Here is a 57,671-nt window from a genome sequence, read left to right as displayed (position 1 = left end):
GCTGCGCAACAGGTGCATAGAGCAGTGCCGCCTGCTCGATCAACGGCCGAAGCTCAAACGGCACCGGATCGATATCCAGCTGACCGGCTTCGATGCGCGAAAAATCCAGCACGTCGCTGATGATCGCCAGCAAGGTATCCGCTGAGAGGCGGATACGATCCAGCCGCTCTTGTTGTGAGCGGTCCAGTTGCGAGCGACCAAGCAGTTCGAGATGACCCAGAATGCCGTTGAGGGGGGTACGGATCTCATGACTCATCGTCGCTACAAACGACGATTTCGCACGACTGGCCGATTCGGCGGCTAGCTTCGCCTGTTCGGCCGCCAGCTTCGCCTGCTCGGAGTCGTGCCTGGCCTTACGCAGATTCTCCTCCAGCTCGATACGCGCCGTTACATCGCGAAGTACGCAGAACAGCGCATCTCGATCCTGGTAAACGATGGGTATGGCGGCAACCAACAAATGCCGGGTGCCCCTCTTGTGCGCATCGGTCAGTGCAAATCCAAATTCGCGCGCCTCCGGGCGACCGTTCAATGACTGAGTTGCATCTGCATAGCCTTGCAACAACTGTCGATAGAACGTGATGTCGGCGTCGGGGATATCGATCGCATAACCGCGTACGAGATCATTCTGAAGCAGCGGCGCGACGTTGTTCGTCGCGATCACGCACAGTCCGACCGGAGAGGTTTCGATCATCGTACGATTGAGCGCTTCGCTCTGATAAACGCGCTTTGCACGCGCCAATGCGGGTGCAAATACGCTTCGATCCTGGCGAATCAGCAGCAACCAAAGTGTCGTGAGTAGCAAGACGGCAAGGGTGGTTGCCACCAGCATAGGCAAACGCTCGTAACGGAAGATATCCGCCCAATCGTAAGTACGGACAAGCATCCAGTTGCTACCGATAATGCGTTCTGCAATAAAAAAACGCCCCTCTTTTCGATACTTCGCCATGCCATTGCCTGTTGGCTGGAGCGCCAGCATCGGGCGGAACGCCGCCGCGGCCATCTCGCTATCTGCAGCCGAACCAGTACCAAAAACGACTTGTCCATCCTCGGTCACGACCGTCATGTCGCTCCGCGCTATCTGGCGGAGTTGGCCGACGAACCGTTCCATCGGCTCATAGACCACGAACGCTCCAATCGGTATATCGCCGTCCATGGCAACCAATGAACCAACGATGGCAGGCTGCCCTGTCGAAGGGTTCTTGCCCGCTGCCGATAGGACCTGCGGTAAACCCATTCCATAGACGGGAAGCGTCGGGTTTCCCCGACGCAGCTGCTGGAGTGCCTGCAAATCGTTGAAGTCGATATTGGGCGCGGCGAGCTTTGCAAACAGGGCCGCCCTGTCGGACTGCCCTGCTGCGGCACGCAATTTGGCAACATCCAGCCCGCTTCCAAACGCAAAAAGCACCTCGCTTGGATCATAAAAATAACCTGTGGCGCCCGGCTCTTTGTCCTGGCCAATGATCGTCGTGCCGCTGATCACCGATAGTTCATGGGCAAGCCCTAGATAGAGCTCGACCTTCTCCCGCGGCCACGTGTCGACGCTGCTGCCCAACACCAACCATGGTTTAGCTTCGGGACTGGCCTGAATAACAGCCTGGTTATCGTGCGCAAGGAACCCCGGCAGCTCTGCCTCGCCCTTAGCAGTTAACAAGGAGGCTTTGCTGTGCCAGGCGTATTCGATCATGTTCAGCGTGCGGCCATAGCCCGCGTCACGCTGGATGAATGTCGAATCGAGCGCAAGCTTGGCGCTCCTGAAATCGTCCAGCTGATCGGTCTTGTAATCGTTGATGGTTAGGAGGATCGATGCAATCAAGATCAACAAAATGATTAACGACAAGACCGCCCCGCCACCGTAGAGCAGGCGCTGCTGATGCTGCTCTAGTGCGGCAATATCCCGCTGACCTGTAAGGGCATCGTGGTAAACGGGCTCAGGCATCGTTATCTCGTCAGACCGATAATTCTGGGAGGGCATTCAGATCGATGCCGCGCGAAGAAAAAAGGTGCTGCGAACGGAGGCGGGAGCATCGACGCCGCTACATTCTAGACACATGGCTCCCGGTCGTGGCAGGGAGCTGGAAGAGGAGTCGACTGACATGGTGAATTCTTGGCTCCACGTCCGAAAATGCCCCAGACCGAGCAGGCCCTGAGGCGAGTATCTTTGAAGGATTAACCCTGGTCCAAGGATAGTAAGGGTCACCCCACCTCAGAAATATCGGACTCATCTTAAAAACAAGGATCAGGACGATCGTTACGCATGTCGGAGCGATCTATATTTACGCACTGCTCAAGCGACTCAGGTTATGGCACATCAAGATATTTATACGATTGACACAGGATTCGTACGGCCGCGGTTCGATGCTGCTTACCTGGTTGTTCGCGACGGACACGGCGCCTTTATCGACTGCGGCACCAATCATGCCGTTCCTCGTCTGCTCGGCGCCCTCGCCGAGGCGGACATCGACGCCGCTCGGATCGACTGGCTCATACTTACCCACGTTCACCTCGACCACGCCGGCGGCGCTGGCGAGTTGATTGCGCAACTGCCGAATGCGCGATTGGTTGTACACCCGCGCGGGGCACGACACATGATCGATCCTTCACAGCTCTGGGCCGGTGCGATGGCGGTATACGGCGAGACGGTGATGGAGCAGGCCTATGGCCGCCTTCGACCCATACCGCAGGAACGTGTGGTGGAAGCGCCGGATGGCCATATCGTGGATCTTCGCGGTCGTCTCCTGCACTGCATCGATACGCCCGGTCACGCGAGGCATCATCTGGCTATTTATGATTCTTATGCCAATGCGTGTTTTACCGGCGATACCTTTGGCCTTTCGTATCGCGAATTCGATACGGACCAAGGGCCTTTCATCTTGCCCACGACGACGCCGGTGCAATTCGATCCGGATGCGCTGCACGCCTCGATCGACCGGCTAATGGCGCTGAAGCCGGAGGCGATGTATCTCACTCACTATGGTCGCGTCGAAGATGTCGAACGGCTGGGAGCCAAGCTGCACGCGATGATCGATGCGACGGTCGCCGTCTCGCGACAGGCCGATGGCGTGCCTGATCGACACGCCCGGCTGGTGGAAGGGTTGACCGAACTTTACGCGGCGCGGACGACCGAACACGGTTGGAACGGCGACCTCGCTGCGCTTCGCCATTGGCTGGGCATGGACATCGAACTCAATGCCCAGGGGCTAGGCGTCTGGCTAGATCGACAGCGTGCCTAGCGTCGCAGATGGGTGCGTAGGGTTATCGCGGCTCACCCACTCAGGCGAGCCGCGTGCCGTTCGGCACCGGGCGCTCGATCGCAGTCATCACTACGCCTTGTGCTGTGTGAAAACCTGTCAGCAAGAACTGCGAGCGAAATGGACCGATCTGCTTTTCCGGAAAGTTGATCACACCGACGATCTGTCGGCCAACCAGCGACTCGGGGCTGTAAAGGGCGGCAATCTGCGCGCTGGTTTTCCGCTCTCCATACGGGCCGAAATCTACCCACACCTTCCACGCCGGTTTGCGTGCTTCGGGAAAGGCTTCCACGCGAGTGATCGTGCCGGCGACGATCAACACTTTTTCGAAGTCGGCCCAGCTGATTTCTTCAACAGCAGACGTTTGTTCGCTCATCCTTCCAGACTCGTCTTGAACCAATCGTTGAATTCTTGCCACCAATAACTGGCTTGCGCCCCCACGAAGCCGAACGGCTTATAGGTGCTGGTGAGCCCATAGTCTGCAAACTGCTTCCAGCCACCGTCGCCTTCGGCGATGGCCGAGGCCAGCAGTTCACCTGCCGCGCAGGTCGGAGCCAGCCCGTGGCCGCCGAACGCCTGGGCCCACCAGAGCCCATCGTCACTGCTGCCGATTTGCGGCATCTGGTGGCGTGCATAACTCATCAAGCCCGACCAGGCGTACTCGATACGACTATCTCTCAAGGCAGGAAAAACCCGTAACAGATCACGCATCAATAGACGCTTCACCGCCGATGCGGAACGGTTGCGGATCGAGATCCGCCCTCCCCACAGCAGCCGTTTGTCCGGCAGTGGACGGTAATAATCGAAGGCAAATCGTGTGTCGTAGACTGCTGCGCGCGTGCGCAGGCAATCATCGAGTCGCTCACCCAAAGGTTCCGTCACCATCACATAGGTGGCGATCGGCAAGATCGCGCGATCAATTTGTTGACGGAGACCCGCCAGATAGCCACCACAGGCAAGCACCACGTGTTCGGCCTGCAGCTCGCCCTGTGACGTGCTTACCACCCAGTGATGATTTTCTCTTCGCAAGCGCCAAACATCGCTTTCTTCATGAATACGCACGCCCTGCGCTGCCGCAGCGGCCGCCAGCCCGATGGCGTAGTTCAGCGGATGCAGATGCAGGGCGTTGCGCTCATAGAGACCGTCGTAGTAACGCTTGCTGCGTACTAGCTCGCGCAGCTCTTCACGCGGCAACCAATCCCAATGCACGTTGTAATGATCGGCCAAGGTTTGTTGGCGCTTACGCAATACATTCGGGTCGCGGAACCAGTTGGCCCAGATCACACCCTGATCCACCGCGTCGCAGGGAATGGCATAGCGCGCGACACGCTCGCGTATCCGTTGCACTGCTGCCGTGGTCAGTTGGAACAAGTCGCGCGCGCGCTGTTCGCCAAGCTGGCTGCGCAGCGCTTCCTCGCCCAGCGAATAGCCGCCGAACACGAATCCGCCATTGCGGCCTGATGCGCCGAAACCGATCTGTTCGCGCTCCAGCAACACCACATCGCGCACGCCGCGCTCGGCCAGACCAAGGGCCGTATTGAGACCTGCAAAGCCGCCGCCGATGATGGCCACGCGCGTTTCCTGCCGCCCCTGCAACGGTGCATGGCGTTCGGACGGCGTGGCTGTTGCACGGTAGTAGGACGGAACCGGTGATTGCTTCATGCGTGTACGTGCTGATAGCCCGGGACGGTGCGGGTCGGCCGAGGATAGCGCGTACTGATGCGGGAAACTTAGCCAACACTAAGTCGGCGGCATGCACCCGCATTCGTACGGCACGTACAGACGGCGTCCCCTTACAGCTTGCTGGCTACATCACGCACTGTCTGAGCGAGCGCGGGATCCTGCATGGCCATGTGCATGGTCGCCCGAACCAGCCCCGCTTTGTTGCCGCAATCGAAACGCGTGCCTTCAAAGCGGTAGGCGAGCACTTTGCCCTGCTCCAGCAGCAGCGCTTCGATGGCGTCGGTCAGCTGGATCTCGCCACCGGCGCCCGGCTTGGTCTGTTCGAGCAGATGGAAGATGCGTCCAGGCAATACATATCGCCCCACGACGGCCAGGTTGGAAGGCGCATCCGCCGGCTTGGGTTTTTCGACCATGAAGCGAATGCGTGCACTGCGTGCATCGATCGGCTCGGCATCGACGATGCCGTACTTATCGGTCTGTTCGTGCGGCACTTCTTCGACGGCAATGACGCCGGCGTGTTCGGCCTCACCCAGCTCGGCCATCTGGCGCAAAGCGCCCTTGCCTCGATTCCAGATCAAATCGTCGGGCAGCACCACACCGAACCGTTCGTCGCCCACTACAGGTTTGGCGCACAGCACCGCGTGGCCGAGACCGAGCGCTTCCGGCTGCGTTACAAAGATTGCGCGCACGTGTCGCGGAAGCGTGCCCTGCACCAGCGCCAGCAGCTCGTCTTTACCTTTCTCTTGCAGCTTCGCTTCGAGCTCGTAAGCCTTGTCGAAGTAATCAGCGATGGCGTGCTTGTAGCGGTTGGTGACAAATATCAGCGTGTCGGCGCCGGCATCCACCGCCTCATCGACCGCGTATTGAATGAGCGGCTTATCCAGAACCGGCAGCATTTCCTTGGCAACGACCTTGGTGGCCGGCAAAAAACGCGTACCGAGGCCGGCCACGGGAAACACCACCTTGCGCAACGGCTTGCTCACTCACTTCTCTCCCATTTCGTTACGGCGAATCGAAACGACATTGCCAGGCTGGGCAACGTCACTCCAGCTGAATGACGGCAACAGATTGGACACACAGTGCCGCAGCTCTTCCTCGTCGTAGCTGCGCACGGCATCGGCTGCCTTGGCTATCTGCGCTTGCAGTAGTTCCCACGACACAGGGCGATGCTGTGCCAGGAAAATTTTGGTGTGGGTCGTCGCGCTGTAGTTTTCCAGCGGATGAAACAGCTCTTCGAACAGTTTCTCGCCCGAACGCAGGCCGGTATAGACGATCGGAATCTCGGTGCCAGGCTTCTTGCCGGCGAGTCGGATCATCTGTTCGGCGAGATCGCGGATCTTTACCGGCTCGCCCATGTCCAGCGCGAAGATCTCGCCGCCCTTGCCTAATGCCGCGGCCTGCAGAATCAGCTGCGTGGCCTCAGGAATGGTCATGAAATAGCGCGAGATTTCCGGGTGCGTTACCGTTACCGGACCGCCAGATTGGATTTGCCGACGGAACAGCGGCGCGACGGAGCCGGCCGAATCCAGCACATTGCCGAATCGCACCGTGATGAAGTGCGTATTGGAGTGGGCATTGAGATTTTGGCACCAGATTTCGGCGATGCGCTTGCACGCGCCCATGACACTGGTGGGGTTAACCGCTTTGTCGGTGGAAATGAGTACAAAACATTCCACCCGCATTTCGCTGGCCAAATCGGCCACCGTGCGCGTCGCCAGCACATTGTTGCGGACGGCGGTACGCAACTGACCCTGCAACATCGGTACGTGCTTGTAGGCCGCAGCATGGAAAACCACTTGCGGCATGACCTCGGTAAACAGCCGGCGCATGGCGATGGGATCGCCGCAATCGGCCAGCACGCTGTTGAGCAGAAGCTCGGGGTATGCCGCGCGCAGCTCTTGCGATATCTGATAGAGGTTGTATTCGCACGATTCGACGATGGTAAGAGCGTGCACACCAAGTCGTGCAACTTGCCGACACAGTTCCGAACCGATCGAACCGCCACCACCCGTCACCAGTACGCGACGGCCTGTCAGCGTCTCGCGAATCCGCGTCCAATCCAGTTCCACGGGATCGCGTCCCAGTAGATCTTCAATCGAGACTTCCTTGATCTGATTGAACTGGGCGCGTCCTGCTACAACGTCCTCAAGCTTGGGAACCGTGCGATACGGGAGACCCGTACGATCGCACAGCTCTACGACCTGCCGCATTTGCCGAGCATTGGCGCCAGGCAAGGCAATCAGCAGCATCTGCACGGCGGCTTCCTTGGCGACATCCGGAAGCTGCTCAAGCGTGCCGAGCACCGGCTTGCCGTTGATGCGCGCACCGCGCAGGGAACGCTGGTCGTCCACAAATCCGACAACCACGTAACGGCTATCGCGATGCAGATCGCGTGCAAGTGCTTCACCAGCGCGATCCGCACCGACGATCAGCACGCGCTGCGTCTTGGTACTCATGAACAAATCGAGACGACTGTCCTTCCAAAAACGGTAGGCCAGGCGCGGCGCACCCAGGAACAAAGCGAGCACGAATGGATATAACAGCAAGACGGAGCGTGGCACTCCTTCCAGGCGGCTATACAGAAACAGCGTGACACCGATCGCTACCGTTCCGACGATAGCCGCGCGCAAGATGTTCCAAAGATCCGGCAGACTGGCAAAACGCCAAACGCCTTTATAGAGGCCGGTCCACGCGTAGATCAGTGCTTGAACTGCCAACACGATCGGAAACTCGAGCATTCCGAAAGTGATCGGTAGCTGGGGATCCAGCGCGTACCGCAGTTCCTTCGCCACCCACCAGGCAAGCGCCGTGATTAGCAGGTCGTGTATCACCACGGCCACTCGCGGATGGACGATTCCGACCCATTTACGTACGGACATAACGAACCTTGTATCGATCTCGACGGATCAAGCGACGTTTGCCGATAAGCCAAACCGCCGCGGCGATCGCATAAGTGACGACGCAGGCTATGAACCCAATCCCTGGTCGCCGAAACGCCAGTACCGCAAACGGCACGGCCACCAGCAGATTCCAACCCCCATACCACGCCGCTCCCACAGCATGCGTACGCCCTCTGCGCACGATCCACTGATAGAGATGTTCGCGATGCGCAGTGTACCAGCGCCGTCCTCGCAGGATACGGACCAGCAGAGTAAGGCTCGCATCCGTCACGAATGCTGAACTGAGAATCAGGGCAGGCCAAACCAGCGGCCAGTTCACCCGCCACAGCATCGCGGTGAGGGCGAATAAAAGGAGGCCGATGCTGCCGCTGCCTACGTCCCCCATGAAAATACGGGCTGGGGAACGGTTGTAGCACCAGAACCCAAGGCATGCCGCCGCTACGCATGAAGATGCGCCGGCCAGTGCGGTTTGCCCACTGCACCAGGCAAGCAAAGCAAGGCCGCACGCCACGAAGATGCCCTGCTGCGCCAGCAGACCATCGATGCCGTCCATGAAGTTATGCAGGTTGATGCTCCAGGCTCCGGCCAGGACCAGCACCGGCAGCCAGAGCCAGCTTGACCCGTCAATGAGCAATGCCGAAGAAAACAGAGAAGCTGCCACTATTTGGATGCCGAAGCGCGGAAGCGCCGGCAGAGGATGATGATCGTCCCACCATCCGATCCATGCGACCAGAAACACTGCCAAAAGCAAAGCGATCACGATAAGAAGTGCCCAGGACGGCTGCATAGACATCAGGCAGACCGGTACTGTCGCCAACACCGCCACCACCATGCCGATACCGCCACCGCGTGGCGTCGGAAGTTTGTGCGAACGCCGCTGACCCGGCTGATCGTACATACCGCGGCGATGCGCATAGGCGATAGCCGCGCGCACGACGCCTAGAGCGATCAGAAAAGCACACAGCACGGCAAGCACGATCGGGGCGAAAGCAGCCACGACAGCGTCACTCATTGGCTACACCGTGAATGGGCCGGATCGTGCTCCAACCCTTGCAACTGGGGCACTGCCAATGATGCGCCTTGGTACCGAAACCACAATGACTGCAGCGGTACATCGCCTGCCCCTCGAGCAGCTTGCGGGTGAGGTCGCGCAGAATCAGAAAATTCTCCCTCGCCTCGCCCTCGATCTTGTCCATCGTGGCATCGATCAACGCCATCAAGCCGCGCACCGAAGGGCGCTGCCGCAACTGTGAAGTAAGAAATTCGATGGCCAGCTTTTCGCCGTCGCGTTGTTCGTACAAATGCGTCAGCGCAAGCACGGGCGAAATACCGTGATAGCGAGCCAGGATATCGCGCAAAAAACGCTCCGCTCGCTCCATCTGGCCGGAGCGCGCGTAGCTGTCCAGCAAAGGCGGCAGAATTTCTGGCACGAAGGCAATGTCCGCTTCCACCGCACGCTCGTAGACATCGACTGCGTCGGCATGACTACCTTCTTCTGCATGCAGGCGCCCAGTGAGCATAAACGCGCGCACGCAATCGGACTGACACGCGAACGCATGCTGCAAGTATTCGCGTGCTTCGGCGCGAGCGCCATGTTGGCGCGCCTGTTCCGCCAATTCGCAATAGAACTGGGCAATCGTTGTTTCTTCTTCTTCGCCCGTCATCGTTTCGAGGCGGCGCGCATGTTCGATCGCCTTATGCCAATCGCGCTCGTGCTGGTAGATCGCTATCAAATGGCGCAAGGCCGAGGGTGCATGCGCATTCATTGCCACCAGATCGGAGAAGAGTGCTTCTGCGCGATCGAGCAGACCGGCGCGCATATAGTCTTCGCCAAGCTCCAGCAACGCCACGGTTTTCATGCCTTCAGACAAACCGGGCCTGGATACCAGGTGCTGATGCAGACGAATGGCGCGGTCCACTTCGCCACGACGGCGAAAGAGATTGCCCAGCGCTAGATGAGTCTCGACCGTGTCTCGGTTGTACTCGGCCAGCTTGAGGAAGACCTCGATGGCTTTGTCCTGCTCTTCATTGAGCAAGTAGTTCAAACCACGGAAATAATCCGAGGACAGTTCACTGACCTGCGCGCCCGAACGACGCACACCCGCGCGCCGAGCTGTCCACCAGCCACTTAGAAAGGCCGCTGGTATGAGTAGAGCCAGCAGCGAATAGAAGATGTTCATGGTGTCTTCGACGCCTTCGCGCCCTGGGCTTTCGCGCTGCGTCGACGCTCTCGACGGTGCCCTGTGGTGACACCCAGCCATGCTGTCAGGCCACCGAGGATCCACCCGATCGCCAGCATGGTCAGCAAGGCGGCGCCTTTCGGAACCTGGACGCGCGCAAAAGCAAGGTCGTAGCCGACGAGGTCCGCGTTGAGCGCCCCGAGCACTATTCCCCCGGCGATGAACAGCAACAGTAGCAGCATCACGATCAGTCGCATCCGACGACTTTACCTGATTGATTGTAAGCGTCACAGGCGCCGGCACGGATCGATTCAGCCGAGGTCATCGTTTGGCGCTATCCGCAAAAAAAAGAAAGGCAGGGTCGGCTATCAGCCGCCTGCCTGTCGGAATAAGGGTTGCGCAGAGACGGCTAGCCGTCCTGCTGCTCCAGATGCATGTTGACACGTTCGCGCAGCTCCTTGCCGGGCTTGAAGTGCGGGACGTGCTTGCCCGGCAGCGCGACAGCGTCGCCGGTCTTGGGATTGCGGCCCATACGCGGCGGCCGGTAATGCAGTGCGAAACTGCCGAAACCGCGCACCTCGATGCGCTCGCCGCTCGCCAGGGCTTGGCTCATCTGTTCGATGACGTTCTTGACCGCCAGCTCGACGTCGCCAAACGCAAGATGGGTCTGACGCCTTGCCAGCGCCTCAATCAGCTCGGATTTGGTCATGGGTCCCCAATGTCCGTGACGTGGAACGAGATGGGGCGGCGCAACGCCGCCCCACTGCAGGCACTAAATCAATCAGCCTTGTTGAGCTGCTCTTTGAGCAGCGCACCAAGCTTGGTCGTGCCACCGGACGCGGACGAATACTCGGCCATGACGTCTTGCAGCTCTTCCTCGTCCTTGGCGCGAATCGACAGCGACAGCTGGCGACCCTTGCGGTCCATGCCGGTGAACTTGGCTTCGACCTTGTCGCCCACCTTCAGATGCTGCGTAGCATCCTCGATGCGCTCCTTGGCGATGTCATTGGCGCGCAGGTAACCCTCGACGCCATCGCCCAGGTCGATCACTGCACCCTTGGCGTCCACTTCCTTCACGGTGCCATTGACGATGGTGCCGCGCTGATGGACGGCCATGAAGTGACCGAACGGATCCTGCTCCATCTGCTTGATGCCGAGCGAGATACGCTCGCGCTCCGGATCCACGGCCAACACCACGGCTTCGATCTCGTCGCCCTTCTTGAAGTTGCGAACGAGGTCTTCGCCCGATGCCTGCCAGGAAATATCGGACAAATGCACGAGACCATCAATGCCGCCATCCAGACCGATGAAGATGCCGAAGTCGGTGATCGACTTGATCTGACCGGACACCTTGTCGTTCTTCTTGTGCATCGCTGCGAACGCTTCCCACGGGTTCGAGCGGGTCTGCTTGATACCCAGCGAGATGCGGCGACGCTCTTCATCCACGTCCAGCACCATCACTTCGGTTTCGTCGCCGACCTGCACGACCTTGGCCGGATTGACGTTCTTGTTGGTCCAATCCATTTCGGAGACGTGGACCAGACCTTCGACGCCCGGCTCGATCTCGACGAAGCAGCCGTAATCGGTGACGTTGGAAACCTTGCCGAACAGACGGCTGCCGACCGGGTAACGACGCGAGATGGCAACCCACGGATCGTCGCCCAGCTGCTTCAGGCCCAGCGATACGCGGTTGCGCTCGCGGTCGTACTTCAGCACGCGGACGTCCAACTCGTCGCCGACGTTGACGACTTCGGACGGATGACGCACACGCTTCCACGCCATGTCGGTGATGTGCAGCAGGCCGTCGATACCGCCCAGATCCACGAACGCGCCGTAGTCGGTGAGGTTCTTGACGGTGCCCTTGACCACAGCGCCTTCGGTCAAACGTTCCAGCAGCTTCTCGCGCTCTTCGGAGAACTCGGTCTCGACGACGGCGCGGCGGCTGACGACAACGTTGTTGCGCTTGCGGTCCAGCTTGATGATCTTGAACTCGAGCGCCTTGCCCTCGAGGTAAACCGGATCGCGCACGGGACGCACATCAACGAGCGAGCCCGGCAGGAATGCGCGGACATCCTTGATGTCGACCGTGAAGCCACCCTTGACCTTGCCGGAGATCATGCCGGTGATGGTCTCTTCCTTGTCGAACGCCTGCTCCAGGTCGTCCCACACCATCGAACGCTTGGCTTTCTCGCGCGACAGCTTGGTCTCGCCGAAACCGTCTTCGAGTGCATCGAGGGCAACCTTCACCTCGTCACCCACCTGCACTTCCAACTCGCCCTTCTCGTCCTTGAACTGCTCGATCGGGACGATGCCTTCGCTCTTCAGACCAGCGTTGATCACAACGACGTCGTTGCGGATTTCCACAACGATACCGGTGACGATCGCGCCCGGCTTCAGCTTAGAGATGGCCTGTTGGCTCTGTTCAAACAGTTCGGCAAAACTTTCAGTCATGTTGATTCCAAAAATAAGAAAAGGCCCGTAACCCTATGCGCGCCGTCGGATGTTTGCGCACGGGCGAGGCCCACCGGTTGTGGGTGTCTTTGGGATCGCTCCCTCGGCACCGTTGACCAAAACCCCATGCCGCGACATGGAGCACCAAAGCCGCCGCAACCGTGGTTACGGTTTGACGACGGCTAAAACCTTAGCGACCACATCCTCGATCCCCATGCCAGTGGTATCCACCAACACTGCATCGCGGGCGGGCTTGAGCGGCGCAACGGCTCGCGAGGCATCGCGGGCGTCACGCGCTTCAATTTCGCTCTGAAGGGATGAGAGTGTAACGCTTAGCCCCTTTTCCTTCAACTGCTTATAGCGTCTTTTCGCCCTTTCGGCGGCGCTGGCGGTCAGGAACACCTTGAACGGTGCGTCAGGAAAGATCACGGTACCCATATCGCGCCCGTCGGCCACCAACCCTGGCGCTTTGCGGAAGCTGAGCTGGAGTGCCACCAGGGCCTGCCGCACGGAGGGTACCGAGGCGATCGCCGAAGCCGCCGCACCGGCCGTTTCGGTACGGAGCTCGTCCGTGGCGTCGTGGCCGTTTACAATGACCCGGGTCTCGCCCCCATCCTGCGCGGCACGAAACTGGATTTTGGTGCTTTGCGCACAGCGGGTCACAGCCTCGGTATCGGAAAGGTCCAGCCCCGCCGCACCTGCGGCGTAGCCAATCGCCCGATACAACGCTCCGGAATCCAGCATCCGCCAGCCCAGATGCTCAGCCACGAGCCGGCTGATCGTGCCCTTGCCTGATCCGGATGGTCCGTCGATGGTGAGTACGGGCACAGGCGGACTCGTATGCATGGAATGACCTGATGGCACGGGAAGTGCTTAGCTTAACGCGTTCACAGGGGTTTCAAGCGCATGCTTAACAGCTCTCAATCAACCACGACTTCCTATCAGCCACCGGCCATGAATGATCTCCGACGCGAGTTCGAGCAAGCCGCTTCGGATATCAAGCGGCTGGGCGAACGCCCCGACAACGACACCTTGTTGAAGCTTTACGCCCTCTACAAACAGGGCCTTGATGGGGATGTCCACGGCAGCCAGCCCGGTTTCTTCGATTTTGTCGGCACGGCCAAACATGAAGCGTGGGCGCAATTGCGCGGCCTGCCGCAGGACGATGCAATGCGGCAATACATTTCACTGGTACGACAATTGCTCGACTGACAAGCACCTGCCCCGCCGCGGCCACTTGCGCCCACGACGAATAGCCGGCACATTCATACGATCGTTTGAAGACGGTCGCCGCATGAACTACCCCCACCTGTTCGCCCCGCTGAAGCTGGGTCACGTCACCCTGCCCAACCGAATCCTGATGGGTTCGATGCATACCGGGCTGGAGGACAAGGCCGCCGACTTCGACAAACTGGCCGCCTATTTCGCCGAACGTGCGCGCGGCGGCGTCGGGTTGATGGTGACCGGGGGCATCGCACCGAGCATCGAGGGCTGGCTCAAGCCTTTCGGCGGCCGGCTGACCCTGCCCTGGCACAAGCCAAGGCATCGCAAGCTCACTCATGCCGTGCATGCCGAAGGCGGTCACATCTGCATGCAGATCCTGCACGCCGGCCGCTACGGCTATCACCCGCTTTCGGTCGCGCCATCGCGCATCAAATCACCGATCACGCCATTTACCCCGCGTGCGCTCAGCTCGCGCGGCGTGGAGCGCACGATCAACGACTTCGTACGCTGTGCCCGACTGGCACAGGACGCCGGTTACGACGGCGTCGAAGTGATGGGTTCGGAAGGTTATTTGATCAATCAATTCATCGCAGCGCGCACGAATCAGCGCAACGACGACTGGGGCGGCGACGCAGCGCGGCGCATGCGTTTTCCCGTGGAAATCGTGCGACGCATGCGCGCAGCAGTGGGTGCAAATTTCATCATCATCTACCGGCTGTCGATGCTCGATCTCGTCGAAGGCGGACAAGATTGGCAAGACATCGTGACACTGGCCAAGGCGATCGAAACGGCCGGTGCCAGCGTCATCAACACCGGCATCGGCTGGCACGAAGCGCGCGTGCCCACCATCGTCACCAGTGTGCCGCGTGCGGGCTTTGCGTGGGTGACGAAGAAGCTCAAAGGCGAAGTGTCGATCCCGCTGATCACTACCAATCGCATCAACATGCCGGAGGTGGCCGAACAGATTCTCGCCAGCGGAGAAGCCGACATGGTTTCAATGGCCAGACCGCTGCTCGCCGATCCAGATTGGGCAGTAAAGGCCAAGGCTGGCCGCGGCGAGCGCATCAACACTTGCATCGCGTGCAACCAAGCATGTCTTGATCACGTTTTTCAGAATCAGCGCGCGAGCTGCATGGTGAATCCGCGTGCCTGCCACGAAACGGAACTGCCGATCGTTCCAGCGAACGTTCGCAAGCGCGTTGCGGTCGTCGGCGCAGGACCTGCAGGCATGGCCTGCGCCGCGACCCTAGCCGAGCGCGGCCATGACGTGACCCTGATCGATGGCGCCAGCGAAATTGGCGGCCAGTTCAACTACGCCAAGCGCATTCCTGGCAAGGAAGAGTTTCACGAGACACTGCGCTATTTCACGCACCGCCTCGCCGACAGCGGCGTGCGCGTGCAATTGAGACAGATCGCGGACGCTGCCACGCTCAAAGCACAGGGCTATGACGATGTCGTCGTGGCCACAGGCATCACGCCACGCCACGTGCACTTTCCGGGCAGCGACGACCCACGCGTACTGGGTTATCTCGATGTATTGGCGCGAAACAAACCGGTCGGCGCGCGCGTGGCCATCATCGGCGCCGGAGGCATCGGCTTCGACGTGGCCGAGTTTCTGGTCGAACACGCTCCGTCGCCCACCACAGACGTAGCGCGATGGACACGCGAATGGGGCGTCGACATGCAACTCGCTCAACCTGGTGGCCTGCAACGCCCACAACCAGAGCCCGCCGCGCGACAAGTGTGGCTGCTGCAACGTAGCGAGGGACGCCCGGGAGCACGGTTGAATAAAACGACCGGCTGGGTTCATCGCGCCACGTTGAAAAACAAACAGGTGGCGATGCTGGGCGGGGTCACTTACGACCGCTTCGACGACCAGGGGCTGCACATCAGCGTGGACGGCAAAGCACAGATTCTCCCCGTCGATCACGTAGTCGTTTGCGCAGGCCAGGAACCCAACCGCAACCTGGCGGATACCCTGGCCTCGCAGGGCCAGCGCGTGCATGTGATTGGCGGTGCCGATGTGGCGGCTGAACTCGACGCCAAACGCGCCATCGCACAGGGCACACGGCTCGCTGCAGAACTTTAAGAAAGTTCTGTAAGGCTCTAATTCGGAAGGTAGAAAAGGAAGCGCCCCGCCAGCGACGCGTCGGTAGTGGCTCTGGGGAGGGAGACCGAATACCGCGGGGGTAGCGTCGCTGCGGGGCGAGGGTCAGCGGCACTCGGGGGGAGGGGTCAGTGCCGCGACAGGACGTATATTATGATCGACGCGATACAGAATCAAATATATATTTAAGGCCCAACTTATACGAAAGTCATATATGTTTGATTTTCGCCAATTACGTTACTTCATAGCGGTCGCCGAGGAGCTTAGCTTCACCCGCGCCGCGCAACGGCTGCACCTCTCGCAGCCACCGCTTTCGCAGCAGATCCAGGCACTTGAGCAAGATCTCGGCATCCGTCTGCTGGAGCGCGACAAGCGCAACGTTTCCCTGACCGCCCCAGGGCTGCTATTCCTCGAACACGCGCGACAGATCCTTGCCATGGCCGATGAAACCCGCACTCGGGTAACCGAAGCGGCAGCGGGATTCAGCGGTCATCTCAAGCTGGCGTATACGGTCTCGGTATCGTTCCACCCTGCCATGCCGCAGACCCTGCTTCGACTTGGGCAAAACGCGCCAAACATCCGGGTCTGGCTCAGCGAGATGTACACCGAGCCGCAATTTGCGGCCCTACGCGCTGGCCAGCTCGATGTCGGCTTCGTGCGCGATGTGCCGAGCCACGAAGACGATGCGCGCACCTTGAGGCTGGATGTCATCGATCGCGAACCCCTGCTGCTTGCCCTGCCCGCCGGTCATCGACTGGCCGGTCGCGCAAGCCTGGAACTGGGCGAGCTCGCGGGTGAACCTTTCGTCATCCAGCCGCGCGAACTGGCCGCCACGCTATACGACCGGCTGGTGCTTCTGGCCGCCCGGGCAGGCTTCCATCCGGTCGTACGGCAGCAGGCGCAACAGATTAACGGCCTGATTGCCCTCGTTGCTGCGGGCATCGGCATGGCCCTAGTGCCCGCCAGCATGCAGGTCGTCAAGCTAGCAGGTGTAAGCTATGTCCCACTTAGCGACCCGGATGCTTACCTGCTGCTCGCCGTAGCAAGCCGCATCGCCAACCCGTCGCCAGTGGTCCAGCAGTTCCTTGAAACGGTATCCGACGCCAAGGCGGCACTGGGCTTGTGATAAGTGATTCAAATAGTTATACTTGCGCGCTTTCTTTGACTCATTTCGTTCCAGGAGCCGGCCGTGAAGGTGCTTTCCTCTTTGAAGTCCGCCAAGCAGCGGCACCGTGACTGCAAGGTTGTGCGCCGTCGCGGCAAAGTGTTCGTGATCTGCAAGAGCAACCCGCGCTTCAAGGCGCGTCAGCGTTGATCGTAGCTACGAACGCGTAAAAAAAAGCCGCTGCAAAGCGGCTTTTTTTATGGCAACACGCTCAAATTTGAACCGACCGGATAGTCCGGCCGGCCAAATCATCACTGGTAACGGACGCCCGTGATCTCGTATCGCTTCACGCCATTGGGCGCCTTGAACTCGAAGCTGTCGCCGGCGCTCTTGCCGATCAGCGCGCGCGCAATCGGCGATGACACGGCGATCAGGCGCTGCTTGATGTCGGCTTCGAGGTCGCCAACGATCTGATAAGTCACCGCCTCGCCACTGTCTTCCTCTTCCAGTTCCACAATGGCGCCGAAAACCACCTTGTTGCCGGCGCTCAGTCGCGACACGTCGATCACCTCGGCGGTAGACAGCGCAGCTTCCAGTTCGGCGATGCGACCCTCGGTGAAGCTCTGCTGTTCGCGAGCGGCGTGATACTCGGCGTTTTCCTTCAGATCGCCGTGCGCACGAGCTTCGGCGATGGCCGCGATGATGCGGGGACGCTCGACCGACTTCAGACGATCCAACTCGGCGCGCAGGCGTTCCGAGCCGACTTTGGTGATGGGGGCGCGACTCATGCGCTCAGCTCCTTGTGAAGTTCCTGCAGGCTATGCACTTCGCCGGTGTCGTGGAAATCCAGCGAATGCACCAGCGCGCGCGCGCCTGCGACGGTAGTGGAATACGTAACGCGATGCTGCAAGGCTTCGCGCCGGATCGAGAACGAATCGGCGATGGCCTGCTTGCCCTCGGTCGTGTTGACGATATAGACGATCTCGCCGTTCTTGATCAGATCGACGATATGCGGCCGGCCTTCGAGCACTTTGTTGATGCGCTCGCAAACCACACCGTGATCGGTCAGATAAGCGGCCGTGCCGGAGGTAGCGACCAGGTTGAACCCGCGCGCCACGATGCCTTTGGCGACCGTCAGCAAACGTTCCTTATCAGCATCACGCACCGAGACGAATACCTTGCCCTTGGGCGGCGTTTTGATGCCAGCAGCGTCGTGGCCGCGCGCAAAGGCGGCGCCGAAGCTGCGGCCCACGCCCATCACTTCACCGGTGGAACGCATTTCCGGACCGAGGATCGGATCGACATTCTGGAACTTCAGGAATGGGAAGATCGCTTCCTTCACCGAGTAGTAGCTCGGGATCACTTCGCGAGTGGTGCCCTGATCCGCCAGGCTGCGACCGGCCATGCAGCGCGCAGCGATCTTGGCCAGCGCGACGCCGGTGGCCTTGGAAACGAACGGCACCGTGCGCGAGGCACGCGGATTCACTTCCAGAATGAACACCGTGTCGCCCTGGATGGCGAACTGAGTGTTCATCAAGCCGATGACCTTCAACTCCTTCGCCATAAGCGCGACCTGGCGACGCAATTCGTCCTGGATGGCCGGCGACAGCGAATACGGCGGTAGCGAGCACGACGAATCGCCCGAGTGCACGCCAGCCTCTTCGATATGCTCCATGATGCCGCCCACCAGCACGTTGCCGGTGGTGTCGGCGATGACGTCCACATCCACCTCGACTGCATGGTCGAGGAAGCGGTCCAGCAGCACCGGGGAATCGTTCGATACCTGCACGGCTTCGCGGATGTAGCGCGACAGGTCAGCGTCGTCGTAGACCACTTCCATCGCGCGACCGCCCAGCACGTAGCTTGGGCGAACGACCAGCGGATAACCGATCTCGCGCGCCAAAGCCAACGCTTCGTCGGCGTTGCGTGCGGTGCGATTCGGCGGCTGGGTGAGGCCCAGCTTGGTGATCATCTGCTGGAAGCGTTCGCGATCTTCGGCAAGGTCGATGGAATCCGGCGATGTGCCGATAATCGGTGCACCCGCAGCTTCCAGCGCACGCGCGAGTTTCAGCGGCGTCTGGCCGCCGTACTGCACGATCACGCCCTTCGGCTTTTCGAGATCGACGATCTCCAGCACGTCTTCGAGCGTCAGCGGCTCGAAGTACAGGCGATCGGAGGTGTCGTAGTCAGTGGAGACCGTTTCCGGGTTGCAGTTGACCATGATGGTCTCGAACCCGTCTTCGCGCAGCGCCAGTGCGGCATGCACGCAGCAGTAGTCGAACTCGATACCCTGCCCGATGCGATTCGGACCGCCGCCCAGCACGATGATCTTGTCGCGGTTGGTCGGGTTCGCCTCGCACTCTTCCTCGTAGGTGGAGTACATGTAGGCGGTCGTCGTAGCGAACTCGGCCGCGCAGGAATCCACGCGCTTGTATACCGGACGCACGCCCAGCGTGCGGCGCAAATGGCGCACTGCCGTTTCGTCGGTATGGGTGAGCTCGGCGAGACGCGCATCGGAGAAGCCGAGCCGTTTCAGCTCGCGCATGCGTGGGGCATCGAGTGCGGTGAGGCCCTGCTCCTGCACTTCTTTCTCGGTGAGCACGATGTCTTCGAACGCAGCGAGGAACCACGGATCGACGCGGCTCAGATCGTGCACTTCTTCCAGCGTCAATCCGGCGCGAAACGCATCGGCCAGATGGAAGACACGATCGGGACGCGGCTCACGTAGTTCGCGCTTGAGCGTAGCCAGGCCATCGTCGGTGCCGATATCCAGACCGGTCGGATTGAGTCCGGTCTTGCCGATTTCCAAACCGCGCAACGCTTTCTGCAGCGACTCGTGGAAGCTGCGTCCCATCGCCATCACTTCACCCACCGATTTCATCTGCGTGGTGAGGCGTGCGTCGGCCTGCGGAAATTTCTCGAAGGCGAAGCGCGGAATCTTGGTGACGACGTAATCGATGGTCGGCTCGAACGACGCCGGAGTGAGACCGCCGGTGATGTCGTTCTTCAACTCGTCCAGCGTATAGCCCACCGCCAGCTTCGCGGCGATCTTGGCGATCGGGAAACCCGTGGCCTTGGATGCCAGCGCGGACGAACGCGACACACGCGGATTCATCTCGATGACCACCACGCGGCCGGTCTCGGCGTTCACGCCGAACTGCACGTTGGAGCCACCGGTATCCACGCCGATCTTGCGCAGCACCGCGATCGAGGCATCGCGCAGGCGCTGGTATTCCTTGTCGGTGAGCGTCTGCGCCGGCGCGACGGTGATCGAGTCGCCGGTGTGTACGCCCATCGGATCGAGGTTTTCGATCGAACACACGATGATGCAGTTGTCCGCCTTGTCGCGAACCACTTCCATCTCGAATTCTTTCCAGCCGAGCACGGACTCTTCGACCAGTACTTCATGCACCGGCGAGAGTTCCAGACCGCGTTTGACGATCTCTTCAAACTCTTCGCGATTGTAGGCAATGCCACCGCCCGAACCGCCAAGCGTGAAGCTGGGGCGGATGATGGTCGGGTAGCCCACGGTCGTCTGGATCTCGACCGCCTGCTCGAACGTGCGTGCCACCGCCGCCTTCGGGCATTCCAGCCCGATCTCCGACATGGCCACGCGGAACAACTCGCGGTCTTCGGCCATGCGGATCGCTTCGCGCGACGCGCCGATCAGCTCAACGTCGTATTTTTCGAGCACACCGTTGTCCGCGAGATCGAGCGCGCAGTTGAGGCCAGTCTGGCCACCCATCGTCGGCAGCACCGCATCGGGGCGCTCCTTGGCGATGATGCGCTCCACCGTCTGCCAGTTGATCGGCTCGATGTAGACCGCATCGGCGGTCTCCGGGTCGGTCATGATCGTGGCGGGGTTGGAGTTCACCAGGATGACGCGGTAGCCCTCTTCCTTCAGCGCCTTGCAGGCCTGCGCGCCGGAATAGTCGAACTCGCACGCCTGGCCGATCACGATCGGGCCGGCGCCGATGATGAGGATGGTCTTGATATCGGTACGCTTGGCCATCTCAGCGGGCCTCCTGCATCAGCTTGGCAAATCGATCGAACAGGTAACCGATGTCGTGGGGGCCAGGACTCGCTTCCGGATGACCCTGGAAGCAGAAGGCCGGACGATCAGTCAGCGCGAAACCTTGCAGCGAGCCATCGAACAGCGAGGTGTGTGTCACGCGCACGTTGGCAGGCAGGGTTGCGCCATCCACCGCGAAGCCGTGGTTCTGAGAAGTGATCAGCACACGACCGTCGTCATGGTCTTTCACGGGATGATTTGCGCCGTGGTGACCGAACTTCATCTTCAGCGTTTTCGCGCCGATCGCTTCGCCCATGATCTGATGACCAAGACAGATACCGAAGAGCGGAATCTTCGCGGCAAGGAATTCGCGCGTGGCGGCAATCGCGTAATCGCAGGCCGCCGGATCGCCGGGGCCGTTGGAGAGAAACACACCATCGGGCTTCATCGCCAACACATCGGCGGCAGGTGTCTGTGCGGGAACCACCGTGATCTCGCAACCGCGCTCGGCCAGCAGGCGGAGGATGTTGCGTTTCACACCGAAGTCGTAAGCCACCACCTTGAAGCGCTTGGCCGGCTGGTTGAAGGTCGTGTGATCGAGGTCGTACACACCTTCATTCCAGCTGTAGGACTTATCGACACTGACCACTTTGGCCAGGTCCATGCCATTCAAGCCAGGGAAGGCGCGCGCCTTGGCCAAGGCAGCGTCGACATCGATCGACTCACCCGCCACGATGCAGCCGTTCTGTGCACCCTTGTCGCGCAGGATGCGAGTCAGGCGGCGCGTGTCGATGCCGGCGATGGCCACAATGCCATGGCGCTTGAGGTAATCGGGCAGACTTTCGGTGCTGCGCCAGTTGCTGGCACGGCGCGGTACATCGCGCACGATCAGGCCCGCGGTATGGACCGTAGTCGATTCGGCGTCTTCGGCATTGCAGCCGGTATTGCCGATGTGCGGATACGTCAGGGTGACGATCTGGCGGGCATAGGAAGGATCGGTAAGGATCTCCTGATAGCCCGTCATCGCCGTGTTGAAAACAACCTCGCCAACGGTATCGCCAGTCGCGCCCACGGCGTGACCGTGGAACACGCTGCCGTCTTCGAGGGCAAGCAGAGCGGGAATGGGCATGGGGCCGCCTTTTAGGTGCAGCAAGGTCCGCAAGCCGCAGCGAAGCAGGCTTGTGGACCTTGGATCAAGGAAAGTCTCGGGCGGGTTGAAATGATAGGCGGCGGCGAGCTTTCTGTCCACCGAAACCGACATAGAAAACCACGTAGCTTCCACAGCGCGCACGACAGGCACGCGCTAAACTGGCGCCCAGTTAGCCAGGGAAGCTCACCATCTTCATGAACGCCACAGTCCTGCTGGATCCCATCCGACTCGACCGCCCCGACACGGACATTCGGGAGCAGCCCTTCCCGTTCATGATTGCGCACGGCCAATTACCTGATGAGGCACGCGGCGAGCTGGAACGGGATTTCCCGAAATACACCAGCGCCGGCTTCTTCCCCTACGACCCCTCCGATTGCGGCCCTTCGGTGAATGCGTTGGTGGAGCAACTGACCACACCGGAATTTGCCAGCGCCGTCGGCCGCTATCTCGGTATCGAAAACCTGGGTCAATACCCGACGTTGGTCACCCTGTGCCGTGCGTTGAACAAACGCCACGGCACGATCCACACGGACAGTCGCTCCAAAGTCGCCACCGCCCTGCTTTATCTGAACACCCAATGGCCGGATACCAGCGATGGCTGCCTGCGCTTTCTGAACCGTATCGACAACATCGACGATCTAGCCGCCCCCGAACTCAAACCCTTGTACGGTGAGTTCGCCGTGTTCAAGCGTTGCGAAAACTCGTTTCACGGTCACTTGCCTTACGAGGGTGAACGTCGAGTGATCCAGGTCGCGTGGCTCACCAGCGAAGAGGAAAAGCTACGCAAAACCAAGCGCGGCAAATTCTCGCGTACGTTCAAGAACCTGTTTGGCGTGCTGGATCGCAAGCTCGGTGCGGGCCGCGATCGCAATGCGGCACACAAAACACGCGGCGATTAAGTTAAAAAACGCCAGCCCACGTAGAGGGCAAACACGGCGTAGAGCAGCCCCACCGGCACCAGGTTTCGACCGTCGACACGGCCCCGACGAAACAGCAGCCACAAGTACACGATCGTGGCTGAGGTCACGACGCCAGCCGCAATCAGCGGTGCATCGAACATCCACGGTGTAGCGAACAACGCCAAGGCACTGGGAACCGTGGCCTGAATCATCATCGCGCCGGAAATATTCGCCAACGCCAAACGTTCCTTGCCCTGGCGTACCCAGATAAGCGCATTCATGGTCTCCGGCAATTCGGTCGCCACCGGGCTAAGCACCAGTGCCACCAGATGCGGCGGCAGGTGCATCGCCACGCCGATTGTTTCGATCTGCGACACGAAGATATGCGAAGCGAAGGCTATAACCAGCAATGCCACAAGGGTCTGAGCGAACACCGCTACGAGCGATGGCGACGCAGCTTTCGGCTGGAATTTCAGCGGTTCGAGTACTTCATGAGCCGACGTGGTGTCTTCACTGCTCAATTCGCGCCACACGTACAGCGCATAGGCCGATAGAAACAGCACGCCCAACCATGGTTTGAAAGCGAAGGCGACCAAACCAAGGCCGCACTTCACGACAAAGATCGAAAGGAACCAGGACTGGTCGCGCGCCAATCGCGCATCCTCGACGCGCAGACGCATATCGGTACGCCCCAGACGGCGACGGTTACCCCACAGCGCAATACCCACGACGGCATAGGCAATCGTGGCGAGCACCAGTGGGCCACCCATGGCTGCGCCAACGCCGATATCGCGAACCTCAGCCGTGCGCCCCATGATCACCGCCACGAAGGTCACCGCACTTTCCGGGAGCGCCGTACCGAATGCGGCCAGCACGCTGCCGGTTGCCGTGGCGCCCAGATTCAGCTTCTGCCCCACCCATTCGATGCCGTTGACGAAATACTCGCAGGCCAGATAGATGGCCCCGGCGGAAAGCAGGAATAGCAACGTCGTAGTGAGCATGGAAGATTCCGGGCCGGGCGAGCGAAAACCGATGGCGCACGCACGAAGCTCGCCCGGCCGGGTGAGTCGTGTCGTGGCCAAAGGTCTCGCCGGACCATCGCAGGCTTAAGCGTCTGCGATAACCATCCGCGCCATGAAGCGCGAAGCTTCAAGTATGTTGACGCGGATTCCTCGGGGCATGAAAGCCTGGCGGCTTTCTGCGGCGAGGATGGCTACTCCCCAATGACAACGTGGGGGATGGTACAAGCCTCCATGGCAACGGACAACCGGAAGGCTATCCGGCTGCCTTTGCTTGGCGTGTTTGCAGCAAATCATCGATGTCGTAGGTACCGGGCTTATGCCCGGCCAGCCATGCCGCCGCTTCAAGCGCGCCGCGCGCGAAGATGGAACGATCCGTCGCGCGATGGCTCAGTTCGACGCGTTCGCCCTGACCGAGCAACAGTGCCGTGTGTTCACCCACCACATCACCACCACGCACCACGGCAAAACCTATGCTGCCGCTGCGACGTGCACCGGGACGACCTTCACGCACATACACGCCATCCTTTTCCAACGTGGTATGACGTGCTGAAGCAGCAGCATGTCCCAGCGCCAACGCGGTGCCGGAGGGTGCATCCTCTTTGCGGCCATGATGGGCCTCGACGATTTCCAGATCCCAATCTGGCAACGCTGCCGCCGCTTCGCGCAGCAGGCGGGTCAATACAGCGACGCCGAGGCTGAAATTCGCTGCACGCAGCACCGCGATACGTTGACCGGCGCTACCGAGCCGCGCATCGAGCGCAGCATCAATGCCTGTGGTGCCGGTGACCAGTGCAACACCGTGTTCCATGCAATAGGTCAATGCAGCAGAAAGCCCGTCAGGTCCGCTGAAGTCGACCACGACATCCACTGCGGGAGCGGCATCCCAATCGCGGGCATAACGCAACGACGTGGGAAGCTCGCCATACACCGGCATACCGTCGTGTTCCGAGCCTGCAGCGACGACGGCATGCACAAGTTCAAAACGCCGGTCTTCGCGTACCAGCGCGAGCAGCGTGCGTCCCATGCGACCGGAAGCGCCATTGATAGCAAGGCGGATTGCCTGCGTCATGCGAATGTTCCTCAATCATCACGCTTAACTCCCTCTCCCCTTCGGGGAGAGGGCTGGGGGTGAGGGGCCAATCTTGCGAAGAAGTGAATGCGAAGCCCGCTTCAATGTAGCTCAATCGCTAGATTATCCCCTCACCTCAATCCTCTCCCCGGAGGGGAGAGGAGGCAAATGCAAAGAGCCGTGCCTCTAAGAAGTAACGCGCGACCAGAACTGCTTGACGCCGTCCACCCAGGTCTTGGCGCGTGGTGTGTGCTGGTCGGTGTCGTCGTCAGCGAAGGTCGCCTCCAGCTTCTCCAGCAGGTCGCGCTGCTCTTGGGTAAGCCGCACCGGCGTCTCCACCACGACACGGCAGATGAGATCGCCGGCGCGACCACCGCGTACGGATTTCACGCCACGTCCGCGCAAATTGAACTGTTGTCCGGTCTGCGTCTCGGGCGGAATCACGATGGGCACTTCGCCTTCCAGCGTCGGCACATGCAGCTCCGCACCCAAGGCAGCTTGCGAGAAACGAATCGGCAGTTCGCAGAACAGGTTGTTGCCTTCACGCTGGAAGATCGCGTGCTCGCGCACATGCACTTCCACGTAAAGATCACCAGCTTCGGTGCCGGCCGGGCCCGCTTCGCCCTGCCCCGTCAAGCGGATGCGATCGCCATTGTCGACGCCGGCGGGAATACGCACCGACAACGTGCGCGTTTCTTCCAGGCGCCCGTCGCCGTGGCATTGCTTGCACGGCTTCTCGATCGCACGACCATTGCCGCCGCAATGCGGGCAGGTCTGCTGGATCGAGAAAATACCGTTCTGCATGCGTACCCGGCCATGCCCGTGGCAGGTTTTGCATTGCACGGTCTTGCCGTCGTCCGAACCGCTGCCGTTGCAGTGGTGGCAAAGTACCTGGGTCGGAATGTCGAACTTCTTCTCGATGCCGAACACCGCTTCTTCGAGATCCAGCTCCATGATGTAGCGCAGATCGGCGCCGCGACGCTGCCGTCCGCGACCACCGCCGCCACCAAAGATGTCGCCGAAAATGTCGCCGAAGATATCGCCCATGTCGCCGAAGCCGGCGCCATTGCCGCGACCGCCCATGCCGCCTTCAAACGCGGCGTGACCGTACTGGTCGTACATCGAACGCTTCTGCGGATCGGCCAATACCTCGTAGGCTTCCTTGGCTTCCTTGAATTTTTCCTGTGCGTGCGGATCGTCCGGGCAGCGGTCAGGATGGAATTTCATCGCCAACCGGCGGAACGATTTCTTTAGGTCCGCCTCGGTAACCGAACGTTCGACACCCAGAATTTCGTAATAGTCACGCTTGCTCATTGCTTGATCCGCGATTCGATGCGCCGATCGGGAATGAACCAGATCGCAGCCACCGTGGCATAAAGTAAACACGACACCCACGGCGCCACGAACGCCAGCAGGATGCCAACCAAGTACATAGTGGCGGCGACCTTGCCTTTCCAGTCGCTACCGATCGCTTGTGCCAGCAAGGACGATTTCCCGCCATTGGCCGAGATCAGGCTGTGCTGCAGTGGCTGCCATGCCAGCGCGCACATCAGCAGCACTACGCCATACAACGCCACCGGAAGCTGCGCGAAGTGGTTCTCACCTATCCAGCCCGTCGCCACCGGCATCAGCGACAGCCAGAACAACAGATGGAGGTTCGCCCAAAGCACGCCGCCGCTGACCCGTTCGGAAGCATGCAGGAGATGGTGGTGGTTATTCCAGTAGATGCCCACGTAGATGAAGCTCATTACGTAGCTCAGGAACACCGGCCATTGCGGAAGCAGGACATCCCAGCTGTCGCCGTGCGGCACCTTCAGTTCCAGCACCATGATGGTAATGATGATGGCCAGCACGCCATCGCTGAAGGCTTCAAGCCGCCCCTTGTCCATCGCTCCCCTCCAAAGACGACGAAGCGCCCCGAAAGGCGCTCGTCTTCAATCAGCAGGCGTTATCAAGCCGACTTGCCATCGTTCTTCACTTCGGTGAACTCGGCGTCGACCACGTCGTCCGGCTGCGCGGAGCCGCCCGGTCCCGGACCGTGCTGCTGCGCGCCGGCATCCGCCGCACCGCCACCTTGAGCGGCGGCGTACAGCGACTGCGCGACCTGTTCCAGTTTCTGGATCTTCGACTCGATGGCTGCCTTGTCGTCGCTGTCCTTGACCTTTTCCAGATCGGACAACGCACCCTCGATCGAGCTCAGCTGATCGCCCGGCACCTTGCCGCCGTGTTCCTTCAGCGCGCTACGCGTAGCGTGCACCAGCTGATCGGCCTTGTTGCGCGTGCTGACCAGCTCGTGGAACTTCTTGTCCTCTTCCTTGTTGGCTTCGGCATCGGCGACCATGCGCTGGATTTCAGCGTCGGTCAGGCCCGAGCCGGCCTTGATCTCGATCTTCTGTTCCTTGCCGGTCTTCTTGTCCTTGGCCGACACGTGCAGGATGCCGTTGGCGTCGATGTCGAAGGTCACTTCGATCTGCGGCATGCCGCGCGGCGCAGCATCGATACCGGTGAGGTCGAACTTGCCCAGCGACTTGTTCGCATTGGCGCGCTCGCGCTCACCCTGCAGCACGTGCACGGTAACCGCGGTCTGATTGTCGTCGGCCGTGGAGAACACCTGCGAAGCCTTGGTCGGCACCGTGGTGTTCTTCTCGATCAGCTTGGTCATCACGCCGCCCATGGTCTCGATACCGAGCGACAGCGGGGTCACGTCGAGCAGCAGCACGTCCTTCACCGAACCACCAAGCACACCACCCTGGATCGCCGCGCCGACAGCGACGGCTTCGTCCGGGTTAACGTCCTTGCGCGGCTCCTTGCCGAAGAAATCCTTCACCGACTCCTGCACTTTCGGCATGCGGGTCTGACCGCCGACCAGGATCACTTCGTCGATGTCGGACACGCGCAGGCCAGCGTCATTGAGCGCCGTGCGGCACGGATCGATGGTGCGCTTGACCAGGTCTTCCACCAGCGCTTCGAGCTTGGCGCGGGTGAGCTTGATGTTCAGATGCTTCGGACCGGAAGCATCGGCCGTGACGTACGGCAGGTTCACTTCGGTCTGATGCGACGACGACAGCTCGATCTTGGCGCGCTCGGCCGCATCCTTCAGGCGCTGCAGCGCCAGCGGATCCTTGCGCAGGTCGATGCCCTGGTCCTTCTTGAATTCCTCGATCAGGTAATCGATGACGCGCATGTCGAAGTCTTCGCCACCGAGGAAGGTGTCGCCGTTGGTGGCCAGCACTTCGAACTGCTTCTCGCCGTCGACTTCCGCGATCTCGATGATCGACACGTCGAAGGTGCCGCCGCCGAGGTCGTACACGGCGATCTTGCGGTCGCCGCCCTTCTTGTCCATGCCGTAGGCCAGCGCGGCCGCGGTCGGCTCATTGATGATGCGCTTGACGTCGAGACCGGCAATGCGGCCGGCGTCCTTGGTCGCCTGGCGCTGGCTGTCGTTGAAGTAGGCCGGCACGGTGATCACCGCTTCCGTGACCGTCTCACCAAGGTAGTCCTCGGCGGTCTTCTTCATCTTCATCAGCACTTTCGCAGAGATTTCCTGCGGCGCCATCTTCTTGCCGTCGGCGGTCTGCACCCACGCGTCGCCGTTCTCATGCGCGACGATGCCGTAAGGCACGATGTGCAGGTCTTTCTGCACTTCAGCGTCGGTGAACTTGCGGCCGATCAGGCGCTTCACCGCGTAGAAGGTGTTCTTGGGATTGGTGACGCTCTGGCGCTTGGCGGGCGCACCGACCAGCACTTCGCCGTCCTTGGTGAAGGCGACGATGGACGGTGTGGTGCGATCACCCTCCGCGTTCTCGATCACTTTGGTGGTACTGCCATCCATGATGGCGACGCACGAGTTGGTCGTGCCCAGGTCGATGCCGATGATCTTGCCCATGTGTGTGTGCTCCGGAAATCTCGCGAGCGGCCCCTCGGCCGCGAATGGTTGTCAGATGGGGTTCTGCCGCACGTGCTTCAATGACAGCTGAACCCTGCAGTGTTGAAATTGCTGCCGCCGTTCAGTCGTCCTTGGCCACGGCGACCAGTGCCGGGCGCAGCAATCGATCGTTCAACACATAGCCTTTCTGCAGCACGGTCACCACGGTGCCCGGCGCTTTGCCCGGTGCCTCGACCATGCTCACGGCGTGATGACGCTCCGGATCGAGCGGCTGGTCGAGCGGATCGACCTGCACCAAGCCGTTGTTACCGGCGATGCGCAGCAATTCCTTCAAAGTGAGGTTGATGCCTTCGCGCACCGCGGCCACATCGCCGCCTTCTACCGATAAACCGCGCTCCAGGCCGTCATAGATCGGCAGCAGGTCGTTGAGCAGCTTCTCGTTGGCGAAGCGGCGGGCCTGCTCCAGATCGCGGTGCAAACGGCGGCGCTGGTTTTCCAGCTCGGCCTTTTCGCGCAGCACGATCTCGCGCAGCTCGTTGTTGTTCGCTTCCAGTTCGGCCACCCTGGCCTTGAGTGCCTCGAACTCGGCGTTTGAGGACGCGCCTAGTTCGCCACTCTCCGGCGTTCCGTTCGGCGGCTGCGAATCGCTGTTATGCATGAAAGACTCCAAACATCATCTTGGGCCGGTACGCGGTACCGACCATCGAAAAATTGCGGGTAAACCCCGCCTCCCGAGGCGTTTATAGGGCCGTAGCGGCGCGATTCAAGGCTTCGCTGAGCAGCCCCGCAGTGGCCTGCACCACGGGAATGACCCGTTCGTACGCCATCCTGGTGGGGCCGATGACCCCCACAGCACCCAGCAACCTGCCCTGGGCACCATAACTGGCGGTCACCACACTGCAGCCATCCAGGGCAGCGAAACCCGACTCCTCACCGATGAATAGTCGCACGCCGGGTGCCTTGGCGCAGATTTCCATCAGCTGCAGCAGCTCGTTTTTCTTCTGGAAGGCCTCGAACAGCTCGCGCAGGCGGTCCAGATTGGCCAGCTCCGAATAGGCCATGAGGTTGATCTGGCCGCTGACCAGCACATCCTCGCCCTGGGGCGCGAAAGACGCCGCGGCCAATTCCACCGCGCTGGACAGCAAACGATGCAGTTCACTGCTGGCTTCGCGCAATTCACGCAGCAAATGCGCGCGAATGTCGTCCACACGCAAACCCACGAAGTGTTCGTTGATGTAGTTGGCAGCCTGTTCCAGCTCGCGGCCATCCAGCGGTTTGGCCAGCTGAATCACGCGGTTCTGCACCTGGTTGTCCGAGAAAACCAGAATCACCAGCACGCGTGCATCGGGCAGCGCGACAAAATCGATATGGCGCAACGGGAAGTCGGTCTGGCGCGGCACCGTGACCACGCCGGCAAAATGCGTCATTGCCGACAGCAGTGCCGAAGCATTGCCGACCAGATCGCGCACGGTTGCCGGTCCAGGCGGCAGCTCACGCTGCAACCGCACCATTTCATCGCGCGGTACCGGCTGCAGTTCGATCAGGCTGTCGACGAACAGGCGCAGCCCACGCGGCGTAGGGATACGCCCCGCCGAGGTATGGGGCGAGGCAACCAGCCCGGCCTCTTCCAGGTCCGCCATGATGTTGCGGATGGTCGCCGGGCTCACATCCAGCCCGGAGGAACGCGAAAGCGTGCGCGACCCCACCGGCTCGCCATCGACCAGATATTGCGCGATCAACGTACGCAGCAGGCGCCGCGCGCGGATATCGAGTTCATGGCTGTGATGGTTGCTGGGCATGCGCTGTGGCAATCCGTGAGACGCTAAAGAAATAAGGTTTGACGGGGGAGAATGCAAGAAAGCCTGGCGATCATCATCGCACCCATCGCGATTCGCTACTCAACCGCTCGCCCACACCCTTACAATCCGCCGAACCACTGCCGCCCTCCTCCATGCTCACTTCCCTCTACGTCCGCCACCTTGCCGTCGTCGAAGAAGCCGATATTGCCTTTGGTCACGGGTTGACCGTGGTCAGCGGCGAAACCGGCGCCGGCAAATCGTTGCTGGTCGATGCCTTGATGCTACTGGCGGGCGCCCGCGCCGACAGCAATATCGTACGCGCCGGCAGCGACCGGGCCGAACTGGTGGCCGAGTTCGACCTCACGGATCTGCCAGAAGCGAGCGATTGGCTGAAGCAGGAGGAACTGGACGAAGACGGCGCCTGCCAGCTGCGTCGAGTGATTCGCGCCGAAGGCAATTCGCGTGCGTGGATCAACGGCCGCCCCGCCACCATCGGCCAGATGGGCGATCTGGCGGCGCTGCTGGTCGAGATCCACGGTCAGCACGAACACCAGGCATTGCTGGAACGCGCGCATCAGTTAAACCTGCTCGATGCCTACGCCGAGAACGAAGCTCGCGTCGCCTCGGTGCGCGATTGCGCCCTGCAATGGCGCGAGTTGGGCGCACGCATCCGCAAACTCAGCGGCGGCGAAGATCGCGATCACCGCCTTGGATTGCTGCGTCACGAACTGGCCGAACTGGAAAAGTGGGCGCTGCCGCCCGCGCAGTTGGCGGAACTGGAGGCCAGTCACAAGCGCCTGGCCAACGCCAGTAAGCTCACCGAAGGCATCACCGGCGTGGTGGAACTGCTCGATGGCGACAGCGAATTCGCGCTGCGCCAGTCGCTCGGTCGCGCACATGCGGAATTGAGCCGACTCAGCACCCTCGATGATCGGCTCGCACCGATGCTGGAGCTGCTCGACAACGCGCAGATCCAGCTCAACGAAGCCGTCGATGGGCTAGGCCGTTATGCGCAAGACGTCGATCTCGATCCCGAACGCTACGCGGAAGTCGACACTCATCTCGCGCGCCTGCATGAGCTTTCCCGCAAGCATCGCCTCCCCGCCGCCGAACTCGATGACAAACGCGCGGCTCTGCAGACAGAACTGACCGAACTGGAAAATGCCGGCGAGGCACTCGAACGGCTCGGCGCACAACGCGACCAGCTGCAACGCGATTACACCAAAGCCGCCGACGCACTGAGCAAGGCCCGCATCACCGCCGCCAAGCGACTGGGCAAGGAAGTAAGCACGCTCATGTCCGAGTTGGGCATGGCAGGCGGCGTGCTGCAGGTCGCACTCGAACCCGCCGAAAGCAACGATCCAGACCCACAGGGACGCGAGCGTTGCGAATTGCTGGTAAGCGCCAACCCCGGCCAACCGCCGCGACCACTACGCAAGGTCGCCTCCGGCGGCGAGCTGGCGCGCATCAGTCTCGCGATCGAAGTCGCCACCTTGGGCAAAGATACGATCGGCTGCATGGTCTTCGACGAAGTCGATAGCGGCATCGGCGGTGCCGTCGCCGAAGTGGTCGGCCAGAAACTCCGCGCGCTGGGTACACGCTGTCAGGTGTTGTGCGTGACGCATCTGCCGCAAGTCGCTGCGCAGGGTCACGCGCATCTTCGGGTCAGCAAGCACAGCGATGGCGATTCGACGCATACGCGCATCGACTCTTTGAATACCGAAGGTCGCCGTGACGAACTGGCCCGCATGCTGGGTGGCGTGGAGATCACGCGCGAAACCAAGGCGCACGCCAAGCAGATGCTGGAACGGGCGCAGACTGCCTCAGGTGTGGCTTCGCAGTAAGCCTCGCTCGCTGGCGATGCGATACAAATCCAGTTCCGAACCGGCACCCAATTTTCCCATCAGGCTGGCGCGGTGGATGTAGACCGTCTTCTGGCCGATACCCAGTTCGGCGGCCACCTGTTTGGGTGCCCGCCCTGCGGCCAGCAGCAGAAACACTTCGCGCTCGCGCGCCGTCAGGCGATCGATCGGATCCAACGTATCGTTCGGACGTTCGGCACGCCGCTGGCGAAGGTCGGAGCTGAGAAACTGCTCGCCACGCATCACCGCACGCAGCCCCGCCACTAATTCCTCCGGCGCCGCCCCTTTGGTGACATAACCGCTGGCGCCGCGCCGCAGTGCCTCCGATACGTAGGGCTCGCCGTCGTGCATGCTCAACACCACGATGCGCGTGCCGGTGGCTACGCTGCGCAAATGTTCGATCAACGGCAGGCCGCTACCATCGGGCAGCGAAAGGTCGAGCGCTACCAAATCCGGACGCCGCTGGCTGATAGCCTCGACCGCATCGTCGGCATTGCGGCACTCGGCTACCACCTCGAGGTCGGGTTCCATTTCGATAAGCCGCTTGAAACCCTCGCGGACGATGGCGTGATCGTCGACCAAAACAATACTGTGCATGGGTGCACTGTATCAGTCCGCACGGCGGACGGAAGCGGGTGCCGTGTACCATCCGCACATGCGATTGAAACCCATCCTGAGCTTCACTTCCGGCCCCCTCATCGGCCTTGGTTATGCCCTGCTCTGGGCCCTGCTGTGGCCCACGGCGCAACCGGACTGGACCCTGCAATTCGGTCTCCGCTTCGGCGTCTTGTTGCTTTCGCCGCTGCGCTATTGGGGCTGGCTGATCGGCGGCGAGTTGCTCGCCGCCGGGTTGATCGACTACCTGCACGGCTACTCGCTCGGCTGGCAGGTCTTTGTCTACGGCGATTTGCCGCAGCCGATTGTCGTGGCTTTGTGCCTGGGCTTGCTGCGCCGAGCGCATCTGCGGCCGAGCTTGCGCGATCCGGAGGAAGTCTCGCGACTCCTGCTTTCCGCGGGTTTCACGGTCATGGCAGCCACCGCTACGGATGCGCTGGTGATGGCGTTGATCCATCAGCTCCCACCTACCGGACTGCTGCACGCACTGGGCGATGAACTGCTGGGCAACTACGTGGGTTTGCTGTTGCTGGTGCCGCCCTTGATCTTGCTATGGCGCGCGCGCCCATCGAAGCAGGAGATGTCCGAGCTATTGATGGATGGCTTGCTGGTGATGCTGCCCGCCCTAGTCATTCTGCTGATCCTTACCGAGCAGGCTGCACCGCAACGCGAGTTCGCACGTGTGCTGTCGCTGGCGCCGGTGTTGTTCTTCGCGTTTCGTCACGGCTGGCGCGGTGCCAGCCTGTCCATGCTCGTATCGAGCCTCGGCATGGCGCTGGTCGATCGCGTGTTCACGCATGCGGTACCGACGGCCTCTTCGCATATGTTCCTGGCAGTGGCCGGCACCGGCGCGCTGATGCTCGGTTCGGCTACGGATGCGCTTCGCCGCAGCAGTGCACGCGTCGCGGAACAGAACGTATATCTCGCGGCCGTGAACCGGCGGCTGGATCATCTGGCACGCCAGTTACGCGATGCCGCACGCGGCAATATGCAGGCAGAAGAAAATCAGCGCCGCCATATGGCCGCCGAACTGCACGACGAATTGGGCCAGAACCTCACCGCCATCCAGACTCACGTCAAACTTGCACAAAGCCGCCTGCAACAGGCTGGCCTGGAAGATATCGGTACGTCGATCAACAGCATCCTCACCCACATGCGTCGCGCACTGCATCGCTTGCTGGATGACCTGCGCCCCGCCGTGCTCGACGAATTCGGCCTGATGCGTGCGCTGGACGAAGGCCCCATCCGCGATCTGATGGGCACCGCCGGCATGGCCTATCACACCGAACTGCACGGCGATCCTCGCCTGCTCGAAGAAGACATTCGCACCGCCATCTATCGACTCGCCCAGGAAAGCGCGACCAACGCCGTCAAACATGCCCAGGCCAGCGAGTTCCGTCTGCGTTTGCGCATCGGCGAACGCGCCGGCAACGCTCTCGCATTGCTGGACATTCGCGATAACGGCGTCGGCTTACCAGAGCGCGTTCCACGCGGCGGACGCGGATTGCAGGGCATGCGCGATCGCGTGACATCGCTAGGCGGCCTGTTCCGTCTGCGCCCCGATCAGAATGGCGTACATCTGCGAATTTTGCTGCGAAGCAGCATTTCTCGCCGTGAATCCAGTGACTTGTGACACTGTAACTAGGAAATTTTCCAATACCAGCGACGTAAAAGCTTCGTTAGGATCGTTCAATCGATGTGGGGGAGCCGCCATCGCAAGATGGTGAGCGCGGGTCAGCCGTGGGGACGGCGGGCCCGAAGAATGGCAGGAAGCCATTCCGCCGGAGTCTGGACAAACGCGCGTATCTCGAGCAACTCGGAAACGCGGCAGGTCAAGAGACAACGGTAAGCCGCTGGGTGGACAGGAGTCCTCCCGCGGCTTTTTTTATGGCTGGGGTTTGGCGCCGCCAGGCGCCGTCACAGGGGCGAAGCGCCCCGCAGACGCCCGAGTCGCTGGTTATTTGCAGGTTATTTGCGCTTGGGGCGCACGTACAGCACCAGGCTGTGATCCTGAATGTCGTAACCGTGCCGGGCGGCGATCTCGCGCTGCAGGCGCTCGATCTCCTCGCTGACGAACTCGATCACCTTTCCGCTGTCCACATCAATCATGTGGTCGTGGTGCTGGCCGCGATCCAGTTCATAAACCGCCTGCCCGCCCTCGAAATTGTGTTTGCTGAGGATGCCGGCGGCCTCGAACTGGGTCAGCACCCGATACACGGTGGCCAGGCCGATATCTTCCTGGTGGGCCAGCAGCTTCTTGTAGACGTCTTCGGCGGTGAGATGCCGGGCCCCGTCTTCCTCGAAGATCTGCAGAATGCGCATCCGAGGATGGGTGACTTTCAGCCCGGCCTTACGGAGTTCCTGGGTTTCCTGTTCCATCGCAAGCTCCTGGTACACGGTGGAATCAAGCCATTAGTGTATCATCCGATACCTTCACGATCCGGACGCAATACGAATGCAAAAGCTGATTCGCACGCTGGGCTTCGCCACGCTGGCAATTTCTCTGGCCGGCTGCCATATCGTGTACACCCCCGACGTGGCCCAGGGCAATCTGTTCGACAAGACCATCGACAAGAACCTTGCCGATCAGCTGAAACCGGGTCTGACCAAGCGCCAGGTGCTGGTGCTGATGGGCACGCCGTCCGTCGCCTCGCCGTTCGACCAGAATCGCTGGGACTATGTGTCCACCTACTCGCATCGTGGCGAGAAGATGACCGTGAACACGATGAGCCTGTTCTTCAACAACGACACGCTGGTGCGCACCGAAGGTTCGCTCTACATGCAAGACTCGTTGAAGCTGGTCAAAGAAAGCAACAAGTACAAGACCAACTACAACGTCAACGACACCTCCGGCGACAAGAACACCAACGCAGGCGGCGACAGCGGTAGTGGCGATAGCAGCAGCGGCGGCGACGATTCGAACTCGAAGAACTAAGCGCTCGTTTAGCGCGCGCGACGTCGGCGTGCGTCTTTCGGATCCAGCGTAAGCGACCGGTAGATTTCCACCCGGTCGCCATCCCGCAGCGTTTCGTCTGGAGTCACGCGACGGGAAAAGATACCCAGGCGCGACGGATCGAAGGCAACTTCCGGCATCTCCTGCAGAATGCCCGACTGCTCCACCGCCTGGATCACCGAACTGCCGGCGGCCAACGTCACCTTACGCAGCAACTGCCTTTCTGCCGTGGCACACACCACCTCCACGGTGATGCGATCAGCCATAGACGTGCTCCGCCTCACGGCAGAAGTCATCGACCATGCGGTTGGCCAATCCCTGGAAACCGAGCTTGATGGCCGCGCCCCCCAGGCGTCCGGCGTAATCGAAATCCAGCTCCAGGGCGACCTTGCAACCGTCCGTTCCCAGCGGGATGAAATCCCAGAAACCATCCAGGCTGCGGAACGGCCCATTCACCAGGCTCACCTGCAAGCGCCGCGGACGATCGATGATGTTGCGGGTCGTAAAACTGTGATGGAAACCGGCGAACTTGAGATCGAGCCTCGCCACCAGCATGTTCTCTCCACGCTCGATCACCTCGGCGTTGGCACACCAAGCGAAGCGCTTTGGGTATGCTTCCACCTCATTGACCAGGTCGAACATTTGCGCCGGAGAGTACTTCACCAGGGCGCTGCGGCGGATTTCGATCACGGCAGCCTCTTTACTTGATTCCAGGTTCGGCCCGCATACGGTCAAACCTGCAGTGGGCAACAAGCCCGAAGTTTAACGGACATGGCAAAAGCGAAGGACAAGGAAAAGAAAAGCGCCGGCGGCACGATCGCGCTCAACAAGCGCGCCCGGCACGAATACCACATCGACCAGCGCTACGAGGCGGGCATCGCCTTGCAAGGCTGGGAGTTGAAGGCATTGCGTGCCGGCCGGATCAACTTCGGCGACGGTTACGCCGTGGTCCTGAAGGGAGAGATCTTCCTTATCGGTACCTCCATCCCGCCGCTCATCAGCGCCTCCACCCACGTGGTCGCGGTAGACCGTCGCACCCGCAAACTGCTGCTGCACAAACAGGAAATCGACCAGCTGATCGGTGCCGTCGAGCGCAAGGGCTACACCCTCGTGCCTATCGCCATGTACTGGAAAGGCAACAAGGTGAAAGTGGAAATCGGCCTGGCGCGCGGCAAGCAGGAACACGACAAGCGCAACGCCGAGAAAGAACGCGACTGGCAGATGGAAAAACAGCGCACCATGCGCTCACACAACCGCGACGCTTAAAGCCCCTCTCCCTATGGACGCGGAGAGAGGCCATGGATGGCCTCGCTTTGAGGAGCGAGGAAGAGGGGTTGGGGTGAGGGTACGATCAGCGCGCGATATCAATCCTCGGCACCACATATCATCATCGCCGCTTCCATCACCTCCCCCATTAATCATTAAAACAAACCAAGCGTGTATAATTAATTCGCTTAAGCCATCTTAGTTTTTCCCCGGGGGTGTTCTGGCTTCGACGGGGGTAGTGAGATAGCTTGGTGCATGCCGAGGGGGCAGCTTTCCTCGTTAAACCAGCCGCAAACTTATAGTTGCCAACGACGACAACTACGCTCTGGCCGCTTAAGGCCTAGCCCCGAACCCACGTGTGCCTGTGCTAGTGGATGTAGGGTCATTATCACGGGATCGCCCAAAGCTGCCGCCTGCCGGCCAGGGTTAAATCAAGCGGGCTGGTCCCTCGATGCGCTTCGCACATCGTGCTGTCGAGGGATGAGATCTAACGGTGCGCTAAGCATGTAGTACCGGGCGTCAAGCGCCTTCGGACGCGGGTTCGACTCCCGCCACCTCCACCAATAAAGCAAACGCCCGGCGAGAAATCGTCGGGCGTTTTGTTTGGCCTAAAAATAAAAAGTACTCTGACCCCTTTTTCATAGACCCCTTTTTCATATGACCCCTTTTTCATATTTTCACCATTCATCGTCCGCTATGTGCTGCAGACTTTACGAGGCCAGAGCGATTTGGCCTCAAATTATCAGTCGGCATCTGACCATCCGACGAAAAACTTTTCCATGGGACCAATCTCTGTCGCCCCTTGAGGGCTCGAATGAAACCTTGCATAAACATGAATATTTGAGGCCGGCAGTGCTTCCAAGCGATGTTGTAAAAGTCTTTTTAATTCGTCGCATCGAGAATCTCGGCCGTCATTACCGGGATGAGACTCTGTCGATACTTGGCCGGAATGGAATGCGATTTCCCAGGCTTGCCAAATCGCCCATTGCTCTAAAGCTAGGGCAAATGTATTTGCGTCGATAGGAAACAGCGCGTACGTGTTCCCGTATTCATCAGCAGACTGATCGAATTGGCAAGAGTAATAGTGTGGTCGACCACGATAGTCTGCGATCCCCGTTCTCGGGCCGTCATGGTAATCCCAGACTGTGTAAACTTTTTCCATAACGCTTAACACTCAACTGATTGGCCGCCACTATCTGTATTTAATTGAAATGCAGACGCAAATAAAAGGGGTCAGAGTGCTTTTTTGAACGCAAAAAAGCACTCTGACCCCTTTTCTTGTGGGACCTCCGCGACAAGTGGATCGTTCAGCTGGTGCGCCGCATCCACTATGGTGTCTGCGTTATAGAAAAGGGGTCGAAGCCCTTTTCCACGACCACAAGGCTGACCTAGAAAAGGGCTCTGACCCCTTTTTGCTCATGGCATCGTCCATCTCATGCGGAATGCACTACAGCTTTCACCGTGCGTCGACACTCGCTCGCTAACACTCGCGCTAAAAGGTGTCGAAACGCTTATGGAAATGAGTGCGGGCTCTACCGAAGCAGCGCATGTGCGCTTCGAGCAAATTGGGGATGGCTGGGTCACCGGCCACTGAAGTAACGGTCTGGGTCGTACTTGGAGGTGACCCTGACCTTTTGTTTCAGTTCGCGCAAAGTTATATGACAAAAGCGCACTCTGATCCCTGCTTTTGCTCATCGCCCATAAATGCAGCTGTTCTTAGGACTTTTCCAATTGACTGCCGCCCTCGACGTGTCCACCCTTCCGCAGGGGAGCGCTGAGTTTTCCAAGAAGATGGCCTATGAAACGTGGATGTCAGATGTGTGCTGCACATTAATGACGTGCATAGCGTAGACAACGCTTAGTGGCGCACGACATACCGCCGCTCCCTGATGACGATAAACCGATTTGGTGACACGACTCGGAAGAAAACCGTACTTACGAAGGGAGCTTTGCTTTTCACATGTCTACCAGCCAACGACATCCGACACCCTTTCTTCCATTGTCAAAAGCGTGGCGCCATGACGTCAGCAACGGTGTCCATGCACTGCACATCGACATGTTGGCCACACTCTGTAAGTGGGTAGAAGCAAGCCGTGATCGGCTGCATGTCGAAAATGTCAGATTGAAAGAGGCGACACGAAGCATGGAAATGGAAACCTGCTCAGAAGAGCTGCTATCTGAAATCTGCCCACCGGCGCACCATGCAAGCATCGCGGAAGTTATCGAGTGATCTACCGATAGCGCATGCGCTGAGTTGATAGATGCCACCACAAAGCAAAACGCCCGGCAATGAACTTGCCGGGCGTTTTTTATTGAGTGATCTTATTCGCCACACTCAGAAACAAAAGGGGTCAGAGTGCGTTTTTGAAAGCATAAAAGCACTCTGACCCCTTTTTTCACTGATCAAGATCAACTGTTACCAAGTGACGATGAGTTCTTCTTAATTTTAATTGCCGCCGAGGTTCAAGGCTGAGAAGCCTGTATTCCCTGGCGTGTCTTCTAACCAAGTAATTTCTTGACCTGATGATCTCGCCAATGCTTTTAAATCAATTTCAATCGAAACAAGCGCGAGCTGCAAAGCCTGAACAGAATCCATGCCCATTGCATGACCTAACTTTTCTTGGCCGCCCGACGAAATTGAGTACGCACACATGAAGTCATCCTCGCTAATCTCAGGACGACCTATTTGTACAATTATGGAAGACCGACCAAAAGTAAGCTTTCGCTGCGCGATAGGATCAATAATTTTCGGACCATTCATAAATTCACCAAATAACCAATCGAGGAATTGGAAACCCATTTTTGCACGCGAAATAACGATGTTTCACACTCTCCCAACAACGAGCTCTTGCTCCTGTGCCAGGCATCGTTGCCGTCCGACACATTTGCTCATCATCCGCTTCCTGCTTCTCACAATTCGGGCCGTCGGGTTTGCATATATCCTCAATTTTGCTACCCAACAATGCACCTAGTCCCGCTCCAACACCGCCCACTGCCGATGAACCAACAGATGCTCCTTCCCCTGCGCATGCAATAGCACCTGGGCCACTCGGACTACACACAACGGCGCCGCCGACGCCACCCACAACCCCTCCAGCGACACTCCCGACAACCCCGCCAATGGCTGCACCAACTACTGCACCTTTGGGGCCTAAACCGCTGGGATCTGAGTGATCGACTGGATCTCCGCCTGCGTAGGCATAAAAGCTCAGCTGCCCACCCCCAAACCCGGCAGGATCTTCACTGATGAACCCACCCATCATCGGGCTGTAATAGCGAGCACGGTAATAGTACAGCCCAGCCGTATCCGCCTCCCTGCCCGTGTACTGGTAGGGATTGGTGAAGCCCGTCGTCGTATCGCTTGGCGTGACATCGCCATACGGGTCATAGCTGTACTGCTGCCGGATCGCACCCGTCGTGTCGGTCAATGCAATCGTGCTATTCAGAGCATCCGTTAGGAAGTAGACCCGCCCCGTTACATCGTTGCGCGCGTAGCGTTCATCATCGTCAAAGCCAATCAAGATCGGGTTCACCGTGCTGCCTTGCGTCTCCTGCGCGATGTTGTCGCCATCGTAGAGAAACTGCGTCGGCGTCCCACCCTGCACCGCTTTACTGATACGCCTGCCTAACGCGTCATACGTATAGCTCATCTCGACCGTACTGCCCTGCACGATCTGCATGAGCTGATTTCTGGCATTCCACGTGTAGGTGTTGGTGCCGTCGTAGGTAAGATTGCCATCAGCGTCGTAATTCAACGTCTGCCCGTTGAAGTTGTTTTCCCGGTCATTGAGATCAAAGGACGGGGCCTGCGCCGTAGGTGTCGGTTGCGCATCGGTCGTGATGCCGTTGGTCTTGCTGGTTATCCGGCCATCGTTATCGTAAGCATAGGCCAGAGTACCTAGGCTAGCGCCATTTCCTTGCGTGTAAGTTAGTCCGGTGAGTTCGTTGGCGTTATCGTAGCCATAGTTAACTGTGACACCGTTGGGTAGCGTCAGCAGGGTTCGACGATTTGCCACGTCGTAGCCAAACTGGACGGTCTCGCTACCCTGCGCGATAGCCGTTAAGCGATTAGCATTGTCGTACGTGTAGGTAGCCGCCGCTTGAGCCGCCGGCGTCATACCGGTCCGCCGGCCCGCTGCATCGTAGGTGTAGCTGATGCTGCCTTGCGGGGTGGTAGTTGCGGTAACGCGATCCAAACCATCGTAACTCCAGCTCATCGTGCCGGAGATAGAGTCCACGAGGCTCGTAAGTCGGTTCCCTGCATCGTAATTGGCCTGCGTGCCCGAGCCATCGGCGTAGGACACCAGGCTCTTTCGGTTCAAGGCGTCGTAGCTGACATCCATCACCTGATTTTTGCGATCTGTATGCGTGCGTACGTTGCCCATCCCATCATAGGTCCACGACTCGCTCTGGTTCATCGCGTCGGTGCGCGTGATGCGTCGATTGCGGTTGTCGTAGGTGCTCGTGATCACGCCCTGATTGGGCAAGGTCACGGTCAGCAGGTTGCCGTTACCGTCATAGCTGAGCGAAGTCGTCTGATTGAGTGCATCTGTTGTCGCGGTAACGCGATCATTGGTGTCGTATTGGCTTTGCGTCACGTTACCCAGCGGATCGCGAGTGGCGACGCGGCGACCCAGCGTGTCCACGACATAGCTCGTCGTGCGGCTCAACGCATCAGTGACACTTTGCAGGTCGTAACCCAGATACGCAAAGAGAAAAAGGGGTCAGAGTGCTTTTCTTAGTATCCTCAAAAAAGCACTCTGCCCCATATTTTGCCGGTCCGTTTATTCTTCTTACCTGTGTTACTGCTATTTAGGGTCAACAAAGAGCGTCGTCAAATCGTTACCAACTTTTTCCGAGTCGACGGTAATGTAGATTTTTTCCCCGTCTAATGGACCTTGGAGAATGCCCTTGGTAAATACTTTATGATTAACCCCAATCAACATTTCCTTACCCACATTTCTCTTCGATAGATCTTCGACTGCAGGCGCATCTTTTGGGTCGATAACAAGCACGAGCGACCAAACCTGAAAAGTGCGCCTAAATACTACTTCGACCTTTAGTGGATAAATATTATTAATGGAGTTTTTTTATCGATACATTCGACGGCACCAACCCCAGGCGTAGTTATCGAAGCGCTTGTGTAATTTGACCGATAAGCTGGCAGCGTATCTGGCTGACAACTAAAAGAGATATCTATTGGCAAAAAGTCTACTAATTGATGAGCAGCAGGTTTTTCAGCTCCCCAGACGAACGAGCTCATCGCCCCGATCATGATGAACATGAACGTTGCTTTGATACCATTCATGTTTTTTCTCCGCTTCAAATAAAAGGGATCAGAGTGCATTTTCGAAAGCAGAAAAGCACACTGACCCCTTTTATTTGATAACCCGGAACCGCTATCGCACAGTAACTTCAACGCTGTTCTGGCGCCCTTTTTTTGCAACGTCCTGACAAAAATAGGAAAAGCTTTCAAGCATGCTATCGAATCGAAACTTCTTTCCGTCCTTCATCGTTATCGCAACATAGCTACCACTTCTCTTTTCACTGAGCTCGATCAACCTCATATCCCTGAACAGCATTTCATTTTTGATGGGCCAAAATCCCTGCTTGATGTCATTGTCGCTGACCTTCACGCGGAAAAATTCGATGACGACACCTATCAAAAAAAACAAGGCAAAGAATCCATCCATACAAAGGATCTGAAACGGAGTGAATTTAATGCCGGGCCACAGAGGTACGGTAAACATGGCTGCTGTCGCTATCATCAATACCAGAGAAAAAGCTCTTGGATACCGATACACACCGCTCGTAACAGGTGCTCCGCCTCTCCTAACGGAAAGGCATGAAAGCACTAGTGCAATCATGAGGGGGACAAATACAGAAAAATGCATACCAACGCCTTCTAATGTTACTCGGAACCTTCATTACCCTCAGAGCCGGCAGCGGGCGCCTGGGCCGCGCCCGCTGCCGCCCCTCCAAATGCAGTCCCTGCTCTGTCCGCAGCCGCTTGACCGGCTCCCTCGAACGCTTTCCCAGCACCATAATAGTCACCAACAAAGTCTCCTAAACCGCTAAACAGCCCGGCAAGCCAGAGGTCCTTGTTATCCGTGACACAACCGTTATTTACAGTCTGTCGGAAGCCTTCGACGCCGCCTGCGAACAATGCTCGACCAACAACTCCACCCGCTACTGCGCCCCAGGACGCTTCCCCCGCAAAGCCGGCCGCGAAGCTAACACCGTTCGTAAGCCCTCCAACCAGACCAACGAGCGCGCCTGTACCCGTATCCTCCATCAACGAATTGAAATCTCTATCGCCAGACAGATAACCATTTATAAGACCGAATGCTCCACCAACGCCAGCCCCGATGAGAGCTAATACCAATTCGTGGCCTCTTGGATCCCGATACATGATCGGATCCCCACCAGCGTAACCGTAGAAGGTGAGCTGGCCACCAAAAAAACTAGCAGGATCTTCGCTGATAAACCCGCCCATCATCGGGCTGTAATAGCGAGCACGGTAGTAGTACAGATCGGCGGTATCGGCTTCGCGCCCCGTGTACTGGTACGGATTCGTGAACCCCGTCGCCGTGTCGCTCGGTGTCACGTTGCCATACGGATCGTAGCTGTACTGCTCACGGATCGCACCTGTCGAATCGGTAAGCGCGGTCGTGCTACCTAATCCGTCGGTCAAGAAGTACGTGCGTCCGGTGACGTCGTTTCTCGCATAGCGTTCATCGATCCCCAGCCCAATAAGAATCGGGTTGACCACACTGCCTTGTGTCTCTTGGACTGCATTCGCACCGTCGTAAAGGAACTGCGTCGGCATGCCGCCTTGGGTGGTCTTGGCAATGCGCCTACCCAACGCGTCGTAGCTATAGGCAAGCTGCACATTGGTACCTTGGCTAATCTGCGTCAGCTGATTCCTGGCATTCCACGTATATGTGTTGGTGCCGTCATTCGTAAGGTTACCGTTGGCGTCATATGTCATCGCCTGTCCGTTGAACTGCGTCTCCCGATCATTGAGGTCGAGCGTGGGTGTCTGCGTAGTGGGCGTCGGTGCTACATCCGTGGCCAAACTGCCGCTTTTGGTATTGACTCGACCATCGCTGTCATAAGCGTAGGCCAAATTACCGAGGCTCGTGCCATTGCCTTGTGCATAGGCCATCCCGGTGAGTTCGTTGGCGTTATCGTAGCCATAGTTAACTGTGACGCCGTTGGGTAGCGTCAGTAGGGTTCGACGATTGGCCGCGTCGTAGCCAAACTGGACGGTCTCGCTACCCTGCGCGATAGCCGTCAGGCGATTAGCATTGTCGTACGTGTAGGTAGCCGCCGCTTGAGCCGCCGGCGTCATACCGGTCCGCCGGCCCGCGGCATCGTAGGTGTAGCTGATGCTGCCTTGCGGGGTGGTAGTTGCGGTAACGCGATCCAAACCATCGTAACTCCAGCTCATCGTGCCTGAGATAGAGTCCACGAGGCTCGTAAGTCGGTTCCCTGCATCGTAATTGGCCTGCGTGCCCGAGCCATCGGCGTAGGACACCAGGCTCTTTCGGTTCAAGGCGTCGTAGCTGACATCCGTCACCTGATTTTTGCGATCCGTATGCGTGCGTACGTTGCCCATCCCATCATAGGTCCACGACTCGCTCTGGTTCATCGCGTCGGTGCGCGTGATGCGTCTATTGCGGTTGTCGTAGGTGCTCGTGATCACGCCCTGATTGGGCAAGGTTACGGTCAGCAGGTTGCCGTTACCGTCATAGCTGAGCGAAGTCGTCTGATTGAGTGCATCTGTTGTCGCGGTAACGCGATCATTGGTGTCGTATTGGCTTAGCGTCACGTTACCCAGCGGATCGCGGGTGGCGACGCGGCGACCCAGCGTGTCCACGACATAGCTCGTCGTGCGGCTCAACGCATCAGTGACACTTTGCAGGTCGTAACCCAGATACGCAAAGGTGGTCGTGTGTCCCAGGGCATCCTGCACTGAGTTTGGTTGGCCCGCGCTGTTGCATTGGATAGTGGTGCTGTGACTCAGGCTATCAGTGATCTGAGTCAGGCAGCCGTTGGTGTAGCTGAACGTTGTGGTGTGACTCAGTGGATCCGTTACTGTGGCGACTTGGTTATAGGCCGAGGTGTACGTGAGCGTTGTGGTCGCTGCATTGGATGTACCGGACAACGCCGTCTTGGTAAGTACATTGCCAAGTGCGTCATAGGTGTAAGCGGTGGTGCGTCCTAGTGCGTCCGTCTGGCTGTCAACCAAACCCGATGCCTCGCGAGTGAAGGTTGTGGTCTGCGCCAGCGATGTGCCATAGCCCTCCGTGATGCTGGACGGATAGCTGCTAACCGGATCGAACGCTACCTGCCCCTGGTTACCGTTGGGGTCGGTCACCGTGGTCGCCGTAACAACATTGCTGCTGTTTGTGGTGTAGGCAAATTGATAGAACGTGCTGTCCGCGTAGGTCTGTTTGACGACACGACCATTGGTGTCGTACTGATTGGTGACCCAAACATGCCCGCGCCGATCTTGCATGGTGAGCATGCGGTTGTTGCTATCGTAGGTGTATTGCTCGTTGGTCTGGTCGGGATAGGTCACCGTGGCCAGGTCACCGGCACTGTTGTAGGCATAGCTGATCGTACGACCACTGTTGTCCACCGCACTGGTGATGCGGTTAGCACTGTCGTAATTGAATGTAACCGAGCGGCCGCTCGGCGAGACCATTTGATCAATCAGGCCGCCGTTGTAGTTGAACTGGATCTGGTTACCGTAACGGTCCTGAATCCAGGACAGCGAGTTGGGAATGTGGCGAGTGAAGGCGTATTGCGTACCGTCCTTCATCGTCAGAATCCAGTGGGCACCCAGTGGGGTGGTATCCTGCAAAAACTGGATATTCGAACCATAGAAAGCCGAATCCGTGCCGGTGTGTTCCCAAACCGAACCGGTCAGCGGCCAGTTGTCATTGCCGCTAATCTGGTTGTAGGTGATGCCTTCGCCGCAAGGCAGTACCAGCGCCATAGATGTCGTTACACCGTTGGCGCTCCACAAATGGATACCGAAGTTGGCATTGCCGCCGATCCCGAAGGCATGCGAATTGGGGTCGGCGGAGGTGTACGCGCGCGTAACCGTTAATGGCAATACATCGTTGATCGCGATGTCGTTCCATTCGTGGAACATGATGCCCGTTTGTAGGTCGATCGGCTGACCCTTTGCGCAGTTATTCGCCTTTTGCGAAGTCGCCGCATTGGCGCTGCTCTGTGAAGCGCCCGCACCCAAGGCCCAGGCCAGCGTCACCCCCGGATCGGGCGCCAGGTGCTGGGCGTCTGCCGTGACATGACCGGCACCGTACATCTGCCAACCTTCTTTAACGCTATAGACCCAAAAATCGCCTTGCGAGTTGGCTTTCGCCTGACCGTAATTCGGGTACACCACCCGAATGCCTTTGGCAGCCTCGGGTGTCAAACCTTGCACCACCGCGTCGCCCGGCTGGATGGTGAAATACATCGAGAAGTTGTCGGGCAGCGGGAACGGCGCATGATCCACCGGTGTGGGGACCAGTGCGATGTGCGTCAACACATGACCATCGCGGTCTTTAAACACCGCACCAGCCGGGATGTGCAACTCAAGGCCTGGCATATCCGGGTGAGTAAGCACTACTTCGCGCGTGGTGGGTGCCGGCAGCGTGATCTCATCACGCGGCAGAACGCGCGGTAGATACATCACAAACGGCATGTGGCTGATGGTTTTGGCGTTGATGTCCGCACCGACTAAGAACCGGCCGTACTTCACCTCGCCATGACTCGCCGAGCCACCGTCCACGAAGAGTTCTTGTCTACCGGCTGGTACGTTTTGCAACACGAAGACACCGTGGGCATCGGTGCGACCTCTGATACCACCGATGCTCACATCGACGTTGGCCACGGGCGTTTCATCGATCTGGCGCACTTGGCCGATCAGCGCTGTCGCCCCTTTGGGCAAGGACGCTTCCAACGCACGCGTATCGGGCAGGCGCTGATATGGGGCGTACAGACGCCAGTGAGCGCCCGTGAAATCTGGGGCATTGTTCTTGCCGGGATAGAACGCACCATCATGGATAAAGCTATGCGCCCGGCATAACTGATCACCACTGCAATTCGCATGACCACCACCGGCCATCACATACAGCGGAGGTTGCGTGGGCTCTGACTCCGACATATTGGCCGCCGGACGTCCTCCCTGCCCAGCCACGACTACACCGGTGGCATCGGTACTCACCGTGGTAAAACCCACCGTGCTAAAGGGCACCGTCGCGCCGCTGGCCGTGTGCAGCCCTTTCACGAACAGCGTATAGCGAGAGCCGGGATACAAATCATCTGGCAATTGCACGAAGGCGAGACGCCCGCCTTCAGTGCCGTACACATGCACCGCGACGGTACCTTCGGGACCCAGCAAAGTCACGGTGTGATTGTTCAGTTGCTGCAGATCGACCGGCTCCGCAAAGCGAAGCACGAGCGGACCATGGATGGAGGCGGTGTTGGTGTCCTTCGCCGGCAAGGTGTCGGTGATCGCTGTCGTGGTGGATACGGTGGAGGTCACCGCGTCACGCAAACGCATTCCGTTGGGTTGGAACCGCCATGCGCTGTGCATAGCATGGCCCTGGCTATCGACGCCGCCGTCGATGCGCACAGATCCGTCTGCCTGTAGCACCGCTGCAGCATCGACGCGCGTGATGGCAGGTATATTTGGCAAGGTGGTCGCTTGATGGGACGCTTCTTGCCAGAGCACGGCCGTCGTCGCAGGCATGCCATCGGTCGACCAGCCGCCGGTCATTAGCAGCGTGCCATCGGTCAGCACGGACAGGGTATGACCTGCACGTGCCGGCAATCCCAGTACACCGGTACGCACGAAGTGCTGCGTATCGGGATTGAACCATTCGCCGCTGTCGAGCACTTGGCCATGTTCATCGACACCACCCCACAGCAGCACCAGGCCATTGGGCATCACCGTTACTGACGCAAAGCGGCGTTTCTCAGGAAGGATAACCTTGAGACGTGTGTCGCCATCCACCAAATAGGCGGTTCCTTCGGCACCATGCACTTCGAGCACGCGGCCATCAGCCAGCAGTGTGTGGCTCACGCGTGCCGATGCGGGCAATACATACGCGTGACCCACAGTCGTCACGCGCTCGGGTGATGCAGGGGGCGGAAGCGCCAACGCCATGGCGCTCAAGATGGCCAGGCCGACAACACTTGCCAACCCTACTCGGTTCTGAGCCATCCCTATCGCCTTCATTGCAGATTCCCCGTTGCGTAAATCCATGGTGCAACCCATGCCACTATTCGCCGTAACCGTCCGCGCCTACTGAGTTGTCAGCGTCAGTTGCCCACTGGCTGGTACGCCGACTGTGCTATCCACAACTATCGTGTACGTACCGCTGACTGGCAGGTTCGACAGGCTCAGTGATTGCGAGCTACCGGTGACAAAATAGCTGTAGAAGTCGGTCGGCGTGATCGTTCCTACATCGGGACGATAAATGACGACGTAGACGCCCTGCCCCGTTGGTGTCGTGGTGACACCGGATAGGCTTAGCGTCACGGTCTGGCCCGCGGTTGCATTGAACGTCAATCGCTCGACTTGACCGGTGCTCAAACTGACCGTGGTTGGTGTATTCGCGGTTAACGCCGGTCCTACGATATCCGGTTGCAGCAACGCATTAAATGTCATGATGCCGCCACCCGCAGGCGCCACGACGACCGAATACGTACCCGCAGCCATGTTCCATAAAAACGTCAGGCAATCTGAACCGGGGTTGGTGCTGTAGCAGGTACTGCTGGCTATCTGCGTTCCCGCAGCGTTATAGATGGTCACGTTCAATTGGCTGCTGCCGCCTGTCACGCTGATGTTGCTAAGCTCAAATTCCAGGTTGTCGCCGGCATTCGCGGTAAACGTCAGGTACGCGTTTTCACCCGCCGCATTCGCGGTGTAGCTCTGGCTTGTGCCGTTGCTGGGCACGGTGCCGGTGACGCCCGATACCAACGTTAGTTGTGCACTCGCTGGAACGCCGACCGTACTATTCACCACGACCGTGTAGGTACCACTGACGGGTAGATTCGGCAGATTCAGTATTTGCGAGCTCGTTGTGTCGAAGTAGGTGTAGTAATCGGTCGGCGTGATGGTCCCCACATCGGGGCGATAGACGACGACGTAGAGATCCTGTCCCGCTGGTGTCGTGCTCACGCCTGAGAGATTCAACGCCACCGTCTCGCCTGCGGTCGCATTGAATGTCAGTCGCTCGACTTGACCGGTACTCAAATTGACCGTGGTTGGCGTGTTAGCGGTTAATGCAGGCCCCACGATGTCCGGCTGCAGCAGCGCGTTGAATGTCATGATGCCGCCACCCGCCGGCGCCACGACCACCGAATACGTATCGGCAGCCATGTTCCATAAATAGATCCGACAGTCCGAACCGGGGCTGGTACCGGAACAGCTACTGCTGTTGATCTGTGTGCCTGCAGAGTTATAGATGGTGACGCCCAATTGATCACTACCACCCGCCACGCTGATGTTGCTCAATGCAAATTCCAGGTTCGCACCGGCGCTCGCGGTAAATGTCAGATAGGCATTTTGGCCCGCTGCGTTAGTGGTGTAATTTTGGCTAGTTCCATTGGTGGGCACTGTCCCCGTGATGCCCGACACCAACGTCAGTTGCGCACTGGCCGGAGCACCCACGGCGTTATCAACAACGACGGTGTAGACGCCACCGACTGGCAAATTCGGCAAATTCAATATCTGCGAGCCGCTGGTGTCGAAATAAGTGTAATAGTTAGTCGGGGTGATCGTTCCGACGTCGGGACGATAAACGACGACGTAGAGAGCCTGCCCCGCCGGGGTGGTGCTCACGCCCGTGAGATTCAACGCTACCGTTTCACCGGCAGTGGCACTGAAGGTGAATCGCTCGACCTGACCGGTACTCAAATTGATGGCGGTTGGCGTATTAACTGCTAGTGCTGGCCCTACGATGTCCGGCTGCAACAACGCGTTGAACGTCATGACGCCACCGCCTGCTGGCGACACGACGACCGAATACGTACCCGCGGCCATGTTCCATAAGTATATTCGGCAATCCGAACCGGGGTTGGGGCCGGAACAGCTACTGCTGGCTATTTGCGCACCTGCAGCGTTATAGATGTTTACGTTCAATGAGCTGCTGCCACCTGTCACGCTTATGTTGCTCAACGTGAATTCCAGGTTGTCGCCAGCGTTCGCAATAAATGTCAGATAGGCGTTCTGACCCGGCGCATTCGCCGTGTAACTCTGGCTCGAGCCATTGTCGGGTACCGTACCCGTCACGCCAGGTATCAAGGTTAGCTGTGCGCCACTGATGGGCGCGCCGCTAGCTGTGTCGATCATCACCGTGTAGGTGCCAGTGGCCGGTAGGCTCGGCAGGTTAAGAATGCCTGAGCTCGCTGTGCACATGTAGGTGTAGATGTCGGTCGGAGTGATCGCACTGACATTCGGTGCGAAGACGGCGACAAAGACGCACTCCCCGGCCGGTGTTGTGTTGACGCCGGATAGATTCAGCGCCACCGTTTCGCCCGCGGTAGCATTGAACGTGAAGCGTTCGAGCTGACCGGTCCCCACATTGATCGAAGTCGGTACGCTGGCTGTCAGCGTTGGCCCGATCACGTCGGCTTGCAGCAGCGCATGGAAACTCATGGTGCCGCCTGAGGATGGCGTCACGGTAACGGAATAGTTTCCAGCCGCTAAATTCCAAAGTTCCTCTCGACAATCTGCACCCGGGGGTGAGGAAGCGTTGCAGCTGTAACTCTCGATAAGCGTTCCTGCCGGGTTGTAGATCGCCACGTTCACCGCATTCTGGCTGCCACCGACCACGTTGATATTGGTCAACGTGAATTCCAGATTGTCGCCTGCGTTAGCGTTGAAGGTCAGGTTGACGCCCTGGCCAGACGTCTGGGTGGCATAGCTCTGGTTGAACGTATAGGGATCGACCACAAACGACGAGGTGCTGGTAACGCTCTGGTTGCCGACGGTGACGCTGATCGGGCCATTCGTCGCGCTGGCGGGAACGGTGGCCACCAGCTGCGTAGCGGACGCCGAGATAACGTTTGCCGGCACACCGTTGAAGCTCACGCTATTGTTGGCAAGCGTGCTACTGAAACCCTGACCGTCGATGGTCACCGGCGTACCGGCTTCGCCTTGCGCGGGAGTGAATGCAAAGATGGCCAACTGCGCTGCTGCAATGGGTGCACTGATCGAGCCCACATGACCCAAGGCGTCGTAACCGTATTGAACGCTGGTACCGTTGCTCTGCGTGACGGCAACGACGCGCCCGTTGGCATCACGCACATAGCTGGTCTGCGCATGGGCGATGGCTAACCAGAGCATGGCGCCGCAGAGTAGCCAGCCGCTCAAGGCTCGCAAGAACGCGCTTGACTGACGTAGAACTTGGTGCCCGATACCGTTACGCGCCTTGTCAGCCACACCGGCGGCATGCCTACGATTGCCCCACGATTCCATACGAACGTCCCTTGACCGTTCCCTCGCAGAAACGGCTGGCTTGATCTCAACGCGTGAGGCCCCTTCGGGCCGCCCCTTTCCCTACATGCACTCTTGATTGCGCTGACTAACTTTGTCAATAGCATCACAAAATTACGTGATGATTTTGTGATGGAGATGAGGGTAGTCACCGTTGGTAGGAATAGGGTTTAATGAATCGGGTTACGGCTGCACCTAGAGTGCCACCCGATCTCACGCTTCGCATTCGCCGGCACGGGAGCGCTATTTTATTGAAAGGGAATACATGAATCGGTCGGGACTGTTTGTTTGCATCGGCGCACTAGGCTTGACTTTGGCCGGTTGTCATCACTCCACACCCACGGATGGGTCGACCAACGCAGCGTTGAACACATCTAATGGCCCAGCCAAACCTGCAACAACCGCCGACGAGAACACCTGGGGCAACTACCTCGCCGAGCAGGGCAAGCTTCACGGCAAGGATGTCGGCATGCGTCCCTACATATATGTGATCCCCGCAGGTAACAGTGTCGGGGCGAGTGCACGTCGGCAGAATGAAACCGATTCTGTTGTGCATAGCATCGGCCCTATTTTGATGCCTGGGGGTATGCTGATTGTAGGCGGCCCCGATGCTGCGCAAACCACCGCGTTTATCACCGCGGTATCCAAGCAACTAAAGGCAGATGCTATGAAGGGCATCGTAGTCATGGTGGTCAGTGAAGCTTCCGAGCAGCCAGGAGTCACCAGTGCGCTCGAGTCGAGCGGTGCCACCGTACGCTTTGTTTCCATGTAAGCCTTTTTCTTTTGACAAGGCCATGCGGCAGTCGTCGCACACGTATACGTACTGCCTGATTGGGCTTATGGCCATATTGGTGCTGGTCGCGCTCGCGTTGAAAAGCCACAACGCTTTCGGAAGATCCAACCCGACCTCGCAGACCTCACTGCGGATTGCCCTGGGCAAGCAACTCTTCAACGATCCGCAGCTAAGTGCCGACAGCACGATCCGTTGTGCTTCGTGCCACGTGCCTGAAAAGGCGTACACCGATGGGCGCCCCGTCGCAATAGGCGTTTACGGGCGCACCGGCACACGTAATACGCCAAGCTTGGCAACCATCAACGCATCCAAAGCTGACGCATTCTTTTGGGATGGCCGGCGCGCTGCCTTGGAGCAGGCGGTGCTCGATCCGCTCACCAATCCGGTTGAAATGGGATTGCACAGCCAGGCGGAACTCATACAGAAGATCGAGCAGAACGTGGAGTATCGCAACGCATTTGCGCAGGCATTTCCCGACATCAAGTCGGTGATCACAACCCACGAAGTCGCCACCGTGCTGGTGGCGTATCTGCGCTCCCTGAAATCGCCCGAAAGTGCATATGACCGTTACGTCCTGCAAGGCGACCCCACCGAGCTTAGCCCACGCGCGAGACTTGGTCTGGCCATTTTCAAGGGCAAAGGCCACTGCGCTGAATGCCATTTACTCCAAGGTTCTCCACCGACGTTGACGGATCACGCCTATCACCGCACCGGTGTGGGGCTGGATGCGGTCAATGCGAACCTACCGACCCTTACCCAAGCCATTATCGAGCGCTCGCTCCAGGGTGCCGCCATCGGTGATCGCGTGGCGACGCATGCCGACGAAGCACAACTCGGGCGCTTCAACGTGACGCAAAATCCGGCAGACATCGGTCTCTTTCGTACGCCCTCGTTGCGTGGCGTAGCTTCGACCGCCCCGTATATGCATGACGGCAGTGTCGCCACACTGGATGACGCAATCGACCGCGAGGTGTATTACCGCAGCCTGCAAACCGGTTACCCCCTCAACCTGACCGTTGAGGAACATCAGGATCTGAAGGTTTTTCTTCAAGCTTTGTAAAAGAGTATTGTGCCCAAGGCTTTCAACCGATAGTCAGATAGATGCCACCACAAAGCAAAACGCCCGGCAATGAACTTGCCGGGCGTTTTTTATTGAGTGATCTTATTCGCCACACTCAGTATCAGAAGATCTGTCTGATCAAGAATAAGTTCACCTGATACTGGTTCTCTTATTTCTGCTGCGGATCAGTTGTTGTCGCCGTTCAACATCGAACCCACGATACCTCCGAGCAGACCGCCGCCCACGATGGCTCGCCCGCCGCCGCTCTCGCCTCTCGGTAGATATTCGGCAATCTGGTGCGCCAGGCGCGAGATGGGTAGCGTCTGCAGCCACACGGTTCCGGGACCGGTAAGCGCAGCGAGGAAGATGCCGTCGCCGCCGAAGATCGCGTTCTTGATGCCGGGGACGGTGGTGATCTGAAAACTTACCGAAGCCTGGAACGCACCGACGTGGCCGGGGTGAACGCGCAAGGTTTCGCCGGGTGCCAGATCCTTCCGGATCAGTTCGCCTGAGAGTTCCAACCACGCTGTGCCGGTGCCGCCGACTTTTTGCAGCATGAAACCATCGCCGCCGAAAATGCCGGCACCCAGTGACTGCTGGAAGCCCACGCCTATAGTGATTTGCGGCGTGGCGCAGAGAAAGCCATGCCGATGCACCATGTACTCGTTGCTTGGGCTCACCGACACCGGCACGATGTGGCCGGGCACCTTGGTGGCAAAAGCGACCTCTCCCGGTGCCTGCACGGCGCGGTACTCGGTCATGAATAAACTGCCGCCGCCGACCACGCGCTTGAACATACCCAATAGGCCCCCACCACCTCCCATCTGGGTGTGCGTGGTCATCTGAACCGATGCGGTCATCCAAGAAAGCTCGCCGCTCTCGGCGAAAACGCTGTCGTTGGGATCAAGCTGCACTTCCAGAACAGGCATCACCGTGCCTTGGATGCGGGTCTGCATGGGGAGTTCTCCTGATGGGAATGGTGGCCGGTACGTCACCCAGGCGACTGGACGTCGGGAGACTATCGGCAGTTCGGCAATGACCTGCGGATATTACGCCTTACGATGCCGAGCGGAACTGCCCGGGGCAGTCGAATTGCCATGGCCAACCCATCGAGAGCGGCTGCACTTTTCAGCGCCGCTCACACAAATGTTACGAGCCGCTTTCGGCCACTGCGTCATCATGCGCATGCAGCAACACCGGCTGGGCTGTCGCCGTACTGTCGCCGATTTCATCGATGCCGAAGACACTGGCGGGTGCCACGAGCTTGGCCAGTTCGTCGTCCAGCCATGCGCGTAAGGAAGGGTCGCGTACTTCAAAGAGCTCAAACACTCCGAGCGCCCGTAGTGCAGGCAATTGCGCCAGCAGTTTGGGCTCCATCGCGCACAGCACTGGCTCGGGAGTGACTGGGTCGAGCATCTGGTGAGCACAGGCTATAAAGGTCTCCAGCGGGCACAGGCAAGAGGTAGGTTTTAATGTGATCAGCGCAATCGGGGACATGGTGTCATCCTCTCTGAATCAACGTGTCATCAGCAGCGAAACGTGTTGCCGATGGAGACCCATAAAGACCCTGGCGGAGGTCAATCGTTCCGCTTTGGGCGAGGGTAAGTACGGGGCAAGTGGCTATGTGAGCAGACGGTGAACCGAATTAGTTACGCATGATCTTCTCGATGGAGGCGACGGCGTTGTGCAGGCCTTCTTCAGCTCTCATCTTCTTGCCGAGGGCGTGAGCGCGTATGCCGACCTCGTCTGTTCTCGCGAACGCCATGCGACTGGCAAGTTGGTCGGCATCTAAATGCTTCCAGCTCAGAGCATTCGCCGCGATGCCTGCTTGCCGCAGTCGATCAGCCCAGAAAAACTGATCGGCAGCGAACGGCATCACAACAGAGGGAACGCCTGCCCGTCCCGCCGAGTGGGTCGTGCCGGATCCGCCGTGATGCACCACCATCGAGGTTCTCGGGAACAGCCAGTCGTGCGGCGTCTCGTCGATAACAAGAAAGTTGGCGGGCAACATGGTGGCATCCACGCCACTCCATCCTGAGTAGAACAGCGCCCGCCGGCCGGCAACGGCTTGAATCATTTCTTTCAGCAGCTTGGGCTTGTCGAAGCCTGCCATGCTTCCGAATCCGATATAGATCGGTGGCTCACCCGCCGCCAGGAAATCACCGAGCGCGGAAGGCGGCACCCATTCCTGCTCTGGCTGCATCCATTGGCCGCATAGGTCAATATTCGATGGCCAGTCGCTTGGCGCGGGCAACAGGCTGGGCGACACGCCATAGAGCATGGGGTGCTGCGTCCACACGCGCGTCCGTGCAGGCAATCCGCATACTTTTGAACGCGCTGCGTTGGTGGTCTTTCGGAACGCGCGCCACAGCATGCCATTCACGAACGAGTGACTGGCACGGTTCAACCATCGCGGGACCATTCCCGGAGGCAAGAAAGGAGACGGAAATGCCGCCGTCGGCGTGATGGGAATCATGCCGGAGCCGATGGCCTTCACGTCCAGATATTCGGCAGCCGAGAAACCCACAAACGCTGCCAGCCCGCCGACGATGATGGCATCGCAACCTTGGGCGACGGTTACGATCTGCTTGAGCCAGGATTCGGCATTGGCATTCGCGATGCGTGCCAACGCGCTTACTGTGCTGCTAATTCGGTCACCCTTCGCAACGACGCCGGAAATGGATTCGTCGGGTCGCAGCGCTCCCTTGATATCACCGGCCAATACGGCCGATGGCACACCAAGAGCCTTTGCACTGCCAAGCGTGGATGCATCGGCCAACAATCGTGTTTCGTGCCCGGCGTCCATCAATGCACTGCACAGTGCGGCCAGTGGACGCGTGTCGCCTTCCGTGCCGTAGGTCACGACAGCAAACTTCATGTTTATTTCCTGGACTTGGAGATTTTCACCGCGGGCGAAGCCGCGCCCTCGATAAACAACCGGACGACGCTGGCAAACTCCTCGCCCAACTTCAGGCCAGGGATGTCGAGCCAGCGCAACAGTGCGCTGAGATAAAGGTGGTGGAACATCAAGGCCAGGTGTTCTGCACTCAGGTCGGTGCGCATCTCACCCGCTTCCTGGCTTTTGAGAATCAGCCACGTGAAGGCGCTGATCATGTCGCGGGCGCCACCGCTTTCCGATTCGCGTGCCGACGTTCCGATTTCCTGAAATCGAAAGCGCAGGTATGGCGGCAGATAGTCTCGATGGCGCTCACACCAGTCGGCCGACGCAGCCAATATGGGCGTGATCCCATCGGCAAATGTTGTATGCGGCCCGATATCACCAGCCAAATGCTTAAGGTCATTGGCCAGCTCTATATGGATCCAATGCGCAAGTACGGCTTCTTTCGTCGGAAAGTGGTTGTAGAGCGTGCCCTTGGCGACATCGGCGTCGGCCGCTATTTGCTCCATCGTCACCGCATCAAATCCATGTGCATCAAATAGGCGCGCGGCCGTTCTGGCCAGGTGATCCTGCGTCTGTGAGCGCTTTCTGTCGCGGCGACCAGCGGTCTCGGGCGAGGCCATTGCGCGCTCCAAAATTGAACGATGTTCAATATTAGTCGTTGTTCAATATTTAATGCAAGTAGGACTACACCCACTTCCCGTCACAGCTGACGCTTGGCGCCATTGAGGACTCTTGCTGGAAGCGCATGCGTTTGCGGTGACGCATGCAGCGGGCCACTATGGACCCGCCTCCCCTTGGGTCCGGTCCGCCGGGACTACTTACATGGCGAGTGTGGGGTTCGCCGGGTGGGGCTTCATGCAGAAGTTGCGTCCGGTAGTTTTGCGACTAACCGGTTCATTACTCTTAATTTTTCAGGAGCAACGTCCATGGCAACTCACGATATTCTTGCTTGGCTCATCAT

At 59.2% G+C, this 57,671-nt stretch carries 51 protein-coding genes, 1 other RNA gene and 1 riboswitch (2 of these 53 cut by a window edge); of the genes, 15 read left to right on the top strand and 37 right to left on the bottom strand.

Features of this window, described 5'->3' with window-relative positions; translation table 11 throughout:
- Nucleotides 1–1,936 carry the 5' portion of a hybrid sensor histidine kinase/response regulator gene (locus QQL64_RS04345; protein ID WP_284396232.1) on the bottom strand. 1,523 nt of this gene lie to the left of the window's left edge, so 1,936 of the gene's 3,459 nt are visible here — the first part of the coding sequence; the start codon lies at nt 1,934–1,936; its stop codon lies beyond the left edge, outside the window.
- Nucleotides 1,937–2,300: 364 nt separating this feature from the next.
- Between QQL64_RS04345 and QQL64_RS04340 the strand changes: the two genes are divergently transcribed.
- Nucleotides 2,301–3,230 (top strand): MBL fold metallo-hydrolase, encoded by a 930-nt coding sequence (locus QQL64_RS04340; RefSeq protein ID WP_284396230.1) that lies wholly within the window; start codon nt 2,301–2,303, stop codon nt 3,228–3,230.
- Between the two features lie 40 nt (nt 3,231–3,270).
- On the opposite strand, the gene QQL64_RS04335 is transcribed toward QQL64_RS04340, so the two are convergent.
- From QQL64_RS04335 to cmk, 10 genes are all read right to left on the bottom strand, one after another.
- On the bottom strand, nt 3,271–3,624 hold the full coding sequence (locus QQL64_RS04335; RefSeq protein WP_284396228.1) for a tRNA-binding protein: 354 nt from the start codon (nt 3,622–3,624) through the stop codon (nt 3,271–3,273).
- Nucleotides 3,621–4,910: an NAD(P)/FAD-dependent oxidoreductase gene (locus QQL64_RS04330; RefSeq protein ID WP_284396226.1), complete on the bottom strand. Its 1,290-nt coding sequence runs from the start codon at nt 4,908–4,910 to the stop codon at nt 3,621–3,623. The genes QQL64_RS04335 and QQL64_RS04330 overlap by 4 nt, the downstream gene beginning before the upstream one ends.
- Before the next feature lie 131 nt (nt 4,911–5,041).
- The gene (gene galU / locus QQL64_RS04325) at nt 5,042–5,914 is read right to left on the bottom strand and encodes a UTP--glucose-1-phosphate uridylyltransferase GalU (protein WP_284396222.1); all 873 of its coding nucleotides are present in this window, start codon (nt 5,912–5,914) and stop codon (nt 5,042–5,044) included.
- Nucleotides 5,915–7,810 (bottom strand): nucleoside-diphosphate sugar epimerase/dehydratase, encoded by a 1,896-nt coding sequence (locus tag QQL64_RS04320; protein ID WP_284396221.1) that lies wholly within the window; start codon nt 7,808–7,810, stop codon nt 5,915–5,917. It lies immediately after the preceding gene.
- On the bottom strand, nt 7,797–8,843 hold the full coding sequence (locus tag QQL64_RS04315; protein WP_284396218.1) for a glycosyltransferase family 4 protein: 1,047 nt from the start codon (nt 8,841–8,843) through the stop codon (nt 7,797–7,799). The genes QQL64_RS04320 and QQL64_RS04315 overlap by 14 nt, the downstream gene beginning before the upstream one ends.
- Nucleotides 8,836–10,011 (bottom strand): lipopolysaccharide assembly protein LapB, encoded by a 1,176-nt coding sequence (gene lapB, locus QQL64_RS04310; protein ID WP_284396216.1) that lies wholly within the window; start codon nt 10,009–10,011, stop codon nt 8,836–8,838. Before lapB ends, QQL64_RS04315 begins: the two co-directional genes overlap by 8 nt.
- Entirely contained in the window at nt 10,008–10,268 is a 261-nt protein-coding gene (locus QQL64_RS04305) for a LapA family protein (protein WP_284396213.1), read from the bottom strand. Before QQL64_RS04305 ends, lapB begins: the two co-directional genes overlap by 4 nt.
- A gap of 152 nt (nt 10,269–10,420) precedes the next feature.
- Nucleotides 10,421–10,780: an integration host factor subunit beta gene (locus QQL64_RS04300; protein ID WP_284399640.1), complete on the bottom strand. Its 360-nt coding sequence runs from the start codon at nt 10,778–10,780 to the stop codon at nt 10,421–10,423.
- 8 nt (nt 10,781–10,788) lie between these two features.
- Nucleotides 10,789–12,462, bottom strand: coding sequence for a 30S ribosomal protein S1 (gene rpsA / locus QQL64_RS04295; RefSeq protein ID WP_284396210.1), 1,674 nt, complete (start codon nt 12,460–12,462; stop codon nt 10,789–10,791).
- Between the two features lie 165 nt (nt 12,463–12,627).
- Nucleotides 12,628–13,308, bottom strand: a complete 681-nt coding sequence (gene cmk, locus QQL64_RS04290) for a (d)CMP kinase (RefSeq protein ID WP_284396207.1) — start codon at nt 13,306–13,308, stop codon at nt 12,628–12,630.
- A 108-nt stretch (nt 13,309–13,416) separates the two neighbouring features.
- Between cmk and QQL64_RS04285 the strand changes: the two genes are divergently transcribed.
- From QQL64_RS04285 to ykgO, 4 genes are all read left to right on the top strand, one after another.
- A complete protein-coding gene (locus QQL64_RS04285) occupies nt 13,417–13,674 on the top strand; it encodes an acyl-CoA-binding protein (RefSeq protein ID WP_284396204.1) in 258 nt (85 codons plus the stop codon).
- An 82-nt stretch (nt 13,675–13,756) separates the two neighbouring features.
- Nucleotides 13,757–15,775 (top strand): NADPH-dependent 2,4-dienoyl-CoA reductase, encoded by a 2,019-nt coding sequence (locus QQL64_RS04280; RefSeq protein WP_284396202.1) that lies wholly within the window; start codon nt 13,757–13,759, stop codon nt 15,773–15,775.
- 232 nt (nt 15,776–16,007) lie between these two features.
- Nucleotides 16,008–16,919, top strand: a complete 912-nt coding sequence (locus tag QQL64_RS04275) for a LysR family transcriptional regulator (RefSeq protein WP_284396193.1) — start codon at nt 16,008–16,010, stop codon at nt 16,917–16,919.
- A gap of 63 nt (nt 16,920–16,982) precedes the next feature.
- Complete coding sequence (gene ykgO / locus QQL64_RS04270; protein WP_008215056.1) at nt 16,983–17,108, top strand: type B 50S ribosomal protein L36; 126 nt, start codon at nt 16,983–16,985, stop codon at nt 17,106–17,108.
- A gap of 101 nt (nt 17,109–17,209) precedes the next feature.
- Here ykgO and greA read toward each other — a convergent pair whose 3' ends face one another.
- The 3 genes from greA to carA are packed head-to-tail and all read right to left on the bottom strand — an operon-like array spanning nt 17,210 to nt 22,039.
- Nucleotides 17,210–17,686, bottom strand: coding sequence for a transcription elongation factor GreA (greA, locus tag QQL64_RS04265; protein ID WP_284396190.1), 477 nt, complete (start codon nt 17,684–17,686; stop codon nt 17,210–17,212).
- Entirely contained in the window at nt 17,683–20,910 is a 3,228-nt protein-coding gene (gene carB, locus QQL64_RS04260; protein WP_284396188.1) for a carbamoyl-phosphate synthase large subunit, read from the bottom strand. The genes greA and carB overlap by 4 nt, the downstream gene beginning before the upstream one ends.
- A 1-nt stretch (nt 20,911) precedes the next feature.
- Complete coding sequence (gene carA, locus QQL64_RS04255; protein ID WP_284396185.1) at nt 20,912–22,039, bottom strand: glutamine-hydrolyzing carbamoyl-phosphate synthase small subunit; 1,128 nt, start codon at nt 22,037–22,039, stop codon at nt 20,912–20,914.
- 215 nt (nt 22,040–22,254) lie between these two features.
- Between carA and QQL64_RS04250 the strand changes: the two genes are divergently transcribed.
- Nucleotides 22,255–22,959: a 2OG-Fe(II) oxygenase gene (locus QQL64_RS04250; RefSeq protein WP_284396182.1), complete on the top strand. Its 705-nt coding sequence runs from the start codon at nt 22,255–22,257 to the stop codon at nt 22,957–22,959.
- Here QQL64_RS04250 and QQL64_RS04245 read toward each other — a convergent pair.
- The 7 genes from QQL64_RS04245 to hrcA form a co-directional block, all read right to left on the bottom strand.
- On the bottom strand, nt 22,956–23,960 hold the full coding sequence (locus QQL64_RS04245) for a sodium:calcium antiporter (RefSeq protein ID WP_284396179.1): 1,005 nt from the start codon (nt 23,958–23,960) through the stop codon (nt 22,956–22,958). The genes QQL64_RS04250 and QQL64_RS04245 overlap by 4 nt on opposite strands.
- A gap of 91 nt (nt 23,961–24,051) precedes the next feature.
- Nucleotides 24,052–24,193, bottom strand: a riboswitch (yybP-ykoY riboswitch).
- A gap of 41 nt (nt 24,194–24,234) precedes the next feature.
- Nucleotides 24,235–25,050: a 4-hydroxy-tetrahydrodipicolinate reductase gene (dapB, locus tag QQL64_RS04240; RefSeq protein WP_284396177.1), complete on the bottom strand. Its 816-nt coding sequence runs from the start codon at nt 25,048–25,050 to the stop codon at nt 24,235–24,237.
- A gap of 186 nt (nt 25,051–25,236) precedes the next feature.
- On the bottom strand, nt 25,237–26,364 hold the full coding sequence (gene dnaJ, locus QQL64_RS04235) for a molecular chaperone DnaJ (RefSeq protein WP_284396172.1): 1,128 nt from the start codon (nt 26,362–26,364) through the stop codon (nt 25,237–25,239).
- Complete coding sequence (locus QQL64_RS04230; RefSeq protein ID WP_284396169.1) at nt 26,361–26,939, bottom strand: TMEM175 family protein; 579 nt, start codon at nt 26,937–26,939, stop codon at nt 26,361–26,363. Before QQL64_RS04230 ends, dnaJ begins: the two co-directional genes overlap by 4 nt.
- Nucleotides 26,940–27,001: 62 nt before the next feature.
- On the bottom strand, nt 27,002–28,936 hold the full coding sequence (dnaK, locus tag QQL64_RS04225) for a molecular chaperone DnaK (RefSeq protein ID WP_284396166.1): 1,935 nt from the start codon (nt 28,934–28,936) through the stop codon (nt 27,002–27,004).
- A 121-nt stretch (nt 28,937–29,057) separates the two neighbouring features.
- On the bottom strand, nt 29,058–29,594 hold the full coding sequence (gene grpE / locus QQL64_RS04220) for a nucleotide exchange factor GrpE (protein WP_284396160.1): 537 nt from the start codon (nt 29,592–29,594) through the stop codon (nt 29,058–29,060).
- A gap of 82 nt (nt 29,595–29,676) precedes the next feature.
- Complete coding sequence (gene hrcA / locus QQL64_RS04215) at nt 29,677–30,735, bottom strand: heat-inducible transcriptional repressor HrcA (RefSeq protein ID WP_284396158.1); 1,059 nt, start codon at nt 30,733–30,735, stop codon at nt 29,677–29,679.
- A gap of 152 nt (nt 30,736–30,887) precedes the next feature.
- Between hrcA and recN the strand changes: the two genes are divergently transcribed.
- Nucleotides 30,888–32,579, top strand: coding sequence for a DNA repair protein RecN (gene recN / locus QQL64_RS04210; RefSeq protein WP_284396156.1), 1,692 nt, complete (start codon nt 30,888–30,890; stop codon nt 32,577–32,579).
- Here the strand turns inward: recN and QQL64_RS04205 are convergent.
- The gene (locus QQL64_RS04205) at nt 32,559–33,194 is read right to left on the bottom strand and encodes a response regulator transcription factor (protein WP_284396155.1); all 636 of its coding nucleotides are present in this window, start codon (nt 33,192–33,194) and stop codon (nt 32,559–32,561) included. The genes recN and QQL64_RS04205 overlap by 21 nt on opposite strands.
- A gap of 58 nt (nt 33,195–33,252) precedes the next feature.
- Between QQL64_RS04205 and QQL64_RS04200 the strand changes: the two genes are divergently transcribed.
- Nucleotides 33,253–34,845 (top strand): MASE1 domain-containing sensor histidine kinase, encoded by a 1,593-nt coding sequence (locus tag QQL64_RS04200; protein ID WP_284396153.1) that lies wholly within the window; start codon nt 33,253–33,255, stop codon nt 34,843–34,845.
- A 335-nt stretch (nt 34,846–35,180) separates the two neighbouring features.
- Here the strand turns inward: QQL64_RS04200 and fur are convergent, their stop codons facing one another.
- Nucleotides 35,181–35,591 (bottom strand): ferric iron uptake transcriptional regulator, encoded by a 411-nt coding sequence (gene fur / locus QQL64_RS04195; RefSeq protein ID WP_284396149.1) that lies wholly within the window; start codon nt 35,589–35,591, stop codon nt 35,181–35,183.
- Between the two features lie 76 nt (nt 35,592–35,667).
- On the opposite strand from fur, the gene QQL64_RS04190 reads away from it, so the two are divergent.
- Nucleotides 35,668–36,147, top strand: a complete 480-nt coding sequence (locus QQL64_RS04190; protein WP_284396146.1) for an outer membrane protein assembly factor BamE — start codon at nt 35,668–35,670, stop codon at nt 36,145–36,147.
- Nucleotides 36,148–36,155: 8 nt separating this feature from the next.
- Here QQL64_RS04190 and QQL64_RS04185 read toward each other — a convergent pair whose 3' ends face one another.
- On the bottom strand, nt 36,156–36,431 hold the full coding sequence (locus QQL64_RS04185) for an RnfH family protein (RefSeq protein WP_284396144.1): 276 nt from the start codon (nt 36,429–36,431) through the stop codon (nt 36,156–36,158).
- Entirely contained in the window at nt 36,424–36,855 is a 432-nt protein-coding gene (locus tag QQL64_RS04180) for a type II toxin-antitoxin system RatA family toxin (protein WP_284396143.1), read from the bottom strand. The genes QQL64_RS04185 and QQL64_RS04180 overlap by 8 nt, the downstream gene beginning before the upstream one ends.
- An 81-nt stretch (nt 36,856–36,936) precedes the next feature.
- Between QQL64_RS04180 and smpB the strand changes: the two genes are divergently transcribed.
- Together smpB and ssrA are read left to right on the top strand one after the other, a co-directional pair.
- Nucleotides 36,937–37,431 (top strand): SsrA-binding protein SmpB, encoded by a 495-nt coding sequence (smpB, locus tag QQL64_RS04175; protein WP_284396142.1) that lies wholly within the window; start codon nt 36,937–36,939, stop codon nt 37,429–37,431.
- A gap of 211 nt (nt 37,432–37,642) precedes the next feature.
- Nucleotides 37,643–37,994: a transfer-messenger RNA gene (gene ssrA / locus QQL64_RS04170) on the top strand.
- A gap of 179 nt (nt 37,995–38,173) precedes the next feature.
- On the opposite strand, the gene QQL64_RS04165 is transcribed toward ssrA, so the two are convergent.
- Nucleotides 38,174–38,593 carry a hypothetical protein gene (locus tag QQL64_RS04165; RefSeq protein WP_284396139.1) on the bottom strand — a complete coding sequence of 140 codons (420 nt, stop codon included), beginning with the start codon at nt 38,591–38,593 and terminating at the stop codon, nt 38,174–38,176.
- Nucleotides 38,594–39,391: 798 nt separating this feature from the next.
- On the opposite strand from QQL64_RS04165, the gene QQL64_RS04160 reads away from it, so the two are divergent.
- Complete coding sequence (locus tag QQL64_RS04160) at nt 39,392–39,661, top strand: hypothetical protein (protein WP_284396136.1); 270 nt, start codon at nt 39,392–39,394, stop codon at nt 39,659–39,661.
- Nucleotides 39,662–39,877: 216 nt separating this feature from the next.
- Here QQL64_RS04160 and QQL64_RS04155 read toward each other — a convergent pair whose 3' ends face one another.
- The 7 genes from QQL64_RS04155 to QQL64_RS04125 all read right to left on the bottom strand — a co-directional run bounded on the left by QQL64_RS04155 (nt 39,878) and on the right by QQL64_RS04125 (nt 51,937).
- Nucleotides 39,878–40,192 carry a DUF6968 family protein gene (locus QQL64_RS04155; RefSeq protein ID WP_284396133.1) on the bottom strand — a complete coding sequence of 105 codons (315 nt, stop codon included), beginning with the start codon at nt 40,190–40,192 and terminating at the stop codon, nt 39,878–39,880.
- A 4-nt stretch (nt 40,193–40,196) separates the two neighbouring features.
- A complete protein-coding gene (locus QQL64_RS04150) occupies nt 40,197–42,077 on the bottom strand; it encodes an RHS repeat-associated core domain-containing protein (RefSeq protein WP_425603867.1) in 1,881 nt (626 codons plus the stop codon).
- Between the two features lie 162 nt (nt 42,078–42,239).
- A complete protein-coding gene (locus QQL64_RS04145) occupies nt 42,240–42,446 on the bottom strand; it encodes a hypothetical protein (RefSeq protein WP_284396131.1) in 207 nt (68 codons plus the stop codon).
- A 44-nt stretch (nt 42,447–42,490) separates the two neighbouring features.
- The gene (locus QQL64_RS04140) at nt 42,491–42,739 is read right to left on the bottom strand and encodes a hypothetical protein (RefSeq protein WP_284396129.1); all 249 of its coding nucleotides are present in this window, start codon (nt 42,737–42,739) and stop codon (nt 42,491–42,493) included.
- A gap of 91 nt (nt 42,740–42,830) precedes the next feature.
- Nucleotides 42,831–43,325, bottom strand: coding sequence for a hypothetical protein (locus tag QQL64_RS04135; protein WP_284396127.1), 495 nt, complete (start codon nt 43,323–43,325; stop codon nt 42,831–42,833).
- Between the two features lie 17 nt (nt 43,326–43,342).
- Entirely contained in the window at nt 43,343–48,676 is a 5,334-nt protein-coding gene (locus QQL64_RS04130) for an RHS repeat-associated core domain-containing protein (RefSeq protein WP_284396125.1), read from the bottom strand.
- A gap of 81 nt (nt 48,677–48,757) precedes the next feature.
- Nucleotides 48,758–51,937: an IPT/TIG domain-containing protein gene (locus QQL64_RS04125; RefSeq protein ID WP_284396123.1), complete on the bottom strand. Its 3,180-nt coding sequence runs from the start codon at nt 51,935–51,937 to the stop codon at nt 48,758–48,760.
- A 283-nt stretch (nt 51,938–52,220) separates the two neighbouring features.
- Here QQL64_RS04125 and QQL64_RS04120 point away from each other — a divergent pair, with 283 nt between their 5' ends.
- Both QQL64_RS04120 and QQL64_RS04115 read left to right on the top strand, forming a co-directional pair.
- Nucleotides 52,221–52,727, top strand: coding sequence for a hypothetical protein (locus tag QQL64_RS04120; protein WP_284396121.1), 507 nt, complete (start codon nt 52,221–52,223; stop codon nt 52,725–52,727).
- Nucleotides 52,728–52,806: 79 nt separating this feature from the next.
- A complete protein-coding gene (locus tag QQL64_RS04115; protein ID WP_284396118.1) occupies nt 52,807–53,808 on the top strand; it encodes a cytochrome-c peroxidase in 1,002 nt (333 codons plus the stop codon).
- A 185-nt stretch (nt 53,809–53,993) separates the two neighbouring features.
- Here QQL64_RS04115 and QQL64_RS04110 read toward each other — a convergent pair whose 3' ends face one another.
- From QQL64_RS04110 to QQL64_RS04095, 4 genes are all read right to left on the bottom strand, one after another.
- Nucleotides 53,994–54,764, bottom strand: a complete 771-nt coding sequence (locus QQL64_RS04110; protein WP_284396116.1) for a TIGR00266 family protein — start codon at nt 54,762–54,764, stop codon at nt 53,994–53,996.
- Between the two features lie 193 nt (nt 54,765–54,957).
- The gene (locus QQL64_RS04105; protein ID WP_345782624.1) at nt 54,958–55,305 is read right to left on the bottom strand and encodes a hypothetical protein; all 348 of its coding nucleotides are present in this window, start codon (nt 55,303–55,305) and stop codon (nt 54,958–54,960) included.
- Between the two features lie 148 nt (nt 55,306–55,453).
- Nucleotides 55,454–56,686 (bottom strand): glycosyltransferase, encoded by a 1,233-nt coding sequence (locus tag QQL64_RS04100; protein WP_284396115.1) that lies wholly within the window; start codon nt 56,684–56,686, stop codon nt 55,454–55,456.
- Nucleotides 56,687–56,688: 2 nt separating this feature from the next.
- Nucleotides 56,689–57,330, bottom strand: coding sequence for a TetR/AcrR family transcriptional regulator (locus QQL64_RS04095; protein WP_284396114.1), 642 nt, complete (start codon nt 57,328–57,330; stop codon nt 56,689–56,691).
- A 306-nt stretch (nt 57,331–57,636) separates the two neighbouring features.
- Here QQL64_RS04095 and QQL64_RS04090 point away from each other — a divergent pair, with 306 nt between their 5' ends.
- Nucleotides 57,637–57,671: the 5' portion of a GlsB/YeaQ/YmgE family stress response membrane protein gene (locus QQL64_RS04090; RefSeq protein ID WP_284396112.1), read on the top strand. 220 nt of this gene lie beyond the right edge of the window; only the first 35 of its 255 coding nucleotides appear in the window; the start codon lies at nt 57,637–57,639; its stop codon lies beyond the right edge, outside the window.

It is taken from the genome of Dyella lipolytica, from assembly GCF_030160075.1.
In the GTDB taxonomy this organism is placed as follows: Bacteria; Pseudomonadota; Gammaproteobacteria; order Xanthomonadales; family Rhodanobacteraceae; genus Dyella_B; species Dyella_B lipolytica.
The sequence above is the reverse complement of the archived record's forward strand: the minus strand, read 5'-3'. Positions and strand labels throughout refer to the sequence as shown.

Coding starts and splice junctions, on each gene's coding strand:
- QQL64_RS04340 (WP_284396230.1), top strand. CDS start 2,301: ATGGCACATCAAGATATTTATACGATTGACACAGGATTCGTACGGCCG.
- QQL64_RS04335 (WP_284396228.1), bottom strand. CDS start 3,624: ATGAGCGAACAAACGTCTGCTGTTGAAGAAATCAGCTGGGCCGACTTC.
- QQL64_RS04330 (WP_284396226.1), bottom strand. CDS start 4,910: ATGAAGCAATCACCGGTTCCGTCCTACTACCGTGCAACAGCCACGCCG.
- QQL64_RS04320 (WP_284396221.1), bottom strand. CDS start 7,810: ATGTCCGTACGTAAATGGGTCGGAATCGTCCATCCGCGAGTGGCCGTG.
- QQL64_RS04315 (WP_284396218.1), bottom strand. CDS start 8,843: ATGAGTGACGCTGTCGTGGCTGCTTTCGCCCCGATCGTGCTTGCCGTG.
- lapB (WP_284396216.1), bottom strand. CDS start 10,011: ATGAACATCTTCTATTCGCTGCTGGCTCTACTCATACCAGCGGCCTTT.
- QQL64_RS04305 (WP_284396213.1), bottom strand. CDS start 10,268: ATGCGACTGATCGTGATGCTGCTACTGTTGCTGTTCATCGCCGGGGGA.
- rpsA (WP_284396210.1), bottom strand. CDS start 12,462: ATGACTGAAAGTTTTGCCGAACTGTTTGAACAGAGCCAACAGGCCATC.
- cmk (WP_284396207.1), bottom strand. CDS start 13,308: ATGCATACGAGTCCGCCTGTGCCCGTACTCACCATCGACGGACCATCC.
- QQL64_RS04285 (WP_284396204.1), top strand. CDS start 13,417: ATGAATGATCTCCGACGCGAGTTCGAGCAAGCCGCTTCGGATATCAAG.
- QQL64_RS04280 (WP_284396202.1), top strand. CDS start 13,757: ATGAACTACCCCCACCTGTTCGCCCCGCTGAAGCTGGGTCACGTCACC.
- QQL64_RS04275 (WP_284396193.1), top strand. CDS start 16,008: ATGTTTGATTTTCGCCAATTACGTTACTTCATAGCGGTCGCCGAGGAG.
- greA (WP_284396190.1), bottom strand. CDS start 17,686: ATGAGTCGCGCCCCCATCACCAAAGTCGGCTCGGAACGCCTGCGCGCC.
- carB (WP_284396188.1), bottom strand. CDS start 20,910: ATGGCCAAGCGTACCGATATCAAGACCATCCTCATCATCGGCGCCGGC.
- carA (WP_284396185.1), bottom strand. CDS start 22,039: ATGCCCATTCCCGCTCTGCTTGCCCTCGAAGACGGCAGCGTGTTCCAC.
- QQL64_RS04250 (WP_284396182.1), top strand. CDS start 22,255: ATGAACGCCACAGTCCTGCTGGATCCCATCCGACTCGACCGCCCCGAC.
- QQL64_RS04245 (WP_284396179.1), bottom strand. CDS start 23,960: ATGCTCACTACGACGTTGCTATTCCTGCTTTCCGCCGGGGCCATCTAT.
- dapB (WP_284396177.1), bottom strand. CDS start 25,050: ATGACGCAGGCAATCCGCCTTGCTATCAATGGCGCTTCCGGTCGCATG.
- dnaJ (WP_284396172.1), bottom strand. CDS start 26,364: ATGAGCAAGCGTGACTATTACGAAATTCTGGGTGTCGAACGTTCGGTT.
- QQL64_RS04230 (WP_284396169.1), bottom strand. CDS start 26,939: ATGGACAAGGGGCGGCTTGAAGCCTTCAGCGATGGCGTGCTGGCCATC.
- dnaK (WP_284396166.1), bottom strand. CDS start 28,936: ATGGGCAAGATCATCGGCATCGACCTGGGCACGACCAACTCGTGCGTC.
- grpE (WP_284396160.1), bottom strand. CDS start 29,594: ATGCATAACAGCGATTCGCAGCCGCCGAACGGAACGCCGGAGAGTGGC.
- hrcA (WP_284396158.1), bottom strand. CDS start 30,735: ATGCCCAGCAACCATCACAGCCATGAACTCGATATCCGCGCGCGGCGC.
- recN (WP_284396156.1), top strand. CDS start 30,888: ATGCTCACTTCCCTCTACGTCCGCCACCTTGCCGTCGTCGAAGAAGCC.
- QQL64_RS04205 (WP_284396155.1), bottom strand. CDS start 33,194: ATGCACAGTATTGTTTTGGTCGACGATCACGCCATCGTCCGCGAGGGT.
- QQL64_RS04200 (WP_284396153.1), top strand. CDS start 33,253: ATGCGATTGAAACCCATCCTGAGCTTCACTTCCGGCCCCCTCATCGGC.
- fur (WP_284396149.1), bottom strand. CDS start 35,591: ATGGAACAGGAAACCCAGGAACTCCGTAAGGCCGGGCTGAAAGTCACC.
- QQL64_RS04190 (WP_284396146.1), top strand. CDS start 35,668: ATGCAAAAGCTGATTCGCACGCTGGGCTTCGCCACGCTGGCAATTTCT.
- QQL64_RS04185 (WP_284396144.1), bottom strand. CDS start 36,431: ATGGCTGATCGCATCACCGTGGAGGTGGTGTGTGCCACGGCAGAAAGG.
- smpB (WP_284396142.1), top strand. CDS start 36,937: ATGGCAAAAGCGAAGGACAAGGAAAAGAAAAGCGCCGGCGGCACGATC.
- QQL64_RS04165 (WP_284396139.1), bottom strand. CDS start 38,593: ATGGAAAAAGTTTACACAGTCTGGGATTACCATGACGGCCCGAGAACG.
- QQL64_RS04160 (WP_284396136.1), top strand. CDS start 39,392: ATGTCTACCAGCCAACGACATCCGACACCCTTTCTTCCATTGTCAAAA.
- QQL64_RS04155 (WP_284396133.1), bottom strand. CDS start 40,192: ATGAATGGTCCGAAAATTATTGATCCTATCGCGCAGCGAAAGCTTACT.
- QQL64_RS04140 (WP_284396129.1), bottom strand. CDS start 42,739: ATGAATGGTATCAAAGCAACGTTCATGTTCATCATGATCGGGGCGATG.
- QQL64_RS04135 (WP_284396127.1), bottom strand. CDS start 43,325: ATGCATTTTTCTGTATTTGTCCCCCTCATGATTGCACTAGTGCTTTCA.
- QQL64_RS04130 (WP_284396125.1), bottom strand. CDS start 48,676: ATGGCTCAGAACCGAGTAGGGTTGGCAAGTGTTGTCGGCCTGGCCATC.
- QQL64_RS04125 (WP_284396123.1), bottom strand. CDS start 51,937: ATGGAATCGTGGGGCAATCGTAGGCATGCCGCCGGTGTGGCTGACAAG.
- QQL64_RS04120 (WP_284396121.1), top strand. CDS start 52,221: ATGAATCGGTCGGGACTGTTTGTTTGCATCGGCGCACTAGGCTTGACT.
- QQL64_RS04110 (WP_284396116.1), bottom strand. CDS start 54,764: ATGCAGACCCGCATCCAAGGCACGGTGATGCCTGTTCTGGAAGTGCAG.
- QQL64_RS04105 (WP_345782624.1), bottom strand. CDS start 55,305: ATGTCCCCGATTGCGCTGATCACATTAAAACCTACCTCTTGCCTGTGC.
- QQL64_RS04100 (WP_284396115.1), bottom strand. CDS start 56,686: ATGAAGTTTGCTGTCGTGACCTACGGCACGGAAGGCGACACGCGTCCA.
- QQL64_RS04095 (WP_284396114.1), bottom strand. CDS start 57,330: ATGGCCTCGCCCGAGACCGCTGGTCGCCGCGACAGAAAGCGCTCACAG.